Source organism: Mesorhizobium sp. M0833, from assembly GCF_040319905.1.
Lineage (GTDB): Bacteria > Pseudomonadota > Alphaproteobacteria > Rhizobiales > Rhizobiaceae > Mesorhizobium.
Map to the genome: position 1 here is coordinate 55,933 of NZ_JAMYOQ010000006.1, position 55,370 is coordinate 111,302.

At 62.2% G+C, this 55,370-nt stretch carries 53 protein-coding genes, 2 tRNA genes and 4 pseudogenes (2 of these 59 only partly in view); 36 read left to right on the top strand and 23 right to left on the bottom strand.

Annotation, left to right across the window (positions count from 1 at the left end):
* Positions 1–288: the 5' portion of a maleylacetoacetate isomerase gene (gene maiA / locus NKH98_RS09065; RefSeq protein WP_352897788.1), read on the bottom strand. It extends 363 nt beyond the left edge of the window; only the first 288 of its 651 coding nucleotides appear in the window; its start codon is at positions 286–288; its stop codon lies beyond the left edge, outside the window.
* A 3-nt stretch (positions 289–291) separates the two neighbouring features.
* The gene (locus tag NKH98_RS09070; protein ID WP_352897790.1) at positions 292–1,002 is read right to left on the bottom strand and encodes a fumarylacetoacetate hydrolase family protein; all 711 of its coding nucleotides are present in this window, start codon (positions 1,000–1,002) and stop codon (positions 292–294) included.
* 223 nt (positions 1,003–1,225) lie between these two features.
* On the opposite strand from NKH98_RS09070, the gene NKH98_RS09075 reads away from it, so the two are divergent.
* A complete protein-coding gene (locus NKH98_RS09075; protein WP_254818245.1) occupies positions 1,226–1,909 on the top strand; it encodes a response regulator in 684 nt (227 codons plus the stop codon).
* A 50-nt stretch (positions 1,910–1,959) separates the two neighbouring features.
* Here the strand turns inward: NKH98_RS09075 and NKH98_RS09080 are convergent, their stop codons facing one another.
* The 4 genes from NKH98_RS09080 to NKH98_RS09095 all read right to left on the bottom strand — a co-directional run bounded on the left by NKH98_RS09080 (position 1,960) and on the right by NKH98_RS09095 (position 6,425).
* On the bottom strand, positions 1,960–2,265 hold the full coding sequence (locus NKH98_RS09080) for a hypothetical protein (protein WP_352897793.1): 306 nt from the start codon (positions 2,263–2,265) through the stop codon (positions 1,960–1,962).
* A 1,075-nt stretch (positions 2,266–3,340) separates the two neighbouring features.
* The gene (locus NKH98_RS09085) at positions 3,341–3,787 is read right to left on the bottom strand and encodes a hypothetical protein (protein WP_352897795.1); all 447 of its coding nucleotides are present in this window, start codon (positions 3,785–3,787) and stop codon (positions 3,341–3,343) included.
* Between the two features lie 147 nt (positions 3,788–3,934).
* Positions 3,935–5,275: an ATP-binding response regulator gene (locus tag NKH98_RS09090; RefSeq protein WP_352897797.1), complete on the bottom strand. Its 1,341-nt coding sequence runs from the start codon at positions 5,273–5,275 to the stop codon at positions 3,935–3,937.
* 10 nt (positions 5,276–5,285) lie between these two features.
* Positions 5,286–6,425, bottom strand: coding sequence for an FIST N-terminal domain-containing protein (locus NKH98_RS09095; RefSeq protein ID WP_352897799.1), 1,140 nt, complete (start codon positions 6,423–6,425; stop codon positions 5,286–5,288).
* 312 nt (positions 6,426–6,737) lie between these two features.
* On the opposite strand from NKH98_RS09095, the gene NKH98_RS09100 reads away from it, so the two are divergent.
* Positions 6,738–7,760, top strand: a complete 1,023-nt coding sequence (locus NKH98_RS09100) for an acyltransferase family protein (RefSeq protein ID WP_352897801.1) — start codon at positions 6,738–6,740, stop codon at positions 7,758–7,760.
* Between the two features lie 20 nt (positions 7,761–7,780).
* On the opposite strand, the gene NKH98_RS09105 is transcribed toward NKH98_RS09100, so the two are convergent.
* Both NKH98_RS09105 and NKH98_RS09110 read right to left on the bottom strand, forming a co-directional pair.
* Positions 7,781–8,278, bottom strand: coding sequence for a GNAT family N-acetyltransferase (locus NKH98_RS09105; RefSeq protein ID WP_352897803.1), 498 nt, complete (start codon positions 8,276–8,278; stop codon positions 7,781–7,783).
* A 19-nt stretch (positions 8,279–8,297) separates the two neighbouring features.
* On the bottom strand, positions 8,298–9,062 hold the full coding sequence (locus NKH98_RS09110) for a copper homeostasis protein CutC (protein WP_352897805.1): 765 nt from the start codon (positions 9,060–9,062) through the stop codon (positions 8,298–8,300).
* A gap of 226 nt (positions 9,063–9,288) precedes the next feature.
* Between NKH98_RS09110 and NKH98_RS09115 the strand changes: the two genes are divergently transcribed.
* Positions 9,289–9,732 (top strand): SRPBCC family protein, encoded by a 444-nt coding sequence (locus tag NKH98_RS09115; RefSeq protein WP_352897807.1) that lies wholly within the window; start codon positions 9,289–9,291, stop codon positions 9,730–9,732.
* Between the two features lie 72 nt (positions 9,733–9,804).
* Positions 9,805–10,241 (top strand): annotated as a pseudogene (locus NKH98_RS09120) (carboxymuconolactone decarboxylase family protein).
* Here NKH98_RS09120 and NKH98_RS09125 read toward each other — a convergent pair.
* On the bottom strand, positions 10,223–11,125 hold the full coding sequence (locus NKH98_RS09125; RefSeq protein WP_352897809.1) for a LysR family transcriptional regulator: 903 nt from the start codon (positions 11,123–11,125) through the stop codon (positions 10,223–10,225). The pseudogene NKH98_RS09120 and the gene NKH98_RS09125 overlap by 19 nt on opposite strands.
* A gap of 128 nt (positions 11,126–11,253) precedes the next feature.
* Between NKH98_RS09125 and NKH98_RS09130 the strand changes: the two genes are divergently transcribed.
* The 3 genes from NKH98_RS09130 to NKH98_RS09140 are packed head-to-tail and all read left to right on the top strand — an operon-like array spanning position 11,254 to position 13,351.
* On the top strand, positions 11,254–11,757 hold the full coding sequence (locus NKH98_RS09130; protein WP_352897811.1) for a nuclear transport factor 2 family protein: 504 nt from the start codon (positions 11,254–11,256) through the stop codon (positions 11,755–11,757).
* 59 nt (positions 11,758–11,816) lie between these two features.
* Positions 11,817–12,800 carry an alpha/beta hydrolase gene (locus tag NKH98_RS09135; protein WP_352897813.1) on the top strand — a complete coding sequence of 328 codons (984 nt, stop codon included), beginning with the start codon at positions 11,817–11,819 and terminating at the stop codon, positions 12,798–12,800.
* Complete coding sequence (locus NKH98_RS09140) at positions 12,797–13,351, top strand: nuclear transport factor 2 family protein (RefSeq protein ID WP_352897815.1); 555 nt, start codon at positions 12,797–12,799, stop codon at positions 13,349–13,351. The genes NKH98_RS09135 and NKH98_RS09140 overlap by 4 nt, the downstream gene beginning before the upstream one ends.
* Positions 13,352–13,588: 237 nt before the next feature.
* On the opposite strand, the gene NKH98_RS09145 is transcribed toward NKH98_RS09140, so the two are convergent.
* Positions 13,589–14,287, bottom strand: a complete 699-nt coding sequence (locus NKH98_RS09145) for a type 1 glutamine amidotransferase domain-containing protein (protein WP_352897817.1) — start codon at positions 14,285–14,287, stop codon at positions 13,589–13,591.
* A gap of 168 nt (positions 14,288–14,455) precedes the next feature.
* Between NKH98_RS09145 and NKH98_RS09150 the strand changes: the two genes are divergently transcribed.
* The 3 genes from NKH98_RS09150 to NKH98_RS09160 all read left to right on the top strand — a co-directional run bounded on the left by NKH98_RS09150 (position 14,456) and on the right by NKH98_RS09160 (position 16,430).
* Positions 14,456–15,364, top strand: a complete 909-nt coding sequence (locus NKH98_RS09150; protein WP_352897819.1) for a LysR family transcriptional regulator — start codon at positions 14,456–14,458, stop codon at positions 15,362–15,364.
* Positions 15,365–15,502: 138 nt separating this feature from the next.
* On the top strand, positions 15,503–15,862 hold the full coding sequence (locus NKH98_RS09155) for a nuclear transport factor 2 family protein (protein ID WP_352897301.1): 360 nt from the start codon (positions 15,503–15,505) through the stop codon (positions 15,860–15,862).
* Between the two features lie 121 nt (positions 15,863–15,983).
* Complete coding sequence (locus tag NKH98_RS09160) at positions 15,984–16,430, top strand: nuclear transport factor 2 family protein (protein ID WP_352897822.1); 447 nt, start codon at positions 15,984–15,986, stop codon at positions 16,428–16,430.
* Between the two features lie 55 nt (positions 16,431–16,485).
* Here NKH98_RS09160 and NKH98_RS09165 read toward each other — a convergent pair whose 3' ends face one another.
* The 3 genes from NKH98_RS09165 to NKH98_RS09175 form a co-directional block, all read right to left on the bottom strand.
* Entirely contained in the window at positions 16,486–16,917 is a 432-nt protein-coding gene (locus NKH98_RS09165; protein ID WP_352897823.1) for a cupin domain-containing protein, read from the bottom strand.
* A gap of 70 nt (positions 16,918–16,987) precedes the next feature.
* The gene (locus NKH98_RS09170; RefSeq protein ID WP_352897825.1) at positions 16,988–17,134 is read right to left on the bottom strand and encodes a helix-turn-helix domain-containing protein; all 147 of its coding nucleotides are present in this window, start codon (positions 17,132–17,134) and stop codon (positions 16,988–16,990) included.
* Entirely contained in the window at positions 17,113–17,817 is a 705-nt protein-coding gene (locus tag NKH98_RS09175) for an AraC family ligand binding domain-containing protein (RefSeq protein ID WP_352897827.1), read from the bottom strand. The genes NKH98_RS09170 and NKH98_RS09175 overlap by 22 nt, the downstream gene beginning before the upstream one ends.
* Positions 17,818–17,906: 89 nt before the next feature.
* Here NKH98_RS09175 and NKH98_RS09180 point away from each other — a divergent pair, with 89 nt between their 5' ends.
* On the top strand, positions 17,907–19,106 hold the full coding sequence (locus tag NKH98_RS09180) for an amidohydrolase (RefSeq protein WP_352897829.1): 1,200 nt from the start codon (positions 17,907–17,909) through the stop codon (positions 19,104–19,106).
* Here NKH98_RS09180 and NKH98_RS09185 read toward each other — a convergent pair.
* The 4 genes from NKH98_RS09185 to NKH98_RS09200 all read right to left on the bottom strand — a co-directional run bounded on the left by NKH98_RS09185 (position 19,084) and on the right by NKH98_RS09200 (position 23,929).
* Entirely contained in the window at positions 19,084–21,306 is a 2,223-nt protein-coding gene (locus NKH98_RS09185) for a xanthine dehydrogenase family protein molybdopterin-binding subunit (protein WP_352897831.1), read from the bottom strand. The genes NKH98_RS09180 and NKH98_RS09185 overlap by 23 nt on opposite strands.
* Entirely contained in the window at positions 21,303–22,292 is a 990-nt protein-coding gene (locus NKH98_RS09190) for an FAD binding domain-containing protein (RefSeq protein WP_352646768.1), read from the bottom strand. The genes NKH98_RS09185 and NKH98_RS09190 overlap by 4 nt, the downstream gene beginning before the upstream one ends.
* Entirely contained in the window at positions 22,289–22,774 is a 486-nt protein-coding gene (locus NKH98_RS09195) for a (2Fe-2S)-binding protein (RefSeq protein WP_352897834.1), read from the bottom strand. Before NKH98_RS09195 ends, NKH98_RS09190 begins: the two co-directional genes overlap by 4 nt.
* A 267-nt stretch (positions 22,775–23,041) precedes the next feature.
* A complete protein-coding gene (locus NKH98_RS09200; protein WP_352646766.1) occupies positions 23,042–23,929 on the bottom strand; it encodes a LysR family transcriptional regulator in 888 nt (295 codons plus the stop codon).
* Between the two features lie 104 nt (positions 23,930–24,033).
* Between NKH98_RS09200 and NKH98_RS09205 the strand changes: the two genes are divergently transcribed.
* The 13 genes and pseudogenes from NKH98_RS09205 to NKH98_RS09265 all read left to right on the top strand — a co-directional run bounded on the left by NKH98_RS09205 (position 24,034) and on the right by NKH98_RS09265 (position 35,876).
* The gene (locus tag NKH98_RS09205) at positions 24,034–24,897 is read left to right on the top strand and encodes an SDR family oxidoreductase (RefSeq protein WP_352897836.1); all 864 of its coding nucleotides are present in this window, start codon (positions 24,034–24,036) and stop codon (positions 24,895–24,897) included.
* Positions 24,898–24,932: 35 nt separating this feature from the next.
* Positions 24,933–25,210, top strand: a pseudogene (locus NKH98_RS09210) (AtaL-like protein); the annotation flags it as partial.
* A 358-nt stretch (positions 25,211–25,568) separates the two neighbouring features.
* Complete coding sequence (locus NKH98_RS09215; RefSeq protein WP_352646762.1) at positions 25,569–26,018, top strand: hypothetical protein; 450 nt, start codon at positions 25,569–25,571, stop codon at positions 26,016–26,018.
* 884 nt (positions 26,019–26,902) lie between these two features.
* A pseudogene (locus tag NKH98_RS09220) lies at positions 26,903–27,225 on the top strand (zinc-binding dehydrogenase); the annotation flags it as partial.
* Between the two features lie 141 nt (positions 27,226–27,366).
* On the top strand, positions 27,367–28,641 hold the full coding sequence (locus NKH98_RS09225; protein ID WP_352897838.1) for an epoxide hydrolase family protein: 1,275 nt from the start codon (positions 27,367–27,369) through the stop codon (positions 28,639–28,641).
* A gap of 31 nt (positions 28,642–28,672) precedes the next feature.
* A complete protein-coding gene (locus NKH98_RS09230; RefSeq protein WP_352477705.1) occupies positions 28,673–29,089 on the top strand; it encodes an organic hydroperoxide resistance protein in 417 nt (138 codons plus the stop codon).
* 47 nt (positions 29,090–29,136) lie between these two features.
* Positions 29,137–30,168, top strand: a complete 1,032-nt coding sequence (locus tag NKH98_RS09235; RefSeq protein WP_352646756.1) for an alpha/beta fold hydrolase — start codon at positions 29,137–29,139, stop codon at positions 30,166–30,168.
* Between the two features lie 13 nt (positions 30,169–30,181).
* Positions 30,182–30,697, top strand: a complete 516-nt coding sequence (locus NKH98_RS09240) for a cytochrome P460 family protein (RefSeq protein WP_352897840.1) — start codon at positions 30,182–30,184, stop codon at positions 30,695–30,697.
* A gap of 53 nt (positions 30,698–30,750) precedes the next feature.
* On the top strand, positions 30,751–31,650 hold the full coding sequence (locus tag NKH98_RS09245) for an oxidoreductase (RefSeq protein ID WP_352897842.1): 900 nt from the start codon (positions 30,751–30,753) through the stop codon (positions 31,648–31,650).
* Positions 31,651–31,677: 27 nt separating this feature from the next.
* Positions 31,678–32,452, top strand: a pseudogene (locus NKH98_RS09250) (alpha/beta fold hydrolase).
* 410 nt (positions 32,453–32,862) lie between these two features.
* Positions 32,863–34,740, top strand: coding sequence for a PAS domain-containing sensor histidine kinase (locus NKH98_RS09255; protein WP_352897844.1), 1,878 nt, complete (start codon positions 32,863–32,865; stop codon positions 34,738–34,740).
* A 14-nt stretch (positions 34,741–34,754) separates the two neighbouring features.
* Positions 34,755–35,393: a response regulator transcription factor gene (locus NKH98_RS09260; RefSeq protein ID WP_352897846.1), complete on the top strand. Its 639-nt coding sequence runs from the start codon at positions 34,755–34,757 to the stop codon at positions 35,391–35,393.
* A 114-nt stretch (positions 35,394–35,507) separates the two neighbouring features.
* On the top strand, positions 35,508–35,876 hold the full coding sequence (locus NKH98_RS09265) for a response regulator transcription factor (RefSeq protein ID WP_254818283.1): 369 nt from the start codon (positions 35,508–35,510) through the stop codon (positions 35,874–35,876).
* A 474-nt stretch (positions 35,877–36,350) separates the two neighbouring features.
* On the opposite strand, the gene NKH98_RS09270 is transcribed toward NKH98_RS09265, so the two are convergent.
* Positions 36,351–36,425, bottom strand: a tRNA-Asn gene (locus NKH98_RS09270).
* 220 nt (positions 36,426–36,645) lie between these two features.
* Here NKH98_RS09270 and NKH98_RS09275 point away from each other — a divergent pair.
* Positions 36,646–36,906 (top strand): hypothetical protein, encoded by a 261-nt coding sequence (locus NKH98_RS09275; RefSeq protein ID WP_254818304.1) that lies wholly within the window; start codon positions 36,646–36,648, stop codon positions 36,904–36,906.
* Between the two features lie 55 nt (positions 36,907–36,961).
* Here NKH98_RS09275 and NKH98_RS09280 read toward each other — a convergent pair whose 3' ends face one another.
* On the bottom strand, positions 36,962–37,162 hold the full coding sequence (locus NKH98_RS09280) for a hypothetical protein (protein ID WP_352897848.1): 201 nt from the start codon (positions 37,160–37,162) through the stop codon (positions 36,962–36,964).
* Positions 37,163–37,378: 216 nt separating this feature from the next.
* Here NKH98_RS09280 and NKH98_RS09285 point away from each other — a divergent pair.
* From NKH98_RS09285 to NKH98_RS09320, 8 genes are all read left to right on the top strand, one after another.
* Positions 37,379–37,452: transfer RNA gene (locus tag NKH98_RS09285), tRNA-Cys, on the top strand.
* A gap of 89 nt (positions 37,453–37,541) precedes the next feature.
* A complete protein-coding gene (locus NKH98_RS09290) occupies positions 37,542–38,210 on the top strand; it encodes a protein-L-isoaspartate O-methyltransferase family protein (protein ID WP_352897849.1) in 669 nt (222 codons plus the stop codon).
* A gap of 186 nt (positions 38,211–38,396) precedes the next feature.
* Positions 38,397–39,806: a TolC family outer membrane protein gene (locus NKH98_RS09295; protein ID WP_502894220.1), complete on the top strand. Its 1,410-nt coding sequence runs from the start codon at positions 38,397–38,399 to the stop codon at positions 39,804–39,806.
* 199 nt (positions 39,807–40,005) lie between these two features.
* On the top strand, positions 40,006–40,893 hold the full coding sequence (locus tag NKH98_RS09300; protein WP_352897852.1) for a DUF2497 domain-containing protein: 888 nt from the start codon (positions 40,006–40,008) through the stop codon (positions 40,891–40,893).
* 388 nt (positions 40,894–41,281) lie between these two features.
* Positions 41,282–44,065, top strand: coding sequence for a valine--tRNA ligase (locus tag NKH98_RS09305; protein WP_352897854.1), 2,784 nt, complete (start codon positions 41,282–41,284; stop codon positions 44,063–44,065).
* Positions 44,066–44,446: 381 nt separating this feature from the next.
* On the top strand, positions 44,447–45,667 hold the full coding sequence (locus tag NKH98_RS09310; protein WP_352897856.1) for an OmpP1/FadL family transporter: 1,221 nt from the start codon (positions 44,447–44,449) through the stop codon (positions 45,665–45,667).
* 277 nt (positions 45,668–45,944) lie between these two features.
* Positions 45,945–47,669, top strand: a complete 1,725-nt coding sequence (ilvD, locus tag NKH98_RS09315) for a dihydroxy-acid dehydratase (protein ID WP_352897858.1) — start codon at positions 45,945–45,947, stop codon at positions 47,667–47,669.
* Positions 47,656–48,492, top strand: a complete 837-nt coding sequence (locus tag NKH98_RS09320) for a tetratricopeptide repeat protein (protein ID WP_023678939.1) — start codon at positions 47,656–47,658, stop codon at positions 48,490–48,492. Before ilvD ends, NKH98_RS09320 begins: the two co-directional genes overlap by 14 nt.
* Positions 48,493–48,516: 24 nt before the next feature.
* On the opposite strand, the gene NKH98_RS09325 is transcribed toward NKH98_RS09320, so the two are convergent.
* The 4 genes from NKH98_RS09325 to erpA form a co-directional block, all read right to left on the bottom strand.
* Entirely contained in the window at positions 48,517–48,834 is a 318-nt protein-coding gene (locus tag NKH98_RS09325; RefSeq protein WP_352897860.1) for a hypothetical protein, read from the bottom strand.
* Between the two features lie 77 nt (positions 48,835–48,911).
* Positions 48,912–49,706: an exodeoxyribonuclease III gene (xth, locus tag NKH98_RS09330; protein ID WP_352897862.1), complete on the bottom strand. Its 795-nt coding sequence runs from the start codon at positions 49,704–49,706 to the stop codon at positions 48,912–48,914.
* Between the two features lie 30 nt (positions 49,707–49,736).
* A complete protein-coding gene (locus tag NKH98_RS09335) occupies positions 49,737–50,126 on the bottom strand; it encodes a VOC family protein (RefSeq protein ID WP_352897864.1) in 390 nt (129 codons plus the stop codon).
* A 2-nt stretch (positions 50,127–50,128) separates the two neighbouring features.
* Positions 50,129–50,476 carry an iron-sulfur cluster insertion protein ErpA gene (gene erpA, locus NKH98_RS09340; RefSeq protein ID WP_254818314.1) on the bottom strand — a complete coding sequence of 116 codons (348 nt, stop codon included), beginning with the start codon at positions 50,474–50,476 and terminating at the stop codon, positions 50,129–50,131.
* Between the two features lie 73 nt (positions 50,477–50,549).
* Here erpA and NKH98_RS09345 point away from each other — a divergent pair, with 73 nt between their 5' ends.
* The 3 genes from NKH98_RS09345 to NKH98_RS09355 all read left to right on the top strand — a co-directional run.
* The gene (locus tag NKH98_RS09345) at positions 50,550–51,764 is read left to right on the top strand and encodes a deoxyguanosinetriphosphate triphosphohydrolase (protein WP_352897865.1); all 1,215 of its coding nucleotides are present in this window, start codon (positions 50,550–50,552) and stop codon (positions 51,762–51,764) included.
* Positions 51,765–51,825: 61 nt separating this feature from the next.
* The gene (gene argS / locus NKH98_RS09350) at positions 51,826–53,583 is read left to right on the top strand and encodes an arginine--tRNA ligase (protein ID WP_352897867.1); all 1,758 of its coding nucleotides are present in this window, start codon (positions 51,826–51,828) and stop codon (positions 53,581–53,583) included.
* Between the two features lie 103 nt (positions 53,584–53,686).
* Positions 53,687–55,370, top strand: the beginning of a protein-coding gene (locus tag NKH98_RS09355; RefSeq protein WP_352897869.1) for an SPOR domain-containing protein. The gene runs 2,006 nt beyond the window's last position; the window shows 1,684 of its 3,690 coding nt (coding positions 1–1,684); its start codon is at positions 53,687–53,689; its stop codon lies off the right edge, out of view.

Consider the following 55,370-nt stretch of genomic DNA (forward strand, 5'->3'; position numbering starts at 1 on the left):
GACACGGGCGCGGCCAGGCGCATCCTTGGGCAGCAGCGGTGGCTCAGGGGTGGTCTCGTCGAGATATTCGATAATCGCCAGCGATTGCGTCAGCAGCGTGCCATCGCCTAGGACCAGCGCCGGCACCAGCCCTTGCGGATTGACCGCGAGGTAGGCGGGCTCCCGATGTTCGCCATGGCGCAAATGATGCGGCACGTACTCGTAGGCCAAGCCCTTCATCTCCAGCGCGATCCGCACCCGGTAAGAGGTCGAGGAGCGGTAGTAGTTATGGAGGACGATGTCGCTCATGGATCATGGGCCCGGTTGGCCGATGGTCAGTTCGATTTTGCCGACGCCGTCAACGCCACCGGTGATCTTTTCGCCCGGCCTGACGGCGCCGACGCCGGCCGGCGTGCCGGTGAAGATCAGGTCGCCGGGCCGGAGTTCTACCGCCTCGCTGCAAATCGAGACGATGCCGGGAACCGGCCAGATCAGTTCGGCAAGGTCGCCGTCCTGCCTGATCTCGCCGTCGACCGCGAGCCAGATGCGGCCCTTGTCGGGATGACCGGATTGTTGCGCCGGGACCAGCGGGCCGCAGGGCGCTGAACGGTCGAAGGCTTTCGACCAGTCCCACGGTCGTGCCGCCTTTTTCGCCTCGTCCTGAAGGTCGCGGCGGGTCAGGTCGACGCCGACGCCGTAACCCCAGATATGGTCCAGCGCCCGCTGGCGCGGGATGCGAAAGCCGGCCTTGCCGATCGCGACGACCAGCTCGATTTCGTGGTGCAGGTTTCGGGTCAGCGGTGGGTAGGGGACCGTGGTGCCCGAACCGACTACCGCGTCGACCACTGCGTCGCCCGGTTTGGTGAAGAAGAAGGGCGGATCGCGCTCGTCATTGCCGAGCTCGCGGGCATGGGCGGCGTAGTTGCGGCCGACGCAGAAAATGCGGCGCACGGCAAAACGCTCCGGCGAGCCGGCCACGGCCACCGACGGGGTTGCGGGCAGGGGAAGGACGAAGCCGGTCATGCACTGTCTCTGTTCAGTGGATCTGTCGCCGGCACATTCGGCCGATTTGGGCAAACGGGCAAGGCATTGGATGGCGGAAGAGCAGGCCTGCCGCACGGTGCCGCGGAAATCGTCGGTCCATCCTGCTTTAGCCAGCCAAGATGGCAATGTACTATTTGGCAATAAGCTGGCCATGGTTGCCGGACTATTCTAGACCAGACCAGACCGAACCGAAGTGAAGCTAATGACCGCAGTCAACGATCGCGCCCGGTTCCTCATCATCGACGACCATCCGCTGTTTCGCGAGGCCCTGCACAGCGCAGTGCAGATGGCCTATCCGGAGGTCGACACGGTGGAAGCGCGCTCGATTGCCGAGGCGCTCGAGCTTCTGACGGATGCCAAGCCGTTCGACCTCGCATTGCTCGATCTCAGTATGCCCGACGTGCATGGCTTTGACGGGCTGCTGCAGCTCAGGACGCGTTATCCGCGCCTGCCGGTCGTCATCGTGTCCGGCTATGAGGAGCCGAAGATCATTTCCGAGGCGCTGTCCTACGGCGCGGCCGGCTTCATCCCGAAATCGGCACGCAAGAGCGATCTTGCCGCGGCCATCCGCTCGGTGATGGAAGGTGCGATCTATGTTCCCCAGACCTATGAGGGCCGGCCGCCCGACGCCGACAGCACCGACCGCGCCGAGATGGTACAGCGCCTGGCCACGCTGACGCCGCAGCAGCTCAAGGTGCTGCAGATGCTGCGCCAGGGCCTGCTCAACAAACAGATCGCCTACGAGCTGCAGGTCGGCGAGACCACGGTCAAGGCGCATGTCTCGGAAATCCTGCGCAAGCTCAACGTCTACAGCCGCACCCAGGCGGTGATCGAGGTCTCGAAGCTGGACAATGCCGAGCTGTTTCGCGATCCGGCAGGGTTTTGATCGCACGGTCGTCTGCGAATAAAGACGGACTCTTCACGCCTTCTGTTGTTCTAAATTTTCATCAAAAAAACTGAACCAAGATAGAATATTCCATCTTTGTTATATAAATGAATACTTCCTCCATCGTGCAGGCGAAGACCGCTGTCAAACGTTTTATCGTAGTTGAATCCGACAGAGTTAATCACCAGATATTCTGCAACGTTACTCATTTGTAATAGTGTTTTGGAAATTCTTTCGCTATCAAGCTTTGGAATCCTGACCTCTCCCTTGCTCGTTTTCCAAGGATATAAGCCGTAGTACCGAACAGTTTTCAATTCGTTTGTTTCGTCTAGTCCGACCTCGAGGTCTCGAAGCACATTATATTCTCCCCTTTCTCCCAAAAAGGGTCGGGACCAAGCGCCCGATTGATCGCTTCCGGCACTGACGTTTCATCAAGTTGGTACACAGCCTCTCCTCGAAGAATGCGCCAAAAGGGAGATGTATGGTGTCTAACCGTGTTTTTATTGCTGTTGGTCATTGTTTGTTCGGCACCCCTTCATTGCCCCTTGTTCCCAGGCAGCGTCGTTCTTGGTCTTGCCCGCGACGGCTTCAATGTCTGCAATCCAAATCCGGTGACAGCGCACCATGTTTCTTGCGTCGCCTGCCTTATTTTTCGTGGGTTCACGGCTTTGTCGATTTGCAGCGCAACCCGGTCAGCTGCGTTACTTAGTGCGGCAGACCGGGAACGATAGGGCGGGCGAGGCGAGCCATGCAGTCGATCTACGGACAACTACGGCCAGGCGAACAGTAGAAAAGTGCACTGTTGCCGTAATTGCATCTATTAGATCCGAACTTTCATTCCTGGCGTCATTGCTTGTTCCAAATTCTCCAGCTTGTCGCTTCAAGGAACACGATTGACGTATTTCCTTACGAGGTGGCGCGTCTTCTGGTTGGCCGATCGGGACGATGACAGTGATGACAAATACGGCTGTAATTATTGTCGATCCTCGCTCGAGAGTGACGGCAGCCAACCAGAGCCTTCTGAGCATTGATTTCGGACGTCGACAAAAACGCCGCCGCCACAATTTTCCAAAGAGGAAACTGCTGGCCGCTGCCTCCAATTAGCGATCGAGCGATGATATTGGACGCTCGCTCAAACGGTTCGTCTAAGAGGATGAAAAAGCGGAAAAAATCTCTCACCTCGCTGAGAGGGTAGGAGCCCTTGCTCGTCTCCAAGAGCCACCGACCATGATCGTATCGCAACTGGAATTCTTGCACTGCCTACAAACCCTCAAAGTGAACCAGGACCAATATGCGAAAATCCAATAACGAGCGTTCGTCGTGTCCATTGTATACATGGAACACCTGATCCCTTGCGCAAAGCTAACCCCTCTGAGACGTCAAACCAGCACATGCGCTAGCACGCCGCGCAGTCGCGCCGGCTTCAGCGGCTCATGTCGCAGAAAACCGCAGCCCCGTCATTCCATGAGACTCATACATGTACTTGAATTTATCAGAAACAATTATATGGAATCTCGTCCCGAAGTTGTCATTCAGGCGAAAAATATCAAACTCGGTCGAGAAACCATCAACGAGCCTTAGCTGATCAATGCGGTACATGTCTCCGTCTTCAAATGTTTCGAAAATAGACTCGGAAAAGTCGAACCCTTTTATCTCCTCCATGGGTACATATATTTTCAAGTCGCCCCTATCCGTCTTGGCCGTATGAAAGAGGTGCTTGCTTCTCGAAACAATCGGACCAAACGCCTCGAATATCTCGCGCTTTGCAAACAAGACGCCTGGATGAGAGCTCGGTACGAAATCCGAGATATGCAGCGGCCGCTCGTCATCAAAGCGAAAAAGCAACTTACTTTTGTCGACAGGCCCAGCCTCCTCCATCTCGAGGAAAGCCTGGGATCCATTTGTATTTCCGTCGTCGACGAGAATACAGTAATCTCGGGCGTTTTCTTCTATTCTCCAATACATCCTTGGCCTTTTCAAAATTTGGTTCTGCCTGATGCAGTTCGCCCATGCCCTCAGATGGGATCAAGCCAGCAGATGCGCCAGCAGCGCCCGTAACTGCGCTGGCTTCAGCGGCTTGCGCATCAGCTCGATGCCAGCGGCGCGGGCGGCGTTGGCGACGATCTCCGAACCGTCGGCGGTGACGATCAGCGCCGGCACGGCGCGGCCGAGATAATCACGGACCTCGGCGATTGTGGTGGTGCCGAGGTCGCCGCCATCGAGATGCTGGTCGGCTATGACAATGTCTGGCAACCAGTCGGTATCGCCAAGCATGTCGAGCGCGTCACCGGTCGAGGTGGCGGGGCGCACCAGGCATTGCCAGCGCTCGAGCAGGGAGGTCATCGCCTGCAGCACCTCGATGTCGTTCTCGACCAGCAGCACCCTTGTGCCGAACAGACCGTAGCCGCGCGGCCGCTCCATGTCGACGGTGCCGGCGATTGGATCGGCCGTGTCGCCGATCCCGATCGGAACGTCGATATGGAAAATCGTGCCATGTCCGACCTTCGACGAAAACGTGACGGGATGGCCGAGTGCCGCGGCGATGCGGCGCACGATGGCCAGCCCCAACCCCAGCCCGCCGGCGGCAAGCCCGGCATCCGTCGGGATCACGCCCCGATGGAATTCCTCGAACACAGCCTCGCGCTGGTCGTCGGGGATGCCGCAGCCGGTATCGGCGACGTCGATGCGGATCGTGTCGCCGCGATGCCTGGTGCCGACCAACACGCCGCCCGAGCGGGTATAGCGCAGTGCATTGGACAGGATGTTCTGCAGGATGCGGCGCAGCAAGGTTCGGTCCGAACGAACGAGCGCATCGACCGGCCGGAACTTCAGCGTCAGCCCCTTCATCTCCGCGACCGGCTGAAAATCCGAGCGCAGAGACGAAAACAGCGTCTCCAGGCTGACATCGGTGATGTCGGGCTGCACGACGCCGGCATCGAGCTTGGAAATGTCGAGCAAGGTGCGGAGCAGGTCCTCCATCGTCTCCAGCGATCGCTCGACCTGGCGGACCAGGTTTCTGCCTTCCTCGCTGGTCTGTACTTCGGCAAGTGCCGAGACCGACAGATGCGCGGCGTTCAGCGGCTGCAGCACGTCATGGCTGGCGGCCGCAAGGAACCTGGTCTTGGACAGGTTCGCCAGCTCGGCGTTTTCCTTGGCTGCATTCAAGTCGATGTTCGACTGCTCCAGCCGGCGCAAGGTCGAATGCAGCTCTTCGGTGCGGCTGCGCACCCGGCTCTCGAGCGAAATGGCGGTCTGGAACAGCGAAAAAGCATTGCCTTGCTGGTCCATGGAGCGCTCGACGCGGCTGATCAGCGCGGCGTTGATCTTCTTCAGCCTTTCCAGGTCGTCGATGTTCCTGAGCGGCATGCCGGATTTCCTACTCCGCCGCTTCGGCCGCATTGCGTTCACCGAAGGCGATGCCGGTGAAGGTCTGGTTCAGATGCATCGAACGGTACTGTTCGCCATAGGTGCCGAAGCCGAGGACGTTGTTGACCTTGTAGAGTTCCGAAATCTCGCGATAGACCTGCCGATTGCGCGCGTCGAGCCGGCGCAGCACGCAGTCGAAACCGAGGATCAGGTCGATGCCGCCAAGCCTTTCACTGACGTCGCTGAGAGCGGCGCGGGTCGCCTCGACCATGTCCTTAGGCTGGGCGACGGCAAGCACGACACCATCGTCGATGGCGCAGAAGAACGACAGCGAGCCGTCCGCGTGCATCTTCTGGATTGAACGGCAGTAAAATTCGCCGCCGACTTTCACCACCACCGGGTGCGAGGCAAAACTCAGTGGCGTCAGCATCTGCGCGACGACGCCGACCGAGGCGGCATATTCCTCGGCGGCAATGGTGGCGTTGAATTCGCGCACGATGCGGTGGTCGGGATCGGATGCCGTCACCACCAGCTTCTCGTCGGTGGGAACGAAATTGTCGGTCTTGAACACGTGGAAAGGAATTTCCGTGGTGATCAGCACGATGATGGCGCTGTCGGAGGTCACTTTGCCGTTCGAGATCAGCCGCGTTGTCTCGAATTTCAAGTCATCGCCAGCCGACCCGCCGATCAATGGAATATCGTCGAGCCCCCAATGGATGGCGGAGGTCACCGCTTCTTCGGCATAAGACAGGCCGTCGATCAAGCAGAGCGCGAAAGTGGTGTCGGCTCGCTCGTGCCCGAGGCGCTCGCGTAACGAACGCCTCAGCGCCTCGACTTCGCCGGTAATCCCGTCCATGCCCGATGAGGACAGATTTTCGACCATGGTGCTGGCTGCCGAAAACGATGCGGAGGGAAGCAGCATAGCCAGGATCTGGCCTTCCTCCAGCCCCTTGGGCGTTATCTCACCGGCCGTCGAGCAGCCGGCATAGTGGAGCGCCGGCGCGTGGGTCTTCAGCGCTTCCGACAGGGCGACGGCCTCTATGAGGCTCTGCGAGAAAAACAGGAGGGCGAACCCGGCGTCAATGCCCGCTGCTTCCGCTGCCACCGCCCGGGCGAACGCATCCGCGTCGGATTCGTCGGTCGTGAGCACCGAAAGGCCGCATGCATAGCGCGTCCGTGACTTGGCCAGCGGCTTCCTCCTCCATTTCCTCCGACGCTTTTTTTGTGCGCGTCTGGCGCGCCGGCGTCGAGGTCATTGTTGTCTTGAAGCGGCGCTTTGGCAATGAGCCAACATGATGGATTTGAAGTTTCTACCGTTTGACGGCGTCAGCGCAGCCGCTCACGGACGGAAGCTGTGCGTCCCGTCGGGCGTGTCGTTATCTCGCACTTGCACAAAGTTGTAGTGCACTGCAATATGGCTGGGAATGCGGCCTTGAGCCCGCCTTTCGCAGAGGGGACCGGCATGACGGACATCTCCGCGACGCGTCTTGTCGTGGCCAGGCCTGTCGCCGACACATCGTCAAGGGCGAGGCTTGCCTATCTTGACGGCTGGCGCGGCCTGTCGATCGCGCTGGTGCTGATCGGCCATTTCTTCCCCGTTCCCGGCATCAATCTCGGCGTCCTGGGCGTCGAATTCTTCTTCGTGCTCAGCGGCCGGCTGATGGCCGAGATCCTGTTCGTCGAATACTATCCGCTGAAGAAATTCTTCAAGCGCCGGTTCTCTCGCATCTATCCGGCACTGCTGGTTTTCGTCGTCGTCGCGATGATCGCCTTGTCCGGCACGTTCATCGCCTTCAAGTGGAAGGCGGCGCTGACGGCGCTGACGTTCACCTACAATTACGCCGGAGTTCTCGTTACCCGCGCCGGCTCGCTCGACCATATCTGGTCGCTCTGCGTCGAAGAGCATACGTATATCATTCTGGCTCTGATCAGCGTCGTCGTCCCGGGACGGTCCCGCGTCATCATGCTGCTCGGCGCATTGTCGCTGCTGGCCATGGCGAACGGCGCCATCTCCTACTGGGTGCTCGCAATAGGCTACGAGGGCACCTATTGGCGCACCGACGTGCACATCGCCTCGATCCTGCTGTCGGCGGTGTTATGCCTGCTCAAGGCCGACGACAGGCTGCCGGCGCTGCTCAAGGGGCCGCACGTTGCCCTGGCGGCCACAGTCGTGGCTGTGCTCCTTTTCATGGCTGCCGTGCCAACCCCCATTCACTATCTGGTCGCGGTGCCGCTGCTGGCGCTCGCCGTCAATTTGCTCGACTTCAGCAGCCGCTACCTGACCAGGTTTCTGTCGTCCCTGCCAATGACGATGCTGGGGCTGTGGTCGTATTCGCTCTATCTGTGGCAGCAGCCCTTTTATCAATTCGTCGACATAAAAGGCAGTTCGCCGTGGTTGATGCTTGCGGCGGCGTTCGCTTGCGCGCTGTGCAGCTACTACATCATCGAAAAGCCGGCCCGCTCCTGGCTGAACCGCAATTGGTAGGGCGAGCGGCGCCCGCCGTTTTAGCCGGCGATCCGCTTTGCATAATACCGCACGGCTTTCCTGCCACCGTGGATTACCGCGTCGCCCACTTCCGCAAAGCCGAGTGCGGCATGGAAGGCGTCCGAAGCCGGATTGGGCGGCTCGGCATTGACTTCGCAGGTGACGATCGCCTGGCTGGCGCGTGACGCCTGCTCGAACAGATCCTCATACAGCCGGCGGGCATGGCCGCGCCCGCGCGCTGCGGCGGCGACCACGACGCGATCGACATAGACGAACCGCGGGTAACGATCGCGAAACCACAGGAAGTTCGGGCTATCGTAGCTGGCGTCCTGGTCGAAGGTCATGATGAAGGCTTCGAGCGAACCGATACGGCGCGCGTAAAACGCTTCGCCGAGCAGGAAGGAAAGGCGCTCGGGTTCGAGCCACGACAATTCGGCGGCGTGCTCGTTGTTGAGCGCGAGGACCGCCGGCTCATCACGCGGCGAAACCCGCTCGATCGGCAAACGCGTTTCGATCATGTTTTTTCTGTCTCCGGGATCATGTCCGGACGGCGGCGATGGTCGCCGCCGCCATCGCCTTGTAGGTCACGGTGGTGCGGTATTCGCGGTCGAGATCGGTGCCGCCCATGCCGACCGTTGGGTTGCGGTAACGCATGGCACTCGGCACGTCCTTGAGCGCGGCGAAATGCATTTCGCTCAACCCGGTTTTCCTCCGCACCTTGCCGATGTTCTCTGGGTCAAGCCCGCCGCAGCCGAGGATGATGATGCGGTCGCCGGCCTGCCTGACAAGATCGGCGAGCAGGTCAGCGCCCTCGAGCGCCGTGTCGCGCTGGCCGCTGGTCAGCACGCGGCCGACCTTGCAGCGGATCAGTGTCTCCAGCGCCTCTGTCGGGTCGCGCGTCATGTCGAAGGCGCGGTGGCAGGTGACGTTCAAGCTTCCCGCCGCCTTCACCAGTTGGCTCATGCGCTGCTCATCGATCGTTCCGTCGGCATTAAGGCAGCCGATAACGACACCGGCGACGCCGGTGTCGGCAAGGGCGCCGACATCGGCGAGCATCGAACGATACTCGGCTTCGCTATAGAGAAAATCGCCGCCGCGCGGCCGCACGATGACGTGGAACGGGATCGTCGCCAGCTCGAGCGCCGTGCGCACCGTGCCGAAGCTCGGTGTGATGCCGCCTTCGATCAGGCTGGCACAGAGCTCGACACGGTCGGCGCCGGCGGCTTGCGCGGCCAGCAGCCCGTCTATGCCTTCGACGCAGATCTCGATCAGCGGCAGGCGAGGGCGTTCGGTCTCGATCATAGGCGATCCGTCGATGATTTCAGCTGCCCAGCGGTAGCATCGGGCATGGTGCGATGAAAGCCGGAAGTGTTGGCTCAATGTGCTCGCGATCGCGCCTGCCATTCCGCCGCTTGACACATTCATAACTTCAGGGTTATACGTAAACGATAGCTGGTGGGTTATTGGTTCTCGTGGAGAGCGCGTTGGTGAACAGACCAGCCAAACCGCAAACAACGGGTCCGAAGTTATGACTGGAGCAACTACAGTCGAAACCAAATCCATTGTCGTCGAGCGTCTCATACCGCACGCGGCTGAAAAGATATGGCGCGCACTGACCGTGCCGCATCTGGTTGCCGAATGGCTGATGAAGAACGACTTTGCGCCTGTGCAAGGCCATCGCTTCACCTTTCGCGCGACGCCGGTACCGGGCTGGTCGGGCGTGACGAACTGCGAGGTGCTGAAGATCGAGCCGCCGCGCCTACTCGCCTACAGCTGGGGCGACGGCACTGAATCCGACAGCGGTCTGAAGACCGTCGTGACATGGTCGTTGACGCCCGAAGGTACGGCGACCCGGGTGCGCATGGAGCATTCCGGGTTCCGGGCCGAGGACGAGCGCGGGTACATCGGAATGGGAAGCGGCTGGCCGCGCATTCTCGAGCGGCTTGAGCAGGTGACTGCCTCGCAAAACTGAAGATCCCTGCGCTCGCCGCAACGCGGCGGCCGGCGAACTGACAGAGCCAAGGATGTCGAGACCCCGGATGTGATGCTCATTCCCCGGGCCCTGCAGGCGCTGTTCGCGCTGGACAAGTCGACGGAAACGGCCGATCTGTCCTATGTGACGCGCAAGCTCGTCCATTTGCGCGCCAGCCAGATCAACGGATGCAGCGTTTGTATCGATATGCATGCGCGCGAATTGAAGAAGGCCGGTGAAAAGGACGAGCGCGTCTTCACCGTGTCCGCCTGGCGGGAAACACCTTACTTCACGGACGCCGAGCGCGCCGCGCTGGCGCTGACCGAGGCGGCAACCCGGTTGGCTGACCGGCCGGATCCGGTGCCGAAAAGGCCCTTGCCGCCCTGGTCATCCAGATTGCCCTGATCAACGCATTCAACCGGCTCAACGCAACTAACAGGCAGATGTCGGCGCCTGGGGCTGAACGGAGCCGGGTTCTCGAAAGGTCACATCAGATACGCAGCTTGTGAGCGTTCGCGCGCACGAAGTCGATGAAGGCCCGCAGCTTCGGCGGTACGAGGCGGCGGCTGGGATAATAGAGGTGGAGCGGCTCGTAAGCGGAACAGAAAGGCTCCAGCACCTTGACCAGCGCGCCTGAGGCAAGAAGCGGCGCGGCGAGGCCCTCGACCGCGAAGGCGAGGCCAAGCCCCTGCTCGGCGGCGGTAATGCACAGCGGAAGCGTGTTCACGACCAGACATGCGTCCGGCGTGAATGCGACTTCGCGTCCCTCCACGATGAACTCCCAGGGCGAAATCGCGCGGGTGAGGGCGAATGCGATGCAGCGATGGGCGGCGAGGTCGGCCGGCCGCTTCGGCGTACCATTGCGCGCCAGATAGTCCGGGCTGCCCACCACGACCATCTGCAAGGGCCCGCCCAGACGCGCGCCGATCATGTCTTTGTCGAGAAGCTCGCCGATGCGCAGACCGGCGTCGAAGCCCTCGGCGGCGATGTCTACGAAGCTGTCGTCGAAAATCAGACTAAGCCGCACTTCGGGACAAGCATCCATGAACGGCCGCATCAGTGGCTCGATCAGCAGCGGGGCGGCGATCCAGGGCAGGCTGAGGCGCAGCGTGCCGGCGGGACGGTCGCGAGCTTCGCGCAGTGCCGCACCAGCCGCCCGGATATCTTCGGCTGCCGGGCGCACGTGGTCGAGGTATTGAGCGCCAGCTTCGGTCAAGCCAACGCTGCGAGTCGTCCGATTGAGCAGCCGCACCCCCAGACGCTCCTCGAGCCCCTTGACCGCCTCGCTCAACGAGGCCGGAGCGACGCCGAGCTCGGCGGCGGCGCGGGTGAAGCTTTTGGCCTCCGCAACTTTTACGAAAGCGACGATGCCGCTGAACTGGTCGAGGCGCATTGTAAGGATTTTCCAAATAGCCCTGTCGAATTCTACTGGTTTTTCCGGTGAACAAAAGGCGTCATGTTGAGTCCGACGAACGGGCCTCGGTGTTGGGAACGGCTCGAACAGGGAAGGAAACAGGACCGATGACCAGGCTTGCTTCGCTCGCCGCCGCCGCTCTTCTGGCGGTGTCTGCCGCCCCGGCGAATGGCGGCCCGCTGGAAGACAGCAACATCCAACTCGTCAAGGACTACTACGCCGCTTATGCGACCGGGAATCCCGAGGCCGTCCGGCCCTTCCTCGCACCCGACATCGTGTGGCGCATTCCCGGCCATCATCCGCTTGCCGGCGACAAGCGCGGGCCGGACGAGGTGGTCGCCTTCTTCCGCGGCCTGGCCGACGGCAAATTCAAGGCCGAGCCGATTTTCTTCCAGGCGCAAGGCGACCTTGTCGTCGATGTCCATCGCGGCTGGTCGAATGTCGGCTCGGGTCCCGAGATCGACCAGCTCTACGCCCTGATGTTCCGCATCAAGGACGGCAAGATCACCGAGGCACAGAATTTTTTGACCGACATGTACCAGTCGGACGCCTTCTACTGGGCGCATTACCCGCTGAAGCCACTGCCCGGCCGACTGGCTGGCGAGCGCTGAGACGGCGGTCTTTTTCGCAACGCGCCGCGGTTCTCACTCCAAGCCAAAGGAGACTTGGAATGCTTAAAACCCTGACACTTGCTGCAGCAACCGCCGTGACGCTCGCCGCCTCCAATGCCGCCGCCGCACCGCGCGTCGAGCACGTCACATTCTCCTCGCACGGTGAGCAGCTCGTCGGCGAACTCTATCTGCCCGATGATCTCGACGCGGCGAGACCTCGGCCCGCGCTGGTCGTGACTGGCGCCTGGATGACGGTGAAGGAACAGATGCCGACCCGCTACGCCCGCGAGATGGCGGATCGCGGGTTCGTCGCCCTGACCTTCGATTTTCGCGGTTGGGGCGAAAGCGGCGGCATACGCCGCCAGTACGAGGATCCTAAGGCCAAGATCGCCGACATCGAAGCCGCGGTCGCCTATCTCGCGAGCCGGCCCGAAGCCGATCAGGACCGCATCGGCGGCCTCGGCATTTGCGCCAGCTCCGGCTACATGGTCACTGCCGCCGCCGAAGATACCGCGATCAAGTCGGTCGCTCTCGTCGCGCCCTGGTTGCAGGATGCCGAAGTGGTCGAGCAGACCTATGGCGGCAAGGAAGGCGTCGCCAGGCTTGAGGCCGCGAGCGATGCGGCAGAGGCCGCGTATCGCCGCACCGGCAGACAGGCGTTCCTGCCGGCCGCCAGCCTGAGCGACGATCGCGCGATCATGTTCAAGGTGCCTTATTACACCGAACCCGATCGCGGCATGATCCCGGCCTGGCGTAACGATGCCGATCCGGCCTTCTGGCGCGGCTGGCTGAGGTTCGACGCCATCCAGGCTGCCCCGCGCCTGCACCAGCCCTTTCTGATGGTGCACAGCGAGGCGGCAGCCATTCCGCAGGGTGCGCACAAGTTTTATGCGCGGCTGACCAGTTCCAGGCAGGAGCTGTGGCTCGACAACGTCACCCAGTTCGATTTCTACGATCGTGCCGCGCCGGTGAAGGCGGCGAGCGATGCCGCCGCCGCGCACTTCCGCGCGACACTGGGCAGTGCGGGGGAGGCGGGACAATGAGCGTCGTCACCCGCCGACATGTCCTGGCCGCGACGGTTTCCGCCGCGATGATTTCCGCCGTCTCGGCGTCCGTTTCGAGCGCCTCGGGAGCTGCGCTGATGGTTGAAGACAGGATGGCCATCGCCGAGGCAGTGGCGGGGATCGGGCTGTATGCCGACCTGCGTGATTGGAACCGGGTCAAATCCTATTTCGCGGCCCGCGTCACGACCGACTACACCAGCCTGTTCGGCGGCGGGGTCGCGACCAGCAGCCGCGACGCGCTGATCGCCCAGTGGCAAGGACTGCTGCCAGGCTTCGACGCCACCCAGCACCTCATCACCAACATCATTGTCGAAGGCGCGGGCAATGATGCCATGGCACGCAGCCATGTCCGCGCAGCCCACTGGATCGACGGGCGGTTCTGGACGGTCGGGGGCAGCTATCTCCACCGGCTGGTGCGGGCGCCGGAAGGTTGGCGCGTCAAGGCAATCTCCATCCGCCGTTTGTACGAAGAGGGGGATCGCGCCGTGCTGGCCGCCGCTGCCGACCGGGTAAAGGCGGAGGCCAAATGAGTGTTCGGGTTTACGCATGCCCAGCCACGCGGCGAGGTTGCTCGGAGCATCGGCAACGTGAATATTGATCGAAGATGTCGGGGCAGGCTTGGCGCATGCGGCATTAGTGGCGCCGCCGTGGACACGAGACATGACCCTTTCACTGCAAGACGTTTCGGATCGGCTTGAGACTGTAGCGGGTTCTGAAGTTGATCCGCCGACGCGAGCCGTCGGCAGATCACGGTTGTTCCAGACCGCTCAGGCGGTCTTGCTCTTCCTCTGGCTCAAAGCGCCTAGCAGCGCCTCAGCTGCCTCGCTCGATGATGCTGGGTTCTGACCCGTGATAAGCTGGCCATCGACGACTGTGTGGACGCCCCAGTCCTTGACCTTGGAGAAAACCGCGCCGAGGCTGATCAGCTCGTCCTCGACCAAGAACGGCACGACATTCGTGAGACCTACGGTCTCCTCCTCGCTATTGGTGAAGCCGGTGACGTAGCGTCCCTGCACAAACGGCGTGCCGTCGGGACTGGTCACGCGATGCAGAACGCCCGGTGCGTGGCAAACGAGGGCGATCGGCTTGCCGGCCGCGATGAAGGATCCGATCAGCTTGATCGAATTCGGATCTTCGGCCAAATCCCACAGCGGGCCGTGGCCGCCGGGGTAGAAGACCGTGTCGAAGTCCTTCTGGTCGACACTGTCCAGGCGCACGGTTTCTGCGAGCTGCGCCTTGGCAACCTCGTCAGCACTGAAGCGCCGTGTAAGGTCGGTCTGGAACATAGGCTCGTCGCTTTTCGGATCGAGAGGCGGCTGGCCGCCCTTCGGCGAGGCGAGGGTGATCTCGGCGCCGGCGTCCTTGAAGACGTAGTAGGGGGCTGCCAGTTCCTCGAGCCAGAAGCCGGTCTTCTTGCCGGTGTTACCGAGAGTGTCGTGGGAGGTGAGTACCATCAGGACTTTCATTGTCGGATCCTTTTCTCAGGTGATGCCGCGCCAATGAGGCGTCGTAGTTGGTTGATTTGGAGCTCGATCGGCCGCGTCGGCTTGTCGATGCACGGATAATGGCACCTGCCCATGTATTTTAGAAATTTATTTCATTTATTTTATATATTCATGTCAGATTATATCTCGATGAGATACGATCTGAACCTGCTCCCGGTTTTCCTCGCCCTGATGGAAGAGCGGAGCGTGACACGGGCAGCAGCGCGACTGGGCCTCACCCAGCCGGCGCTGTCCAATTCGTTGAACCGCCTGCGCGACACCCTCCGGGATCCGCTATTCATCCGGGAAAGGTATGGCATTAAGCCGACGCAATTGGCTGAGGAGATCGCTCCGACGATCGATGCAGCGCTGGCGCAACTGGACGATCTCATTTTGAACCAGCAGGAATTTCAGCCAGCAAAGGCCGAACGGCTGTTCACGCTTGCCCCCAACAGTTACGTGGAGCTTGTGTTGATGCCGGCCCTCGTCGCGAGGACGCGTGAGCTGGCGCCTGGTATCAAGCTCCGCATGACAGCATTTGGCAACGATCTCGCCGAGACCGGCGTCATTTCCGGTACCACGGCCCTGGTGATTGGCCGGATCGTCGATCCGCCGGGCAATCTTGTCGTCCAGCATCTTATGGACGATGGGCTCGCCTGCGCGGTGCGCAAGGATCATCCCGACGTTCGAGACCATATTTCCCGAGAACAGTATGAAAGGCTCAAGCACGTGAACGTGCTCCCGCCGGGCCGGCTGCGGGCGGGCCTCTTCCAGGCATTGGAGCAACAAAACCTCAAGCGAGAGATTGCCCTTTCTGTCACGCACTTCCTGGCCGTGCCAGAGATGCTTGCCGTCACGGATTACTGCGCAACGCTGCCGAGACTGATCTGCCGCAGCCTTGAGAGGGATCCGCGCCTGAAGATACTACCGCCGCCCGTCGACCTCGGCACTTTTCCAGTGCAGATGGCTTGGCACATTCGCTACCGCCACGACCCAGCCCACAGGTGGTTGCGTTCGATGATCGGCGAATTGGCAAAAGAAATGGCGTCGGAGACCTAAGACGGCTTTCTTGTATCCGCGTTGATGTCCGCAGAGGCCAAACCGGGCCATTCATCGTGCCGTATGCCGAGCACCAGATCCGGACTTGCCCGAGCTATCATCAAGCGGCAGCTAGGGTCGCACCATGCCGCCAACTAAGTGCTGTCCGTCACGATCGACTATACCAGCCTCTTCGGCGGCGAAGCCGCGACCAGCGGCCGCGACGCGCTGATCGCCCAGTGGCAAGGGCTGCTGCCGGGCTTCGACGCCACCCAGCACCTCATCACCAACATCATTGTCGAAGGCGCAGGCAATGACGCGGTTGCACGCAGCCATGTCCGCGCAGCCCACTGGATCGACGGGCGGTTCTGGACGGTCGGTGGCAGCTATCTCCACCGGCTGGTGCGGACGCCGGAAGGCTGGCGCGTCAAGGCAATCTCCATCCGCCGCTTGTACGAAGAGGGGGATCGCGCCGTTCTGGCCGCTGCGGCCGACCGGGTAAAAGCGGAGGCCAAATGAGTGTTCGGGTTTGCGCATGCCCAGTCGCGCGGCGAGGTTGCTCGGAGCATCGGCAACGTGAATATTGATCGAAATGTCGGGGCAGGCTTGGCGCATGCGGCATTAGTGCCGCCAACCGGACATGACCCTTTCATTGCAAGAGGTTTCGGATGGGCTCGAGATCGAACAGCTGCTTGTTCGCTATTGCTACGCTGTGGACGATCGCGACTGGGACGCCTATCGCAAAATATTCACACTCGATGCCGTGCTTGACGACACTGTAACAGGTGGAATCAGGAGCGGTGTGGATGAGCATGTCGCTTACATGAAAGGCGCCCTTTCGAAGATATTGATCTCGCAGCACGCCATTTCGACAATCCTTCTGGATCTCCGAGGGGATGAGGCCAGCGCGCGCGTGCATTGTTCATGCCCGATGGTGGTCGACCTCGGCGAAGGCAAAAGGCAGGTCTTCTTCCAAGGGCTCTGGTATCGCGACCGCGTCGTACGCACGTCCGAGGGCTGGCGCATAAGTGAACTTGTCGAGGAAGGCTATTGGAATCACAATTTGCCGGAGGGGTTCGCGTTCTGACGTCGGTTACGCGCTGTGCTGGATCCGCCCCGGACGCCATTTTCAGACGTGGCAGCTACTGGCGCAACACGGTGTTCTTGGTGCCTTCTTCGACCTGGTCGATGACCAGCAGCTTGACCGGATCGGCGCCGACATTGGTCGCCTGATGCCATTGCCCGATCATCTCGATGATGAAATCACCTGTTTGATAGGTGTTGCTCTTGCCGGTCTCGACGTTGGTGACCTGAAGCGTGCCAGCCTCGACATAGGCATAGCGCGGAAACGAATGCTTGTGGACCGGCAAGGTCGCGCCCGGCGCGATCTGATAGGCCGAGACCAGGACCTGGACGTTCTTCTGGGGCAGCGTGATCGGCTGGCCGGACGCGGTCTCGGTGCGAGAGGCAAGCGGGGTCACGACAACCGGCGTCCCGCTGGCATCCAGCGCCTGGGCGCTGTTTGCAAACAGTGCAGCCGTGAGCAGCAGCGTCGGTGCCAAGATTTCTCGCATGATTCCCCCCGAACTGCGTCAGCATTGCGCAGCAAGCTTTGAGGCGCAAGCTTGTCTGTTCAGGAGCGCCTTATCCCGCTCTTCTGAACATGCCCGGCGTCATACCATGCATGGCCCGGAATGTACGGGAAAAATGGCTCTGGTCGGCGAAACCCGCCGTAATAGCGGCGTCGGCGAGGCCAAATCCCTGTTCGATCAGCGCGCTCGCCCGGCGCAATCGCCGGTCGCGGATATAGCCGCCGGCGTCAGGCCAATTGCCTTGTTGAAATCGCGGATGACCTGGAACCGGGTCACGCCAGCCGCGCCGGCAAGCCGCTTGAGGTCGAGCTGCGAGCCAAGCTCGCTTTCGACAAGATCGCGGTAGAGCGAAAATCTTCGCTGCGATCCGGAGCTTTCGATCTCTTCGGCCTGTCCGCTCGAGTCGCCATGCCGAACGATCAGTTGTCTAAGCGCCACGAGCAGGGACGTCTCGGCCGTCATTGTGTCCGGGGATGTCGAGCCGTGGTGCGCTGCGGTCAATGCTGCGGCGAGACTGCTGTCTTCGATCGTCGCGCGCGAAAACACCGGAGCGCCGTCGCGGCCGAGTTCGCGGGTAAGCGCGGTCATCATCGGCACCGAAGGATAAAATGTCCGGTAGGCCCAGCCTTCATCCGTCCCGCGTTCGCCGTCATGCCACTCTTCAGGATTGACGACGGCAATGGCGCCCGCCGGAGCGAGAACGCGTTGACGGCCGATGCGAATGCGCTCGCAGCCGGCGGTGATCAGGGCGATCACATAGGTCGGGTGCGTGTGCAGGTCGTAGCGGTGCTGGGTGAAGCGCGCCTCGAACAGGCCCAGGTCGGGGAAGCACGGATGGCGCCAGTATTTCCCGGTCTCTGCGGCTTCGTTTGTCTTTGCCATGGTCAATCCGGTTCAAGACGCTTTTCGTCGGGCTTTCTATGGCTGGCAGGATCAAACCGCGCCGCCTTGCCGGCGTGAAAGGAGGCATCATGCTGCATAATGACCCCATAGCCGCGCTGACACCAGAGGTCATAGGCTGGCGGCACCATATCCATGCCAATCCGGAGCTCGGATTTAATGAATACGAAACGGCGCGTTTCGTTGCAGAGAAGCTGCGCTCCTTCGGCGTCGACGAGGTGCATGAAGGGATCGGCGGCACCGGCGTCGTCGGTGTCCTGCGCAGCGGTGGCGGCGCACGCGCCATCGGCCTTCGCGCCGAGCTCGACGCGCTTCCGGTGCTGGAGAAAACCGGCTTGGCCTATGCCTCCAGGAAAGAAGGAGTAATGCACGCCTGCGGCCATGACGGCCACACCGCCATGCTGCTCGGCGCCGCCAAACTGCTCAGTCAATCGCGCACCTTCGACGGCACCGTCACTTTCATCTTTCAGCCGGCCGAGGAAAACGAGGGCGGGAGCATGCGCATGATCGAGGACGGCTTGTTCAAGCGCTTTCCGGTCGAGGCGGTCTATGCGGTCCACAACTGGCCGGGCGTCCGGCTGGGAACGATCGCCGCCCGCGCTGGTGCGCAAATGGCGGCCGTGGATAATTTCGAACTGATCTTCGAGGGTCTTGGCGCTCATGCCGCGATGCCGCAGCTCGGCGACGACCCGATCCTGGCCGCCGGCGCCTTTGTGCAAGCCGTCCAGCGCATCGTCAGCCGCTCGGTCGACCCGCAAAGCGCGCTTGTCGTCAGCCTCACGCAGATCCATGGCGGCAATGTCGGCAACATCGTGCCGGGCAAGGTCTGGCTGCAAGGCACCTGCCGCTTCTTCGAGCCCGAACTTTCCGATCACTGCGAGAGGCTGATCGGCGAGATCGCACAAGGCATTGCCGCCGCGCATTCGCTCAACGCCAGGCTCGACTACAGGAAGGGCTACCCGCCGCTGATCAACACGCCGGACGCGACGACCCGCGCCGTCGAGGCGGCGGCATCCGTCGTCGGCCGGGAGAATGTCCTGACCGAGTTCAGCCCCAGTCTCGGCTGCGAGGATTTCGCTTTCATGATCCGCGACGCCGGCGGCTGCTATGCGTGGATCGGTGCCGGCGAGGTCGGCCCGGGGGAAGGCCTGCACGGCGACCGCTACGTTTTCAACGACGAGATCGTGCCGACGGTGATGCGCTATTACGTCAACCTCGTCGAGCAGACGCTTCCGCGGGCCGGTCCTTCTACAGCAGTTTTTCCGGCGTGATCGGCAACTCCCGGATCCGCTTGCCTGTGGCGTCGAAGACGGCATTGGCCACCGCAGCGGCAACGCCTGTGGCGCCGAGCTCGCCGATGCCCTTGCCGCCGATCGGGCTGGCATGCTGGTCCACCTCGTCGACGAAGTGGATTATGATGTCGCCGGGAATGTCGGCATTGACCGGAATGGCGACCCCGGAAAGGTTCTTCGACAGGAACCGCCCAAGCACTGGTTCGTGCCGGCTCTGCTCCATCGCCGCCATGCCCCAGCCCCAGATGATGCCGCCCGTCATCTGGCTGCGTGCGGTGCGGGGATTGACGATGCGGCCGGCGCTGTAGCTGCCGACGGCGCGACGAAGCCTGAGCAGGCCGAGCCCAGGATCGACGCCGACCTCCATGAAAATCGCGCCGAAAGTGCGCATGGCGAGGCCTTTGCCATGCTGCGCCGGATCGAACGAGCCGGAGCCGATGATCTCGCCGATGTCGGTATGGCTCATAACGTCGGCGATCGTCTGACCGCCGGCAGCGCCTTTGCGCCGAATCTTGCCGTCCTGCATCTCCACCTCGTCCGGCAGCAGATTGGCAAGACGGGCAAGCTGCGAACGCGCATCTTCGGCGGCGGCAAGCACCGCCGCGCCCACCCCCATGGTCGATGACGAGCCATAGGTCGGTCCCGCCTCCGGCAGCTCTGTATCGCCCATTTCCAACTCGATCTTCGCCATCGGCAGGCCCAGCACGTCGGCCGCGATCTGCGGAAAGATGGTGAGTGTTCCGGTCCCTATGTCCTGGGTGCCGGTGCGGATGAGCACTCTGCCGTCCCTGTGCAGCCTGACCTCGGCTGCAGGCGTCGGGTGGCGGAAACAGCCCATGCTGCAGGTTGCCATGCCGTAGCCGATCAGCCAATCGCCATCGCGTTGCGGCTTGCGCGGGCGCTCGCGCCAGCCGAACAGCCGGGCGCCTTCCTCATAAGCCTCGCGCAGCTTCTTCGATGACCAGGGCTGGCCGGTGGCCGGATCCGTGTCCGCATGGTTGATCAGACGCAGGTCGAGCGGATCGATGCCGAGGCGGTGTGCGAGCTCGTCCATCGCGCTTTCGAGGGCCCAGGTGCCGGGACCCTCGACCGGCGCGCGCAGCGCCGTCGGCATGGCGACGTTCGCGCGCTCGACGCGCTGGCTGAGACGCATGGCCGGCGTGGCGTAGAGACCCTTCGAGGCTTCGGTGGCGAACTCGACGAAATCGTCGCTCACGGTGGTCAGGTTGACCACGTCCTGTTGCACGGCGGTCAGCTTGCCCGACCTGTCCGCAGCCAGCACGATCTTCTGTGCCATGCGCGGCTGGTAGCCGAGGCAGGAATAGGCATTGGCGCGGCTGAGCGCCAGCCTGACCGGGCGCTGCATGATGCGCGCCGCGGCGGCGGCCAGCACCTGATGCGGCCAGATCCAACCCTTGCCGCCGAAGCCGCCGCCGGTATGGCGGGAAATCACGCGGACCTTTCCGGCGGGGACATTCAAACGGGCGGCAAGCACCTGGCGGACACCATAGACGTGCTGCGTGGCGTCGTGCAGCGTCAGCTCTCCGTCGTTCCACTCAGCGAGCGTCGCCGAGGGCTCCATGGCGTTGTGGTGGCGCGACGGCTGCAGGTAGACGGCTTCGACCATGGCGGCTGCGTCGCTAAGCCCGCGGTCAACGTCGCCCTTGGTAAATGTCGGCTCCAGGAACAGGAAGCCGCTCTCCCTCGGCACGACCGCAGCCTTGTCGATGGCGGTCCACTCCGGCGGTGCCGGCAATTCCGGCTCGGCGAACTCGAAGCGCAATGCGACGTGGCGGGCACCGGCCTCCGCCGCCTCCAGCGTCTCGCCCAGCACAATGGCAAGCGGCTGACCCTCGTGACGTATCTCGTCGCCCTGCATGGGCATGAAGCTCTGCGCTGCCGGTGGGCCTTCGGCCTGCTGCATCTGCGTATCGGGCTCGGCCCTCGGCGATGCGAACCGACCGAATTTTGGCATGTCCTCATGCGTGAGCACACGCACGACGCCCTTCTCGGCGAGCGCGTCGTCGACCATGATCGACGTCACGCGGCCGGCCGGAACGGGCGCGGTCACGAGTACCGCATAGAGCAGGTCGGGGGCGAAATAGTCGGCCGCATAGCGGGCGCGGCCGGTGACCTTGACGCCGCCGTCAGGGCGGGCAACAGGCTGGCTGATCATCATGACGACATCCTCGCTGCTCTTTCGATCGCCCGCAAAGCGGCGGTCTTGGCCAGTTCGATCTTGTAGGCGTTCTGCGACAAGGGACGCGCTTGGGCGAAGGATTGCTCGATAGCGGTGCTCAAAGCCTCGCGATCGCCGATTTCGGCACCGGCGAGCTGCTCCTCGGCGGTGCTCAGCCGCCACGGTCGCAGCGCCACGGACCCCAGCGCCAGGGCCGCCCGACGGATGGTTTGGCCGTCCATCTCCAGCACAGCGGCGGCAGAGACGATGGCGTATTCGTAGGATTCGCGCTCGCGCACCTTGAGGTAGGCCGATCGCGGCGCCGGCGCCGGCAGCTCGATTGCCGTGATCAGTTCGCCTTGCTGCAACACATTGTCTGCCTCGGGGCGCGTGTCGGGAAGCAGGTGGAATTCCGCTGCCGGAATGCGCCGGCCGCCGCTGCGGTGCGCGGTGACGATGACCGCATCAAGTGCTGCCAGCGCCACGGCCGGGTCGGATGGCTGGGTGGCGACGCAATGCTCGGTCCAGCCGAATATCGCGTGATTGTCGTTGATGCCATGCAATGCCGAGCAGCCGGAGCCGAGCTGACGCTTGTTGCATGGCAACTGCTCTTCGGCACGGAAATAGGCACAGCGCGTCTTCTGCAGAAGATTGCCGCCTATCGTTGCCAGGTTTCTCAGCTGCGGCGATGCGGCGTTGAGGATCGCCTGGCTCAACACCGGATAGTTGCGCACGACCAACGCATGCAGCGCGACATCGTTGAGATGCATCAGCGCGCCGATCGTCAAGCCGCCGCCGGGCAGTGGTTCGACCTGATCCAGCCCGTCGAGGCGGGAGATGTCGATGATCCGGGTCGGCTCGGCAATGCCAAGGCGCAGCCAGTTGAGCAATTCGGTGCCGCCGGCGAGAAAGGCGCTGTCCGGCGCGGCACCGGCTGCGATCGTGTCGCCCAGGCTGTCGGCGCGTGCATAGACGAATGGGGTCATTGGCTCGCCCTCCCGGCCGCTGCGCGCACCGCCTCGACGATTTGCGGATAGGCCGAGCAGCGGCACAGATTCCCGCTCATCCATTCGCGGATCTCGGCATCGGAGCCGGTATGTCCCTCCTCGATCAGCGCCGCCGCCGACATCACCTGGCCGGGCGTGCAGAATCCGCACTGAAAACCATCATGATCGATGAACGCCTGCTGCACGGGACGAAGCGCATCGCCGTCTGCCAGCCCTTCGATCGTGGTAACCTCGCGTCCCTCGCAGGACACGGCAAGTATCATGCAGGCATTCACACGCCGCCCGTCGAGATGCACGGTGCAGGCGCCGCACTCGCCGAAATTGCATCCCTTTTTCGTTCCGGTCAGATGAAGCCGCTCGCGCAGCAGGTCGAGCAGCGTGACGCGGGGATCGAGATCGGAAAGGCTGTGATCCTCTCCGTTTACCCGCAACCTCAATAGGTGCCGATCGTGGAAGTTCATGTGGGGTACCTCGAAGCACATGCCGTACTCGCCGCAAGGACTTGTCCAGCAAGCAGCCACCCACCTGTCGAGGCGAAATAGGGCGGTCGATTCCGGGGAAAAGGCGCTGCCGGTCAGGCAAGGCTAAAAAACGCGCATCCGAGATTTGCGGCGGAAAGGCCCTGAATGCCGCCCCAAAAAGTGCACTGTCACCGTAATTCGGGTGTGAAGTAACGCTGAAAGATTTATGGAGTAACGCATCAGTTTGGTTAGCCAGTTTCCTGGGAGTCATTTGCCGATATAGGCGGCCAGCTCGTCAGGTGTCCCCATGGGAAAGGCGCGTTTCAGATGGTCGAGGAATGCGGAGACGCGCGCGCTCAGCAGCCGCCGAGAGGGATAGAGTGTCCACAGGGCGATGTCGGGTCCCTCGACATCCCCCCAAAGTACCAGCGTTCCGTCCGCCAGATCATGGCTCACTAGCGACACTGGAAGGCGTCCCGCGCCGACGCCCGCTCGCACTGCATCCCGGACCATGATGAGCGACGACAACGCAAGGACGGGCTCGATCGCGATTGTTAACCGGCCAGTGGGCGTCTTCACCTCCCAAGCCCCGCGATCTGTCGAACGCATGACGGCCGGGGTCGCCAGGCCTTCGGCCGGCAGGGCGAGGTCAGGACTTGCCACCACCACCAGCCGATCACGCAGAAAGGCTCGCCCAACGAGGCTCTCATCCGGATCCGGATTGACCCGGATCACCAGGTCAAATCCCTCTTCGATCATGTCGACGACGCGGTCTTCGGTCGTGACCTCGAGCCTGACCTCCGGGTATTTCAGGGCGAAGCCGGCGGCGATCTTCCCCATCGCGGTCTGTGCGAACAGCAATGGGGCGCTGATCCGCAACCGGCCGCGCGGCCTTTCGCCGCCTGAGGCGATCGCCGCCGTCGTCTCTTCGAGCTCGGAAAGCAACCGGCCCGCGCGCTCGAAAAGCGCGCGTCCTTCTTCCGTCAGCTTTAACGCGCGCGCGCCACGCTCAAACAGCCGTAGATCCAGACTCGCCTCCAGTTCCGCCACGCGTCGGGACAAGGTGGCCTTCGGGCGCCCGGCAGCGCGGGCGGCCTTACCGAAGCCCCCGTGGCGGGCGACCAGATTGAAATCAGCAAGGGCAAGTAGATCCATGTGTTCCACCTGTGGGACGGCGTGTTCGGATATAATGCCTACCGACACAAATGTGGATCACTAATTTTCTGGGACGCCATCCGGCTCAACTCAGGAGTAATCCCATGACCATTCTCGTTACCGGCGCGACCGGCAATGTCGGCCGCAACGTAGTCGAACAGCTCGTGAAGCGTGGCGCCGATGTGCGCGCTTTGGTTCGCGATCCCTCGAAGGCCAATTTCCCCACTGGCGTAGATGTCGTGCAGGGCGACCTGCTCGATGTCGATTCCCTGCGCAAGGCGTTCTCCGGCGTCTCCACCCTTTTCCTGCTGAACGCGGTGGTGGCCGACGAATACACCCAGGCGCTGGTAGCGCTGGCCGTTGCCCGTGAGGCCGGCATCGAGCGGATCGTCTATCTGTCGGTGATCCACAGCGACATCTACGTCAATGTGCCGCATTTCGCGGGTAAGTTCGGCGTCGAGCGGATGATCGAACAGATGGAGCTCAACGCCACCATCCTGCGGCCCGCCTACTTCATGGACCACGACATCACGATCAAGGACGTGGTGATCGGCTACGGCATCTATCCGATGCCGATCGGAGCCAAGGGCATCGCCATGATCGACGCGCGGGACCTGGGCGAGATCGCCGCGATCGAACTCCTCCGCCGTGAGCAGGCCGCCGCGCCGCTCCCGCTCAATCGCATCAACCTGGTCGGCCCCGACACGCTGACTGGCACGGACGTCGCAGCGATCTGGACGGACGTCCTCGGTCGACATATCGCGTATCCCGGCGACGACACCGCCGGCTTCGAGCAGAACCTGCGGCAGTTCATGCCGAGCTGGATGGCGCTCGACATGCGCCTGATGGCCGAGCGCTTCCTCACGGACGGCATGGTCCCCGATGCCGGCGATGTCGATCGGCTGACCGCGCTGCTGGGCCGACCGTTGCGCTCCTATCGCGACTATGCGGCCGCAATTGCCGGCTGAGCCCCATCACCGACGTTCTGTCCAGGAGACATATCATGATTTACTCGACCGCTACCGTTCCGGTGAATCCCCGAGGCGAGACCAAGCTGACCCGTGCGCAGATATGGCAGGGCCTGGAACTCAAGGCGCGCGACGCCCGCCTGTTCCTGCCCGCAGGCCTCTGCACCCGTTGCGACGTCGTGGAGGAGAGCGCGACCCGCTTCGTGAGCGAAGCTATGATCGCCGGTACTGATCTGCGCGAGATCGTGACGCTTGAGCAGGAAGCAAGGTCACCTTTTTCCAGGCGACCGGTCCGCGCGAAGGCGCGGAAATCGCCTTCATAGCTAGTGGTCGGGTCATTCACATCAGAAAGTTGCGCCGACGGCAATTGTAACCAGCTTGAGCGAGCTGCTTCATAAGCACGGACGAAACGCAAAGCCAGTCCGTCAAAACGCGGGTGTAGATGACGTGCTGCTTCACGGCTTTGTCCAGTTCAAGCGTTGTGCCTGACAAGGTGGTGGCCGAAGCATTGTCTAACGTCAACGTTCGTTGCGCCTGACCAAACGCTGAATAGCGGCGAACCCAAAGGCTCCCCAACGCAACGTACCCCGACTGTGCGCGTTCTAGTGAAATGGGAGGGCGCCATAGCCGATCTGACGGGGGTGGTCTGATGACAAATCGGAGCAACAGGGATGGCAAAGTTTAAAGAAGCTCTTGAGCGCGGGAAGAAAGCTCGCCGTCAGCAGGAGGAGCCCGTCGGCGGCGCGGAGATGGGGAAGCGAGATGCCCCCATGGCGGACTTCGGCGAGCAAGCAAAGGCTTGGCTAAACGACGTCGTGATTGCATCGCTGGAGGCGGCCAAGGCTGACGTGGCAGGCGAGGTGGCTATCGACATAGACACCGCGCCACGCCGGCAGGTCAAAGCTTTAACCCCGTCGATTCGTTTCCAGATCTACAGGAAGCGAGAATTGGAGAAGACGCCTAGAAGAACCTTTACGGTCAACGTTAAGGTGAGCGGGGCGGTGTCCGTATCTTCGCCGGGGATGGTGACCAAAGATGTGGGAAACATAGGGGATAGGTCCGACCTACGGGTCCGCACCTTAATAGCCGAACTGATCGAGGACGCTGCCAAGGGTACATAGCAAGGCTATGCCCATGGGCCATGTGGAAACCGAAGGGGTACGGGGGGTCTTCGCGCGAGCCAGTTATCCAATCCCCCGCTCAGAAATTTCCACCAAACATTCCCGACCCCGCCTTCACACGAAATCGTATGTTGATTTTTTCCCAAGTAGGATCATCAATGATCGCTTGGGTTCTAGCCTTGAGGGGGCGCCCAGGATGGGCGATCGATCGAACTCTCCACCCGCCGCAGCTGCCACGAAGGACCTTGTGCAGAAAGTGATCCTGCAAGCCTCTCGCGGTGAAATCATATCGGTAAAGGGGACCATCGCAAAGATTCGCCGAGACGTTCCGCATCTGCTGGTTACTGACGACGAACTGGTCATAGTCAGTGCGGCCCCGGCCTTTGGAATGGCAGTCGCTTTCGACCTTCACGAATAGCCTCGCTTGGGGCGTGTTGGCGTTCATGTTAAACCTATCGCCACGACGAAACCCACGACAAGCGAAATGGCCAGGGCGACAAATACGGAGCCGGGAGGAAGAGGGTCCGGATACCATGTCGCGCATCGAATCCGAATAGAACAGGCCGCGCCACCTGACCTTCCTCATTGAAGCCTTTGAAATCGGCTTGCCCTGACGTGTCGAAGATCACGTTGACCAGATCGGGCAGCTTAGCCCGCGCCATGGCGCCGACCAAGTATGCAGGTGTGTAAAATAGAGGAATTCAGATAAAATCATGAGTCTATCCCGAGGGTATGCGAACCCAATGGGGTGCGACGCGCTCGCATGGCTGATGACACGGGGCAGGGACAGCTGCAGCTCATTCGAGGAAGAACTGCGCGCGGTTGCTGGCCAGTGCCGTCCGAAAGCCGTCGAGACCTCCATGGGTGTTCCCTCGGGGTTGTCGTCGGGTCCTAAGACATTCCAGAGATCGCTCGACGCGCTCCGCCATTCTGGGACCTTTGCTGGTACGGGCCCGTGCTCGGCGGTCCCGGACCGTTCGACATCATGCAATTACCGAAAAGCATCAAGATCGGTTATGCGGTCTGTTCCGACCACATCCACACGCCTGAACTGCTGCGATCGCATTCGGCGCAGCTTTTCGACTGGATCATGGAGGGCAGGCTCAGGGTCCGGATCGGTGGCGAATACGGAATGGCGGACGCAGCAACAGCCCATGCCGACATGGAAAGCCGCGGGACGACGGGCAAGCTGCTGCTGGTCCCATGACATGCGATTGGCCGATCGAGGCTGGATGGCGACGCTCTGCGACCCGCAAGTGCTAGCGATCCATATCTATGTATAGCAGCCACTCGGTCCAGTCGCCTCTACCTTAAGGCAAGAAGACTTCCTGTCCCGAGAGAATGATCGATGTCCACGATGTCGCCTACCCTTACAAGACGCCACTTGCTCGCCATCTCTGCGGCTGCCGGCGCCGTTGGCCTGTTGCCGTCAAGCACGGCCGCTGCGGCTGAAAGCACAGCTATAAGACCCTTCCGCGTCGACATTCAGGAAGCAGCCATCGCTGATCTTCGTCAGCGCCTGGCGGCGACGCGTTGGCCGGACAAAGAGACCGTCACAGCTCAGTCGCAGGGCGTCCAGCTTGAACGGCTTCGCGACCTTATCGAATACTGGACAACCGACTACGACTGGCGAACGATCGAGACTCACCTCAACCGGCTGCCGATGTTCGTCACCGAGATCGACGGGCTCGACATCCAGTTCATCCATATTCGTTCGCCACATGCCGACGCCTTGCCGATGATCATGACGCATGGCTGGCCCGGCTCAATTCTGGAGTTTCTCAAGGTTGTGGGGCCGCTCACAGATCCGACAGCCTTCGGCGGCGATGCTGAGGACGCCTTTCACCTCGTCGTGCCCTCGATCCCCGGCTTCGGCTTCTCCGCAAAGCCGACCAAGACGGGGTGGGGTTCCGATCGCATCGGCAGAGCATGGGCGCTTCTGATGCAGCGGCTGGGCTATGATCGCTATGTCTCGCAGGGCGGCGATTGCGGCTCGGTGATATCGCATCGAATGGCGTTGCAGAACGTGCCGGGGCTTATCGGCATTCACGTCAATATGCCGGGCACGGTTCCAAGCGAGATCGCGGCTATTCTGGCGGCCGGCGGGCCAGCGCCGAAAGACCTTCCCGATGATGAAAGGAAGGCGTTCGACGCGCTCAACAAATTTTACAGGGACAGTTCCGGCTATGCGGCGATGATGGTCACACGGCCCCAGACCATTGGCTATTCGCTGGTCGATTCACCACTTGGGCTTGCCGCGTGGATCTACGAAAAGTTTGCTCAGTGGACCTACAGCGACGGACAGCCGGAGCGTGTGCTGACAAGGGACGAGATGCTCGACGACATCTCGCTCTATTGGTTGACCGCAACGGGTGCATCGGCCGCGCGGATATACTGGGAAGACCATTCGAACAACTTCAACGCGGTCGACATTCAGGCGCTTCCGGTCGCTGTGACGGTGTTCCCGGGTGAAATCTATTGTGCGCCGCGCGGCTGGGCTGAGCGCTGCTACCACAACCTCATCTACTTCAACGAGGCGGCGAACGGCGGCCACTTCGCCGCTTGGGAACAGCCGGAAATCTTCACACGCGAAATACGAGCGGCCTTCAGATCGCTGCGTTGATTGAATGGTTCTCATGGAAGGGATTCAAACGATGATCACACAACCGAAGCGGCTCTACACCGGCCGGGTCCATACCACCGGTGGCCGCGGTGGCTTCTCGCGCAGCTCCGACGGCAGGCTTGATGTCAGGCTTTCCACGCCTGGCGGCCCCGGTGAAGGCACCAATCCGGAGCAGCTCTTCGCGGCTGGCTGGTCGGCCTGCTTTGAAGGCGCCATGGCGATCGCCGCGCGCAAGATGCAAGTAGTTTTGCCCGCCGAAACCGCGATCGACGCGGAGGTCGACCTGAACTCCGGCGACGACGGCTTCTTCCTCAGCGCGCGCCTCGATGTGAGCCTTCCCGGCCTGAATCCTGACGTAGCGCGGGCGATTGTCGATGCCGCGCATCGGACTTGTCCCTATTCGAAAGCTACGCGCGGTAACATCAAAGTGGCCATCACTCTGGCCTAACGCGCACCGCCGCCAATCCCTTCATCCCGACTCGACTGGAGCCACCAATGCAGACCGGAACCAACCCTGAATTTATCGACCTCGATCGCCGTCGCCTCCTGGCGGTCGGAGCCGCAGCCGTGGCCATGGCGCAGCTGGTGGCGGTGCGACCGGCAATGTCGCAAGCTACATCGCCAAAGGCCGCGTTCGCCGCCCTGAAGCAGGTCGATGCCGGCCTGCTCTCTGTCGGCTATGCGGAACAAGGTCCTGCGGACGGCCCCGCCGTCATTCTGCTGCACGGCTGGCCCTACGACATCCATAGCTATGTCGACGTAGCATCTCTTCTTGCCGGCGCTGGCTACCGTGTCCTCGTCCCGCATCTTCGCGGATACGGGACGACCCGCTTCCGTTCGGACGCTACTTTTCGCAACGGGCAGCAAGCCGCGCTCGGCGTCGATCTCGTCGACTTCATGGACGCGCTCGGTATCGAGAAGGCGATCCTGGGCGGCTATGATTGGGGAGCGCGCACCGCAAATGTGGTTGCGGCTCTGTGGCCGCAGCGTTGCAAGGCGATGGTTTCGGTCAGCGGCTATCTGATCGGCAGCCAGGCGGCCAACAAGGCGCCGCTTCCGCCGCAGGCCGAGTTGCAATGGTGGTACCAGTTCTACTTCGCCACGGATCGGGGCCGCGCGGGCTATGCGAAGAACACTGACGATTTCGCCAAGCTGATCTGGCGACTCGCGTCGCCGCACTGGAACTTCGATGACGCGACCTTCGCCAGGAGCGCCGCGGCCTTTCGCAATCCCGATCACGTCGACATCGTCATCCACAATTACCGCTGGCGGCTCGGCCTTGCCGACGGCGAACGTCGTTATGACGAGATGGAGGAAAAGCTCGCCAAGGCGCCCGTGATCGGCGTTCCAACCATCACGATGGAAGGTGACGCCAACGGCGCGCCGCATCCCGATCCGGCCAACTATGCCGGCAAGTTCTCGGGCAAGTACGAGCATCGGCTTGTGTCGGGCGGCATTGGCCACGACCTGCCGCAGGAAGCGCCGGAGGCGTTCGCCAAGGCCATCGTCGACGTAGACGGCTTCTGAGGGGAGAAGCGTGATGAAACGATATCTGGCCATTGCAGCCGTCGCAGCCTTGTCCGCGGCACTTGCGATCACATGCGTGGCGATTGACAGGGCCGGCGCCCAAGAGCCTTTGCAGGCATCCCCGATCTACGGGGTGACAATTCCGGATGGATACCGAAAATGGGAGCTGGTCGCGCCCGCGCTGGAAGGCGACCCGCTGAACGAACTCCGTGCGGTCGTCGGAAACGCGGTCGCACTGGACGCCTACAGGAAAGGCACGCTGCCGTTCCCCGATGGCAGCGTTCTCGTGAAGCTGGCCTGGAAGCGAATCCAGTCGGCGGAGTTCGAATCGGCATCCGTGCCGGGAGCGCCAACGACCGTGCAGGTGATGGTCAAGGATGCGAAGAAATACGCGGCGAGTGGCGGCTGGGGTTTCGGCCGTTTCATTGATGGCAAGCCGGTCGACCTAGCGCAGCACGAGACATGTTTCGCCTGCCACGAGGCCCGCGTCCAAAACCACGACTACGTCTTCACGCGCTACGCACCATAGCCACGCGCGTTTGGTGCAGAGCGCTTGGCGGCGAAAATGGAAAGGGACAACAAATGACGCAGAGATGGCTTATCACTGGGACTTCGAGAGGAACGGGCCGCGCGCTTGCCCAAGCAGTCCTCGAGGCCGGGCATAAGGTTATCGCAACGGCCCGCAATCCCGAACAGATATCCGACCTGGGCGCACGCTTCGGTGAATCGGTCAGGACCTTCCCCTTGGATGTAACTGATCCGAACGCCGCCGAGGCTGCGGTGAGGCTTGCCGTCGACACGTTCGGAGGGCTCGACGTGCTGGTCAACAACGCCGGGTATGGAAACGTCAATTCGGTAGAGGACACTGCACTGGAGGATTTTCGGAGGCAGATCGAGACAAACCTGTTCGGCACCATCATCGTGACCAAGGCCGCTATCCCCATCATGCGCGAGCAGCGCAGCGGGCACATCATCCAGTTTTCGTCCGTGGGAGGGCGTATCGGGGCTCCTGGACGCGCACCTTATTCGTCGGCGAAGTGGGCCATAGAGGGGTTCTCGGAATGCCTCGCCCGCGAAATGGGACTTGTCGGGGTGAAAGTCACCGTGATCGAGCCCGGCGGCATGCGAACCGATTTCTCCGGTGTATCGACCACCCTCAAGGAGGGCCGCCCCGAATATGATCGAGTGGTGGGCGAGACGGCCCCCATGCAGCGCAATTATGACGGTCGGCAACCGGGCGACCCGGCTCGCGTGGCCCAGGCCATCCTGAAGATAGCGGCAATGGATGATCCGCCATTCCGACTGCCAGTGGGAAGCGATGCCCTGAAGATTCTCGTGCAGGCGGATCTCAGAAGGCTGGAAGAGCTGGAACGGTGGCGGGAACTAAGCCAGTCGACCGACTTCCCTCGCGACGAAACGGACGACCGGTCGGGCTCTCGGCCTGCGTCGCCGCCTTTCCTCGCTCTGAACTCCGCTGTCTAATTATCTCCAACACGAAAGGACCACACAATGAAAACCTTACTGGCAGGGTTGGCCATCATTGCCGCCACTTTGGGCAGCGCACAGGCGCAATCCGGAAAGCCGACTGTCGTTCTGGTGCATGGCGCGTTTGCGGATGCGTCGAGTTGGAACGGCGTTGTCGCTATCCTCGAGAAGGACGGCTACTCCGTCGTGGCCGCGGCCAACCCCTTGCGTGGCGTCAAGAAAGACGGCGGCTATATAGCCTCTCTTGCCTCCAGCATCGAGGCTCCTGTCGTACTCGTCGGCCATTCGTATGGGGGTTCAGTGATCAGCGAAGCCGCCGCGGGCCAGGCGAATGTGAAGGCGCTGGTCTACGTCGCTGCCTTCGCACCGGAGGTCGGCGAAACGGCCGTGGAGCTTTCCGGCAAGTTTCCCGGCAGTTCGCTTGGCCCGACGCTCGCCAAGCCAGTCGCATTGTCCGAAGGCGGCTCGGATCTGTACATCCAGCAGGACAAGTTTCACGACCAGTTTGCAGCCGACGTCCCGGTCGGCGAAGCGAAGCTGATGGCGGCAACGCAACGCCCGATCACCGAAGCCGCTCTCAACGAACGCCAGGCCAATGCAGCCTGGAAAGCCATACCCAGCTGGTTCATCTACGGCGATGCCGACAAGAACATTCCGCCACGGGTCTCCGAGTTCATGGCTGAACGGGCTCATGCGCGCAAAACCGTCTCCGTCAAGGGCGCGTCCCATGTCGTGATGGTGTCGCACCCTGCCTGTGGCGGAGTTGATCGAGCAAGCCGCAGGCGAGACAGCGCCGTGAAGCCGAGCTTCATGAGGCCGATCACCGGAAGCGGGTAGCGTCGCCGTCGGGTGGGGCGGCCAGACGGCCGATCGACTGGCTGGGTCTCGGTCTGACAATCGTGCGTCAGGCCGCCGACCTGCTCCCCCCATCCGATCTGTGGCCAGTCGGTCGAGAACGATGGCTCGGTCTTTTGGGTTGAATTGCCATTCTACCTGCCCGAAAATGGGCTGTCAGAAGGCGGTGATATGACCTGGAGGGATTTCGAGGAATGCGGCCCCTTTGCGATAAGACCTTCCAGCCGGCCGAGCCGGTGAACGCCCGTGGCCGGATGGTCGGCTGTTTTGCTCATCTGCAGTACGCCGGGCCATCTCGGCGCTCGGCTCCCCAGGTTTGCCAAGCGACTTCGGTTCACTAAACCGAGACATAGCATGAGCAACAGCGTCTACCGCTTGGCGGCAGTCCTCCTTGCGCTTGGCATCTTCCTGTTCGACGTGCTGTCGCCGCTCGAGGGAGCGATCGCGGTACTCTACGTGCTCGTCGTACTCATTGCGGCCCGCACCTCGCGGCGAGCGGACGTATTGGTCGCCGCTGCTGGCGCCATCGTACTGACGGTGCTGGCCTATGTCATTTCCCACGGCATGGAGAGCTTCGGATCTCCCGCCTTACGCGCGGCCGTAAGCCTTGCGGCCATCGCCATCGCCACCGCGCTGGCGCTCCAGAGTCAGGCCGCCACGGAAACCCTGGCTGCGCAGGCTCGCTTGCTGAACCTCTCGCACGACATGATCTTCGTTCGCGACATCCGCGGTGTCATCACCTTTTGGAACGACGCTGCCGCGGAGGTCTATGGCTGGACCGCAGCCGAGGCGATCGGTCGGGTGGCGGACGAACTGCTCGGTACGAAATACCCTGCCGACCGGGCGGTGGTTGAAGCTGCATTGCTCAAAAGCGGGCGGTGGGAGGGGATCTTGGAGCATCAGACGCGAACCGGTGCGCGGCTCGTGCTGGACAGCCGCTGGGCGATACAGCGGGACCGCCACGGAAACGGCGTTGGCGTCCTGGAAACGCACACCGACATAACGGAGCGCCAGACAGCTCATGCAGCACTGGTCAGGAGTGAGCGGCGCTACAGGCGCATGTTCGATACAAGCCGGATCGGCGTCATCGAAGAAGACTGGAGCGCAGTCCAAGCCGAGCTTGCCAACGTAGCGGAGGAAGGGACCTCGATTGCCGACCATCTCGCCGCCAACCCGGACTTCTACACGCGCGCCAGACGACTCATCAGAATCGTGGACGTCAATGCAGCGCTCCTGTCCATGCTTTCAGTGGATGATCGCACGCAGTTCCTGAACACGCTGGACGATGTCCTGGGTGCGGCCGATACGACTTTCCCGGGCGCGCTCGTTGCGTTTGCGCGCGGTGACGCCTTCTATGAGGGGGAGACGGAGATGGTCTCGAGCGACGGGAAGGCCGTCCCTGTGCTGTTCACCATCACCTTTCCCTCTTCACCTGACGACAGCGACAAGGCTCTGGTATACGTAGTGGACATCACGGACCGTAAGCGCGCCCAGGACGCTATCCAGCAGGCACAGGCCGAACTCGCCCACGCCGCGCGCGTCGCCACACTCGGTGAGCTGACCGCGTCGATTGCGCACGAGGTCAGCCAGCCGCTCATGGCGGTGGTGACGAACGGCGAGGCAGGGATGCGCTGGCTCCGCCGCGATCCGCCCGAGCTCAACGAGGTGGAGTTCGCGCTCGGGCGCGCTGTCGCCGAGGGGCGAAGGGCAAGCGACATCGTGAAGCGCATCAGGGCTTTCCTGAAGAAGGCGCCGTCACATCGAGACGAACTGGCCTTGTCCGCATTGGTGGAAGACGCCGTGGCGCTCGTCCAGCGTGAGATTGCGAAGGCCAACATACAGCTCAAGATCGACCTGCAACCTCACCTTCCCAACATACGCGGTGACCGCGTTCAGCTGCAGCAAGTCCTGGTCAACCTCATGATCAATGCGGCGCACGCCATGGCCGGGCAGGACGGCGCGCGCATGCAGTTCATAACCGCCGCCAAAACCGAGGTGGACGACATCGAGATCATCATGCAGGACACCGGGCCGGGAATACCGAATGAGCATCTTCAGCGATTGTTCGAACCGTTTTTCACGACCAAGCAGGACGGCATGGGAATGGGCCTTGCCATATGCAAGACAACGATTGAGGCGCATGGCGGGCGAATGACAGTTGAGAGCCTGCCGCGGCAGGGCGCGACGTTCCGCGTGACCCTACCCTCCGTCGATGCAAGCGCGACCGCATGAACAGGGCTACTTCCATGAAAGTTGCTTCGTCTCCGACAGAGCCATCTCCCTTTGTTGTCGTCGTCGATGACGACCCGGGCGTGCGCGACGCACTCGACAGCCTGTTCCGTTCGGTCGGGATGTCGACCTACTTGTTCGGCAGTCCGGCCGAGATGATTCAAGCCAGCCTTCCCCAGTCGCCGGGCTGCATCATCCTCGATGTCCGTCTGCCGGGCGTCAGCGGCCTGGACTTCCAGTCGCAGATGACGAAACAGGGAATCGAACTGCCGGTGGTCTTCATGACCGGTCACGGCGATATTCCGATGACGGTCCGAGCCATGAAAGCCGGCGCCGTCGATTTCCTCTCAAAGCCGTTTCGCGACCAGGACATGCTGGACGCGGTAACAAGCGCGATCGAGCGGGATCGGGTCAGGAGGGTCGAGCGCACGGAGAGCGATCGCCTGCGAGCGGAATATGAAACGTTGACGCCGCGCGAGCGCGAGGTAATGGGTCATGTCGTCGCCGGCCTGATGAACAAGCAGGTGGCGGGCGTGATCGGGCTTTCGGAAATCACGGTGAAGATCCATCGCGGCAATGTCATGCGCAAGATGGGCGTCCGCACGCTCGCGGACCTTGTTCGCAAGGCAGAGGCGCTGGGTATTTCAGGTCGCTGACCGGCGTGGTGCAAACCTCCGTATGATTTCCTTTCGGGCCAATGTGCCTCATGGATGACGGGTGGCTCTGTGGAGATGACCTGCTGCAATCGAGCGGCATGAACGCCTTTGATTATGCTCAAGATTCCCAAGATTGCGATCGTCGATGACGATGACGGAGTGCGAAGCTCGCTCGCCAGCCTGCTCAGATCTCTCGGCTATGAAGTGTGTGGCTATGCGTCGGCGCTCGAATTTCTTGACGATAAAATTGCCGACGATCCTGGCTGCATGATCACTGACATCCAGATGCCCGGAATGTCGGGCGACGAACTTCAGGCGGAGCTGATAGCAAGAGGCCGGATTTTTCCGATGATCTTCATGACGGCTTTCCCAAACGAGGCGACGCGAAACAAGGTGATGGCTGCAGGCGCCCGTGCGTTTCTGGAGAAACCAGTTGAAGCTGATGCGATTACAAGCTGCCTGGAACTACTTCCTCGAGACTAGCCAACTTCTGGCGCGCGGTTCGGGAAGTAGCACACAAAGGAGTTGCAAGTACCCCAACAATACGAGTTCAAACTCAAACGCACTCGCGCGCCCCCGGCGTCTGCTTTTAGGAACGGAGAATAGATACCCGAAAGTCCGATATTAGGCGCGAAGCAGTCGTCCAGCGACAGCCTGACAGTGGTCGCTTGGTCAATTCTTCCGGTTCTTGAGCTGGACGGTTTCGTCAGCCGAATCTATGTAACGGCTTGTTTCGGCGCAATCGCGCCGGGTGCAAGTCTTTTCACAATGTCGCCGCCGAATCTAGGATGAGGGCCTTGCAAGCCTAGGCGAGGGTAGGGCGCTACGCTAGCTTACCGCTGACTTCGATCGGCCTCTCCGCTGTTTGCCGCCATTGTAGCACACTGGAGCGGATCGTAGCGCAGGGAAAAATCGCACGCTGGCGCGCAATATCGCGCCATAGCGCAGAAGAGGCGGTGGCTCCCCGGGCCGGATTCGAACCAGCGACCAACCGGTTAACAGCCGGTTGCTCTACCACTGAGCTACCGGGGAACAGAGGCTCTTGCGTGAGTGGGGCAGCCTATAGCAAACCCGTTTCGGCTTTGCAAAGAAGCATTTCGCATTTTTTCGACGCTTTTTGGCGCGAGGCTTCCTGGCAGTGGCCGGCAAGCGCCCTCATATGAGCTGTCTCTCGCCTGTCACGGAACGGAAAAGGCCGTTGCGGCTTTCTCCGGGTGATGGTGCTACTGAAGCAAACGGATCGATATTTCACATGACGGCAATGAGCGACGACCAGCCACCGGCCCGGAAAATCTCGGTCTTCGGCCGCCAGTTCACCATGCCGCGCTCGCGCGGCCTCCGGATTGCGATCGGCGTCGTGCTGATCATCGGCGGCATTCTCGGCTTCCTGCCGATCCTGGGTTTCTGGATGGTGCCGATCGGATTACTGGTGCTCTCCTACGAATTCGCGTTGGTGCGCCGACACCGGCGCCGCTTCGTCGTCTGGTGGGAGCGACGCCGCCGGCCGGATTGAGGTTGCCCTGCTGACAGGCGGGAAACAGGGCAATTGTTTGAGAGCGGCGTGGTCATCACCGAGGCTGGTCGAAACAGCTTTCCAGGCGTTCGCAGAGCTCGTTGAGAACGGCGGTAGCCGATGCCAGCCGCGCCAGGTCGCGCGGCGGCAGGCTGTTTGCGCCTTCTATGCTGAGGCGATCGATGGCATAGCGCACAAGCTCTGCAGACTGCGACAATCCGCGCGGTGTGCCGTCTTTCGTAGCTGCTCGACCCATGGCGGAACTCTCCTTTCTGCCCAACGTGGCCGCCGGTTTCGGGTTCCTGTCGCCGAGGATCATCCTTAACGATAAGCTAATATTTTATTGCTAGCATGGCATTGCATTGATAAGCAGTGCCTCGATGTCGGAAGAACCGTTGGGAATGCATGGTGGCCGCTTGACGGCATTTTCGCCGCAACCTATTGGAGCCGGGTGGAACGCCGGGAGCAATGAGGCCTCGTGGCGGAGTGGTTACGCAGAGGACTGCAAATCCTTGCACCCCGGTTCGATTCCGGGCGAGGCCTCCAATGCCCGAGCTCCCGCGCGTCAGCGCCAGGGGGCTTCAGTTCCGGTCGAAACAGCCGCGGCCTTTGCGCGGCAAGCGGATGGTTGGAACATGAGCGCTGATTTTGCCGAACGCCGGGTGAAGATGGTCGACGGCCAGATCCGCACCACCGACGTGACCAGCGCACCGCTGCTCGAGGCTATGCTTGTCGTGCCGCGCGAGGCCTTTGTTGCCCCCGGCCAGCGTGACCTTGCCTATATCGACGAGGACATCCGCATCGCCGATACGGCCGATGGTCCGCGCTATCTGATGGAACCATCGCCATTGGCCAAGCTGATGCAGCTGGCCGATATCGGCCCAAGCGATTCGGCACTCGATGTCGGCTGCGGCACCGGCTATGCGGCGGCGATCCTGTCGCGGCTGGCAAGGTCCGTGGTCGCGCTGGAAAGTAATCCGGCGCTGGCCGAGACCGCCACTTCGACGCTTGCGGCGCTGGGTTGCGGCAATGTCACCGTGGTCCAGGGACCGCTGCCGCAAGGCCATGCCGCCAATGGGCCTTACGACGTCATCCTGATCGGTGGCAGCGTCGGCGAGGTGCCGGCGGCGCTGTTCGACCAGCTTGCCGAAGGCGGCCGACTCGTCGCCGTGGAAGGGCAGGGCAATTCGGGCGTAGCCCGGCTTTTTTTTAAGACTGGGGGGGTTGTAACGGGAAGACGCGCATTTAATGCGGCAATTAAGCCACTACCAGGATTCGAACGCATTCCCGCCTTCGAATTCTGAGTGATTTTGCCTTGCAGCGAAGGCGTTGTCATGATCGCTTGCGTTTGAACAATCGTTGCTGATCTGCATAACCGGGCGTTTCTGGGGGCTTTCAGCGGGGGAACGATAAAAAACGCGGCGCCGGCTGATCAGAAGGAGAAGCCAGCGTGGCGCAGTTCCCGTGCAAAACGAATGAGGGAATATAACGTGCCGTCTGTACGCAAGTTACTTTTTACCGCCGTCCTCGTTTCGGCGACCGCGCTGTCTCCACTGGCCGCCTCGGCCGAAACTATTCTCGGGGCCCTTTCAAAGGCCTATCAGAACAATTCCTCGCTTAATTCTTCACGCGCCGGCGTTCGCGTCACCGACGAGGGCGTTGCCATCGCCAAGTCCGGCTGGCGCCCCACCATCACCGGTTCCGGAAGTATTGATTATTCCAGCAGCCATCTCAATGCGCGCGGCAATGCCCCCGGGTTGAACCGTAGCATCAGCCTGACGACGGGCAATTTTGGCGTTGAGATTGACCAGACGCTGTTCGACGGTTTTCAGACCAGGAACAATGTGGCGGCCGCCGAAGCGCGGGTCCGCGCTTCGTTCGAAAGCCTGCGCAACGCCGAAGAAAACACTCTTTTCAACGCGGCAAGTGCCTATATGGACGTTATCCGCGACCGCCAGGTCGCCGTGCTGACCGAACAGAATCTGCAATTCCTGACCGAACAGGCGCGTGCGGCGCGGTCGCGCTTCGAGGTCGGCGAAGGTACGCGCACCGACGTCGCGCAAGCCGACGCCCAGCGTGCCTCCGCGGTGGCGCAGTTGAGCGCCGCCCGCGCGACGGCGCTGGCAAGTGCCGCGACCTATCGCCAGATCGTCGGCGACGAGCCGGGCAGGCTCAGGCCGGCCGCGCCGGTGTCGAAACTGTTGCCGTCGAGCCTCGATGCGGCGATCGCGATCGCGTCGGCCGAGCATCCGGCCATTCTCGCCACCGCGCATCTGGTCGACGCGGCGGCGTTTTCGGTGAAGTCGGCGGAAGGCGCGCTGCTGCCGCAGCTCTCGGCGTCGGCGGGTGTTTCGAGCGCCTATCGCCACACGCAACCCCCCGACTTCGGCGCGGGTCAAGACGGGACGACCACTTCGGCCAGCATCGGCGCGACACTGACCGTGCCGATCTATTCCGGCGGCCGCACTTCGGCACTGGTTCGCCAATCAAAGGAATCACTTAGCCAGGCCCGTATCGAGGTCGATGTCAGCCGCGACACAGTGCGCCAGGCTGTGACCTCCGCATGGTCGCAATACACCGCCGCGCAGCAAAGCGTCACGGCCAATCGGCAGGTGGTCGCAGCCGCACAGCTTGCCCTGAACGGCGTCATCGAGGAGCGCAATGTCGGCCAGCGCACCACGCTCGACGTGCTCAACGCGCAGGCGACGCTCATCACCGCCAAGATCAATCTTGTCAGCGCCGAACGCGACGTTGTGGTGGCGAGCTATGCCATCCTCTCGGCGGTTGGCCATTTGTCGGCAGACCGGCTTGCGCTTAACGTGACGAAGTACAGGCCGGAAGAGCATTACAACGCCGTCAAGGACAAGTGGATCGGCCTGCGCACGCCGGACGGCCGCTGATCGCCAGGCCGTGTCTTCAGCCCGCGCTCGAACGACGCGCGGGCTTCAACTCCCGACCCTAATCTGTTGAAATCCGAGATGTCGCCAGATTGGGGATTCTCGCAAGGCGTTCCGTCGGTTACGCTGTTGCCATGATTCGAATCCGGCGTTTGCCGGACAGGAAATCTGAGAACGAGTCACAAGGGCGGCGGATGTGACGATGGCGACGGCGAGCAGCGTACAGCGCGAACCTTCCATGGAAGAGATACTGGCTTCCATCAGAAGGATCATCGAGGACAGCGATACCGGCCGCAAGCAGCCGGGCGAAGCGGACGAGCTGCGCCAGGATCTGCAACCGGCACCCGGAGCCGGACGCACAGCAGAGGCGGATGCGTTCCGCTCCGAACTGCGCGGCGGACTGGAGATCGCCAAGCCGGCCACGCGGGCCGAGGTGCAGCCAACGGCCGGACCGGTTATTGAGCGCCTGGAAACGCCGCTGCGCCCCGGCCCGGTAAAAGCACCGGTGACGCTGGCTGAGGTGAACGCCGCTCCCGCACCGGCCGCAAAGCCGGATTGGCCTGCGATGGCCAAGGCTGCCGAGACGACCGACACCATCATTGCCGATTGGCGGCGCGAGATCGCTGCGGTCGGCGACGCGATGGCCAAGCCGGAGCGCGCCGAGCGACCCAGGCCGGACGCCGAGCCGAAAGCCGAGGTTTTCGGGAACGAGGCGACTGCTGGACCTGCGCCGGAGCCTTCGGAAATTGGGCCGGAGCTTTCGGAAAGCGGCCCGGATTCTTCGGAACTCGGCCCGGAATCTTCGAAAATCGGCCCGGAATCTTCGAAAGTCGGATTGGCGCGTCCGGCGGCCAGCGAGCCGCCGCCCGCACGTCCGGCGATCCTTTCGGAGCATACGGGCCGGCAGGTTGCCGCCGCCTTCGGCGAGCTTTCCGACGCGTTTGCCAGCCGCAGCAAGAAGACCTTCGACGAGATGGCCGAGGAGATGCTGCGGCCCATGCTGCAGGACTGGCTGGACAACAACCTGCCGACGCTGGTCGAGCGGCTGGTGCGCGAGGAAATCGAGCGCGTCGCGCGCGGCGCACAATAGCAGTTCGGAGGAAACGCCGCCGATAGGCGGCTCGACCGGCGAATTGTCGAAGTCGGCGCCGCCTCTCATCCGCCTGCCGCACCTTCTCCCGCATAGTGAGAGGGAGAAGGAGCTGACCGCAACCGCGGCGCCTTTTCCGCAACGTTCGTGATTGGCGAAAGCTTCGGTACAGGCGTCTTTCGCCCGTCACCATACGGGGAGAAATGCCCGGCAAGGCAATGAGGGGCGGCGTAAACCTGAAGCGATTGCCTTGCAACATTCAGTTGCGCGAGTTGCACCGAACCATCCCGGCGCTATCTATTGGCCATGCCGCCCTTGCGGTTGACTTGGCAACAACCTTCCGATTTACACCGGACCACAAATTCCGGACAGCGCGGACCGTTCTCCCATGCTCGAAAAGACCTACGACGCCAAAGCCGTCGAGCCGAAGATTGCCAGGATCTGGGAAGAGGCCGACGCGTTTCGGGCCGGCGCCGGGGCCGAGGAGGGGGCTGAAGCCTTCACCATCGTCATCCCGCCGCCGAACGTCACCGGCTCGCTGCATATGGGCCACGCGCTCAACAACACGCTGCAGGACATTCTGGTGCGCTTCGAACGCATGCGCGGCAAGAACGTGCTGTGGCAGCCGGGGATGGATCATGCCGGCATCGCCACGCAGATGGTGGTCGAGCGCCAGCTGATGGAAAAGCAGATCCACCGCCGCGACCTGACGCGCGATGAGTTCATCGACAAGGTGTGGGAGTGGAAGGCCGAGTCCGGAGGCGCCATCCTCAACCAGTTGAAGCGGCTCGGGGCCTCGGCCGACTGGAGCCGGGAGCGCTTCACCATGGACGAGGGCCTGTCGAAGGCCGTGCTCGAAGTGTTCGTGACGCTCTACAAGGAAGGGCTGATCTACAAGGACAAGCGCCTTGTGAACTGGGACCCGAAGCTGTTGACCGCCATCTCGGATCTCGAGGTCGAGCAGCAGGAAGTCAACGGCAACCTCTGGCACTTCCGCTATCCGGTTGAAGGCATGACCTTCGATCCGGAAAATCCGAAGACCTTCATCACCGTTGCGACGACCCGGCCGGAGACGATGCTGGGCGATACGGCTGTCGCAGTCCACCCCGACGACGAGCGTTTCCGGCATCTTGTCGGCAAGAAACTCATCCTGCCGATCGTCGGCCGCAGGATCCCGGTGGTCGCGGACGAGTATTCCGATCCCGAAAAAGGCAGCGGTGCGGTCAAGATCACGCCGGCGCATGACTTCAACGATTTCGAGGTCGGCAAGCGCCACCGGCTGCCGGCGGTCAACGTCCTCACCGTCAATGCGGCGGTGAGCCTCAAGGACAATGAGGACTTTCTCGCCGGACTGGAAGTGACGCCGGAGCACCAGGCCGTATGGGACAGCCTCGACGGCCTGGACCGTTTCGACGCGCGCAAGAAGATCGTCGAGTTGATGGAGGCGGGCGGCTTTCTCGAGAAGGTCGAGCCGCATCGCCACACGGTGCCGCACGGCGACCGCGGCGGCGTGCCGATCGAGCCGTTTCTGACCGACCAATGGTATGTCAATGCGGCGGAACTGGCCAAGCCGGCGATCGCCTCGGTGCGCGAGAGCCGTACCAATTTCGTGCCCAAAAACTGGGAAAAGACCTATTTCGACTGGATGGAGAACATCCAGCCCTGGTGCATTTCGCGCCAGCTCTGGTGGGGCCACCAGATCCCTGCCTGGTATGGGCCGGACGGGCATGTCTTTGTCGAAAAGACCGAGGAAGAAGCCCTCGGTGCCGCCGTCGAATATTATCTGGCGCTGGAAGGGCCGTGGAAGGCCTGGGTCGAGGACAAGCTCGAGAATTTCCAGCCTGGCGAGATCCTGACCCGCGACGAGGACGTGCTCGATACATGGTTCTCGTCGGCGCTGTGGCCGTTCTCGACGCTTGGCTGGCCAGACCAGACGCCGGAGCTGAAGACTTATTACCCGACCGACGTGCTGGTGACCGGTTTCGACATCATCTTCTTCTGGGTCGCCCGCATGATGATGATGGGCCTGCATTTCATGGATCAGGAGCCGTTTCATACCGTCTATGTCCATGCGTTGGTTCGCGACAAGAACGGGCAGAAGATGTCGAAGTCGAAAGGCAACGTCATCGATCCGCTCGAGCTCATCGACGAATACGGCGCCGATGCGCTGCGCTTCACCTTGACGGTGATGGCAGCGCAAGGGCGCGACGTTAAGCTCGATCCGGCCCGCATTGCAGGTTATCGCAATTTCGGCACCAAGCTGTGGAACGCGACGCGCTTCGCCGAGATGAACGAAGTGGCGCGCGACGACGATTTCTGGCTGCAGGACGCCAAGCTGGCGGTCAACCGCTGGATCCTGACGGAGCTGACGCGAGCCGCGCGGGACATAACCGACGGCATCACCTCATACCGCTTCAACGATGCGGCGGGTGCCGCCTACCGGTTCGTCTGGAACCAGTTCTGCGACTGGTACCTGGAACTGCTGAAGCCGGTGTTCATGGGCACCGACGAGACCGCCAAGGCCGAGAGCAGGGCATGCGTCGCTTTCGTGCTGGACGAGATCTATAAGCTGCTGCATCCGATGATGCCGTTCATGACCGAGGAACTGTGGGCCGAAACCGCCGGCGAGGGCAGGCAACGGCCATCGCTGCTTTGTCATGCGGCATGGCCGTCACCCGACTTCGAGGACGAGGCGGCCGCCGCCGACATCAACTGGCTGGTCGATCTCGTCTCCGGCATCCGCTCGGTGCGTTCGGAGATGAACGTGCCGCCGGCGGCTATCGCACCGCTCGTGGTGATCGGCGCCAACGAAACGACGCGCGAAAGGCTCGAGCGTCAGGGCTCGGCCATCAAGCGTCTGGCGCGGGTCGGCGACATCTCGCTCGCGGAGGCGCCACCCAGGGGATCCGCTCAGATCGTCGTCAACGAGGCGACCATCTGCCTGCCGCTCGGCAGCCTGATCGACCTTGCCGCCGAGGCAGCGCGCCTGCACAAGGAGCTTGCCAAGGTGACCGAGGAAATAGCGCGGCTCTACAAGAAGCTGTCCAACGAGAAATTCGTCGCCAACGCGCCGGAAGAGGTAGTGGAGGCCGAGCGTGAAAAACTCGCCGAATATCGCGAGGCGCAAGAGAAGCTTTCGGTCGCATTGGCGCGGGTGCGCGATGCGGGCTGATCAAACAAACTGGGCCGGCTGGCCGCAATAGATTCGCCGGTCACGAATCTGCTTTCCAACTAGGCCGCCTGCCACGAAAACAGGCATTCCGCAGCGTAAATCTTGAGGCAAACTGAGTGTTTTTGCCCCATTGTTGCCATAATGTAACAATGGCCGGGCGGGCAGGCAAAATTCCCTGTTCCCTGGTGATTTAGGCGGTTTTCCCGAGTTTTCTCGTCGATTTGTATTGAGGCGGCCATTTTCCCGCCTCGGTAAGAAGGCCGACACCTTGTCGGAAATGCGTTCCGCCAAGGTATACATGTACGCACGGCGAATTCGTTGTTGCGCCGTTAACCTGAATTGGTTCTAGCTTGATGCAAGGACATTTTGGGGAGGAGATTCATGTGTTGTTCGCGTCTGAACGTGCTGCTGGGCGCGGGGGCTTTTTCGCTGGCTTTTGCCGGGACGGTGCAAGCCGGGGGCTTTGATCGGGGCGGCGTCAACATCGACCAGCTGTTCGACGCGGCGCCATATTCGTTCGATGCGGGCGTCACCTATGTTTCGCCACAGCGCAAGCTGAAGAACGTGCAGCGCCTGGATGGCTCGGGATTGTCGACGTCGGCGGTGGATGTTGGTGGCGACTATGCGGTGCCGCATGTCGGCATCAAGGCCAACATCTTTGAGCCCGTAGACTGTCTTGCCACCTATACGAGACCGTATGGTGCGGACGCAAATTTCGGCATGAACAACGCCTATTCGCCGACAGCGGTCAAATACGCCGTCGACACAGACGATTTCGGTCTCACCTGCTCCTATAAGGTGAACGTCGGCAAGGGCGCCATACGATTCATCGGCGGTGTCTCCTACCAGCAGGTAGACGCGTTTCTTTCCCGTCAGACACTGCTCGCCTTCGGCAATACCGGCCTCGGCATCTTCAAACTATCCGACGAGGCATGGGGTTGGCGTGCGGGCGCAGCCTATGAGATCCCCGAGATCGCTCTGCGCGCCAGCCTGATGTACTCTTCGAGCTACAAATATGACGGGCTGTCGGGAACCGTCGACACGACCGGCTTCAGGGGCGCCTTTCCAGCGGATCTGATTCCCGGCTCTACCGGCGTGTACCCAGTCTCGGCGTCGGCTGAGATACCTCAAGCTCTGGAATTCAAGCTGCAGAGCGGCATAGCTCCTGGCTGGCTGGCCTTTGGTTCCGTCCGCTGGCAGGAGTGGAGCAAGCTTGGCGTCATTGCCATCAATGGCGTGCGCAGTCCGGTGACCGGTGCTCCCTCGCCCGTTTCATTCGATCTGCTTTATCGCGACGGCTGGACGGTCACCGGCGGTATCGGTCACAAGTTCACCGATCAATTGTCGGGCGTGGTTTCGCTGACCTGGGATCGCGGCACCTCGACGACCTCCGGCTATCAGTCGGATACCTGGGCCGTGGCCAGCGGCGTCTCCTATTCGCCGAACGACCAGATCGAGGTCAGGCTCGGCGGCTCGATTGGTGTGCTGACGAGCGGGTCATCGACTTTCAGCGGTGTCGGCGACGAGGCAAATGCCGTCACCTACACTTACGACAACGACCTGCTTCTCGCCGGTTCGGCTTCCGTCAAGATCAAGTTCTAACCACGGATTTTTAAACGACAAAACGGCCGGGCACTGCCCGGTCGGTTCGTTCGGCGCTCGTCCGGCATTCGGCGGCGCAACAATTGCCCCCAAAGATGTTCGCTCCTGTAATTGTGACGTTTTGGCAACAGTTTCTGAACAACCCTCGCGCCACCCGGCCGCCCGGGAACATTGCCCATTTCCCGCCATAAACGCGGCGCACCTCGAATTTGTCTCGGGACACGCGCCAAAAGGCTAGGCGAAGAGGCAGGCCGCACCGCCCGCGGCAAGGACGAGTATGGACACCAGAGCGATCTCCAAGGCCAAGCTGCCGAGCCGCCACGTGACCGTTGGTCCCGAGCGGGCGCCGCATCGCTCCTACCTCTATGCTATGGGGCTGTCGGCGGCCGAGATCGCGCAGCCGCTGGTCGGTGTCGCCAGCTGCTGGAACGAAGCCGCGCCCTGCAACATCTCGCTGATGCGCCAGGCGCAAGTGGTCAAGAAGGGCGTGGCGGCGGCCAACGGCACGCCACGCGAATTCTGCACCATCACCGTCACCGACGGCATCGCCATGGGTCATCAGGGCATGAAGTCGTCGCTGGTGTCACGCGAGGTCATTGCCGACTCGGTCGAGCTCACCATGCGCGGCCATTGCTACGATGCGCTGGTCGGATTGGCCGGTTGCGACAAGTCGCTGCCCGGCATGATGATGGCCATGGTGCGCCTCAACGTACCGTCGATCTTCATCTATGGCGGCTCGATACTGCCCGGCAGCTACCGTGGCCGGCAGATCACCGTGCAGGACGTGTTCGAGGCGGTGGGCCAGCACTCGGTCGGCACCATCGGCGACGCCGAGCTGCTCGAGATCGAGCAAGCCGCCTGTCCGTCGGCCGGCTCCTGCGGCGCCCAGTTCACCGCCAACACCATGGCCACCGTCGCTGAGGCGATCGGCCTGGCGCTGCCCTATTCCTGCGGCGCGCCTGCACCCTACGAGATGCGTGACCGTTTCAATTTCGCTTCCGGCGAAAAGATCATGGAGCTGATCGCAAGGAACATCCGCCCGCGCGACATCGTTACCATAGAAGCGTTGGAGAATGCCGCGACCGTGGTCTCGGCCACCGGCGGCTCGACCAACGCGGCGCTGCATCTGCCGGCGATCGCGCACGAGGCCGGGATAAAGTTCGATCTTTTCGACGTGGCCAGGATATTTGAGAAGACACCCTACATCGCCGACCTCAAGCCGGGCGGCAAGTACGTCGCCAAGGACATGTTCGAGGCCGGCGGCATTCCGCTCTTGATGAAGACGCTGCTCGACCATGGCTACCTTCATGGCGATTGCCTGACGGTGACTGGCCGCACTTTGGCCGAAAATATGGAACATGTTTCCTGGAATGACAGCCAGGATGTGGTCCGTCCCGCCAACAGGCCGATTACCCAGACCGGCGGGGTCGTGGGCTTGAAGGGTAACCTTGCCCCCGAAGGCGCGATCGTGAAGGTCGCCGGCATGACGGAGCTGAAATTCTCGGGTCCGGCGCGCTGCTTCGATTCGGAAGAGGAATGTTTCGAAGCGGTTACGCATCGCAACTATAGGGAAGGCGAGGTTCTCGTCATCCGCTACGAGGGTCCGCGCGGCGGCCCGGGCATGCGCGAAATGCTGTCGACGACGGCGGCTCTCTACGGCCAGGGCATGGGCGGCAAGGTGGCGCTCATCACCGACGGGCGTTTTTCGGGCGCAACGCGCGGTTTCTGCATCGGCCATGTCGGGCCGGAAGCGGCAGTGGGCGGCCCGATCGGGCTGCTTAGGGATGGCGACTTGATCTCGATCGATGCGGTGAACGGCACGATCGAGGTTGCATTGTCCAAAGCCGAACTGGCGTCGAGGGCAAAGGCATGGAAGGCGCGCACCACGGACTATCAGTCGGGCGCGATCTGGAAATACGCACAGACGGTCGGATCTGCCCGCGACGGCGCGGTCACCCATCCCGGCGGTGCCAAAGAAACACACTGCTATGCGGACATCTGAGTTGTTGAGGTCGTCTGTTCTTTCGGCACTGGTTGCGCTCGCCACGTTTGGCGCGACCTTGGGCGCCGTCGGCCAGGCCATGGCCTTCGACGACAAGGTGTTCGACGACAAGACCGGCGTGAAGCCGCAGTCGAGCCCGTGGGCGGTGTTCCAGTTCGGCTTTTCCGCCTACAAGAACGGCCATAAGGAGCAGGCCGCGGAAGCCTATAAATATGCCGCCGAGAACGGCCAGATCGGCGCCACCTGGAAGCTTGCGCGCATGTATGCCGAAGGCGATGGCGTGGCGCGAGACGACTACGCGGCGTTCAAGTTCTTCTCAGAGATCGTCGACCAGGATGTCGAGCCCGGTTCGCCCGAGGAAAGCTATGTTTCGGACGCACTGGTGGCGCTTGGCGACTATCTGAGGAAGGGTATTCCCGGCAGCCCCGTCGAGGAGAACGAGGTTGCGGCCCAGGAATATTACATGCGTGCCGCCGCCAACTACCGCAATCCGAACGCCCAGTTCGAGATGGGCCAGATGTTCCTCAAGGGTGAGGGCGGCGTCAAGGCCAGCGTCAAGCAGGCCGGACGCTGGTTCCAGCTGGCGGCCGAAAAGGGCCATGCGGGCGCGCAGGCGACGCTCGGCAACCTGCTCTTCCAAAGCGGCAAGATAGTGCGGGGGCTGGCGATGATGACCGCGGCGCTCGAACGAGCCTCACCTGCCGACCAGCCATGGATCCGCGGCATGCAGGAAGAAGCGTTTGCCGCCGCCGGCGAAGCCGACCGCCGCACCGCGATCTCGCTGGCCGACGACATCCTCACCAAGGGTGGCGGCGACCAGTAGGCCGGCAGAAATTCCGTTTTGAGATCAATTCTCGTTCGGTTCTGCCGGCATGCCGCTGGGCGCCGGCGTTGAGATCGGCGTGCCTTGCAAATGCGGGGCCGGCGTGTTCTCCGGGCAGCCATCCCGCTGCTTTGTCCAGGACGTGTTGTTGAGCACCATCTCGCAACGGGCGAGGTAGCTTTGGCCGGCAGGCGTCAGGCAGGCGACCCGGCCGATCTGGAATGATTTGCCGTTGGCAAGGCACTCTGCATCGGCAAAAGCCGGCGTCGCCACCGCCATCGCAAGCGCGCAGCCAATCGGGCAGAGTGCAAATCGAGTAGTCATGGGAACCCCAGCCACCATGATGATTTCCCATCAAGCGCGCGATTTGTGGCGATAAGAGGTCAACTTATCAATGTGCCGCCGGACAGCAGGTCCGGTCAGGCTGGCCGCAGCGCCAGATCGATCGCCACCGGCACGTGGTCGGAGGGTTTTTCCCAGGCGCGCACCTGCTTCTCGATCGAGGCCGAGGAAAACCAGTTGGCGGCTTCGGGCGACAGAAGCAAATGGTCGATGCGGATGCCGTTGTTCTTCTGCCAGGCGCCGGCCTGATAGTCCCAGAACGTAAAGACGTCCGCGGAGTCGGTGACGGCACGCACGGCTTCGGTGAAGCCAAGATTCTTCAGCCGCCGGAACGCCTGCCGCGTCGCGGGCTGGAACAGTGCATCGCTTAGCCAGTTTTCCGGATATTTCGCGTCGATTGGCTCGGGAATGACATTGTAGTCGCCGGCCAGGACCAGCGGCTCTTCCAGAGCAAGCCGCCCCTCGGCCCAGCGCTCAAGTCGCGCCATCCAGGAAAGCTTGTAGGAGAACTTCTTCTCGTCGTCGATCGGGTTGCCGTTCGGCAGGTAGATCGAGGCAACGCGCAAGGCGCCCTTGTCGGTCGAGAACACGCCCTCGATGAAACGCGCCTGTTCGTCGGCATCGTCGCCCGGCAAGCCGCGATTGACCTCATCGAAACGCAGCTTCGACAGGATGGCGACGCCGTTGAAGCCTTTTTGGCCGTAAGTCTCGACATTGTAGCCGAGCGCCTCGATCTCGGCGCGAGGAAACTGCTCGTCGACCGTCTTGATCTCCTGCAGGCAGGCGATGTCGGGCGCGCTTTCCGTCAGCCAATGGGTCAAATTGCCGATGCGGGCGCGAACGCCGTTGATGTTCCAGGTGACGATTTTCATGGCGGCCTCGATAGGCTGGTGGTCCGGAGACTAGCGATCCGGTGGATGACGTTCGACGAGGCCGATCGTATTGCCTGCCGGGTCCTTTAGGAAGGCCATCCATTCGCTTTCCCCGGCTTGGCCGAACAGGCCTTCGGTGTCGCGATGAACGAGCGCCGGCGGCGCGGTGAAGGGGATGCCGGCGGCCTTTGCCGAAGCGTGGAATTCTTCGAGGCCCGATATATCGAGATAGACGGTGCCGGCCGGCAGGCCGTCGGTGAAAAGCAGGCGCACGTCACCGGCCAGGATGAAGGCGATGCCCGGCGGGTCGAAACGCGCGTGCAGGCTCATGCCGAGCACTTCGCGCCAGAACGCCAGCGTCGCATCGAGGTCGCGCCCGGCGGAAAGCGCGACCTGACGGACCGCGCCGATGTGAGGCATTTCTAGATCGAGAAGCTGGTGCCGCAGCCGCAGGAGGCGACCGCATTCGGGTTTCTGATCTGGAACGACTGGCCCATCAGATCGTCGACGAAATCGATTACCGAGCCGCCCATGTAGACCAGCGACAGGTCGTCGATAAGTACGGTGGCGCCGTCCTTTTCGATGGCGACGTCGTCGTCATTGCGCCTGTCGACCAGATCGAACTTGTAGGAAAAGCCGGAACAGCCGCCGCCCTCGACCGAAACGCGCAGCGCCGTCTTACCGGCTTCGCTCGCCACAATCTTGGCGATCCGCCTGGCGGCGGCGTCGGTCATCTCGACTTTCATGGCAGTCTTGGCATCAGCGCCCATGGGCGTCACCTTGCATTCGGTTTCGTATGATAGGTATGAAGCGCGACGGGGCAAGTCAACTGCGGCATACGCTATGACCAACGAGTTGGGCGACATCGGATTCGGCTATCGGCCGCGCGCGGCCTATGCCAGCGACCCGGCAAAGTCGCGCGGGCGGTTGTTCGACGAGGTGGAAAGCCCGACGCGCACGCCGTTCCAGCGCGACCGCGACCGCATCATCCATTCGACGGCGTTCCGCCGGCTGAAGCACAAGACGCAAGTGTTCGTCGCGCACGAAGGCGACCATTACCGCACGAGGCTGACGCATTCGATCGAGGTCGCGCAAATCGCACGCGCTCTGGCGCGGGCGCTGCGCGGCGACGAGGATCTGGCCGAGGCGGTGGCCCTGGTGCACGACTTCGGCCACACGCCCTTCGGCCATACCGGCGAGGACGCGCTGAATGAGAAGATGGCCGCCTGGGGCGGATTCGACCACAATGCGCAGTCGCTGCGTGTGGTGACGCGGCTGGAGCGGCGCTATGCCGAGTTCGATGGGCTGAACCTCACCTGGGAAACGCTGGAGGGGCTGGTCAAGCACAATGGCCCACTGACCGATGCCAAGGGCAAAGGGCTGAAGGGGCGGGTGCCGCAGGCAATCCGCGACTATTTCGAACTGCACGACCTCGAGCTCGACCGCTTCGCCGGTATCGAGGCGCAGTGCGCGGCGATTGCCGACGACATCGCCTACAACACCCACGACATCGATGACGGGCTGAGGGCAGGGCTGTTGACGCTCGATATGTTGGAGGGGGTTTCGCTGCCGGGGTCGATCCTCAAGGGCGTGCGTCAGCGCTATCCGGCGCTCGATGACGTACGCACCGGCCACGAGCTGATGCGCCGGCAGATCACCATCATGGTCGAGGACGTGATCGTCTCGACGACGGCCAATCTGGCGCGCATCAAGCCTGACAGCGCCGAAGCGGTAAGGGCGGCCGGCGAGACGATGGTGAGCTTCTCCGCCGAGACGGCCGTATGGGAAAAGGAGCTGAAGGCCTTTCTTTACAAGCATCTCTACCGGCACGCGGACGTCATGCGGGTGCGCGCCGAGGCCGACCAGATCGTCCGAGACCTGTTCGACGTCTATTTCGCCGATCCGCGCGCCATGCCGGATGGCTGGCGCGAAGGGCTCGACCGGGCAGAGGACCGCGTCAAGGCGCGCAGTGTTGCCGATTTCCTGGCCGGCATGACGGACACTTATGCGCTCAAGGAACACAGGCGTTTGTTTGACCATACGCCGGATTTGAGCTAGGGCGGGCTCGATTTTGCCGGCCAGCGAGCCGGATCCCTGCAAAACCGTCAGAGCCACAGCAATGAACATCTTCGCCGATTTCAACGCGCGAATCATAAAGGCCGTCGAAGCGCTTGATTTGAAAGACAAGGATGGCGTGTCGCCCGACCTGTCGCGCATCGCTGTCGAGCCGCCGCGTGATGCCAGCCATGGCGACCTCGCGACCAACGCTGCCATGGTGTTGGCCAAGCCGACCGGCCAGAATCCGCGTGCGCTGGCCGAAAGGCTGGCCGAGGCGCTGCGCGCCGACGAGGATATCGCGGCCGCCGAGATCGCCGGTCCGGGCTTCGTCAATCTCAGGCTCAAGGACGGCTTCTGGCAGGCGCATCTGACGGCGCTGCTCGGCGAAGGCCGCAATTACGGCCGCTCGACGGTCGGCGGCGGCAAGAAAACCAATGTCGAATATGTCTCGGCCAACCCGACCGGGCCGATGCATGTCGGCCATTGCCGGGGTGCCGTGGTCGGCGACGCGCTCGCCAATCTGATGGCCTTCGCCGGTTACGACGTGACCAAGGAATATGTCATCAACGATGCCGGTTCGCAGATCGACGTGCTCGGACGCTCGGTCATGCTGCGCTACCGCGAGGCGCTTGGCGATGAGATCGGCGACATTCCGGCCGGGCTTTATCCAGGCGACTATCTGATCCCCGTTGGTCAAGCGCTGGCCAGCGAATTCGGCCGCTCCCTGCTGCAGATGCCGGACGAGGAGGCGCTTGCCATCGTCAAGGACAGGACGATTGATGCGATGATGACGATGATCCGCGAGGATCTGGCGCTGCTCAACGTGCATCACGACGTCTTCTTCTCCGAGCGGACGCTGCATGCCAACAATGCGAAGAAGATCCGCTCGGCGATCAACGACCTGACGCTGAAGGGGCACATCTACAAGGGCAAGCTGCCGCCGCCCAAAGGCGAGAAGCCGGACGACTGGGAGGACCGCGAGCAGACGCTGTTCCGCTCGACCGCAGTCGGAGACGACATGGATCGGGCGCTGGTCAAGTCGGACGGCACCTTCACCTATTTCGCCGCCGATGTCGCTTACCTCAAGGACAAGGTCGATCGCGGTTTCGTCGATCTGATTTATGTGCTTGGCGCCGATCATGGCGGCTATGTGAAACGGCTGGAAGCGCTTGCCCGGGCGATTGCCGGCGACGAGGTCAAGCTTACCGTGCTGCTTTGCCAGCTGGTGAGGCTGTTTCGCGCCGGCGAGCCGGTGCGCATGTCGAAGCGGTCGGGCGAGTTCGTGACCTTGCGCGAAGTGGTCGAGGAGGTCGGCCGCGACCCGATCCGCTTCATGATGCTCTATCGCAAGAACGACGCGCCGCTCGACTTCGACTTCGCCAAGGTGACCGAGCAGTCGAAGGATAATCCGGTATTCTACGTGCAGTATGCCTCGGCGCGCTGCCATTCGGTGTTCCGGCAGGCGAGCGAGCAATTGGGCGAGGCCATGTTCGACCGCAACCAGCTGGCCGCCGAAGTGGCTTTGCTGACCGACGAGGGTGAGATCGGCCTGATCAGGAAGCTCGCCGAATACCCTCGGCTGATCGAAGCCGCGGCCCTCGCGCTCGAGCCCCATCGGCTGGCATTTTACCTCTACGAACTCGCTTCCAGCTTCCACGGACACTGGAACCGGGGCACCGACAATCCCGACTTACGTTTTGTTAAGGTTAACGACCGACAATTGACGTATGCCAGACTAGGGCTGGTGCAGGCTGTTTCGGACGTTTTGACGTCCGGCCTGACGCTGATCGGAGCCAATGCGCCCACCGAAATGCGTTAGGTTTGAGTAAAAAACCTGTCACCTTTTGCCCACATTGCGCTGGTAAGGGCCAACCCTACGCGACGTCCATGGCGTCCGAATGAGTGCGAGTTCGGGAACAATAATGGCAGACAGAACCCAGCTGAGAGCAGCCGACCACAACGACATCGCCAACGATGATCCGTTCGCGGAACTGACCAGGATCATGGGGTTCGACCCGCGCCAGCCGGTCAAACCGCAAACGCCGGCCCAGCCGAAAACCGCTGCCGCCGAACCGTCGGTGGACGAGGGCGATTTCGAGATCGATCTCGAGAAGGAGTTGATGGGCGAATTCGGCGCCGACGCCAATGATAATGCTTCCCCTGCCAAGCTTCGCGAGCCGACACCCGAACCGACCGCCGCCGACGAAATGGAGGACGCGCTTGCTGCCTCATTCGAACAGGATTTCGCGTTCGACGACAGTGCGGTGGATGATGTTGCTCCTGTTGCGGCCGCTCCTGTTGCCGCCGACGAAATTGCCTCCGGCCCCGAAAGGGCGTTCGCTCCCGCTGTCGAGCCGGAGTTCGATGAAGAGTTCGATAACGCCGTCGCCGGCTCGCTCGAAGACGTGTCGCCGTTCGAGGACGACCTTTCGAGTGACAACGAACTTGCCGCCTCGCTCGACCAGGATTTTCGGCTCGACGACGATGTGACCGGCGAGGACGAACCCAGGGCCGCGGCCGAGGCGATCGAGCCGGTCGACGAGCCCGCCTTGGACCATGAGTTCGACGACGCCGTGGCAAGCTCGCTCGAAGACGAGCTGATGCTCGAAGAGCATGAGCCGATGGAGCAGGCGGTCGCCGTTGAAACGGCGGCGCAAGCGGCCGCGCCTGCGTTCGATGACGCGTTCGACGACGCGGTTGCAAGCTCGCTCGAAGACGAGCCGATGTTCGACGAGCAGGAGCCGGCTGATAACGCCGCCCCGGCATCGCCGGTTGAGGCGGCCGATGAGAATTTTGCCGGCCATGCCGATGATGCCATGGCCGATGTCGACATGGACTTCGACCTTCGCGCGAACGAGCCTGCCGAAATCGAAGAACCAGAGTTTATCGAAGAGCTGTCGATCGAAGAGCCAGAGGCCGCCCGGCTTTCCGGCACGGCCGCTGAAGCGGCGCTCGACGACGATTTCGATCTGAGCTTCGACGATGCGCCTGCCGAGCACCCCGAACAGCCCGTAGCGCAGGTCGTTGCAGCCGAACCCGCGGCCCAGGCCGCCGCTGTCGTCCCAACGGCCCCAGTGGCCGAGGAACGCAGCCTGGAGGACGAACTGAACGCGCTGTTGGGTGCGATGAGCACACGGCCGGCACAAGCGGTCAACGAACCTCAGACAAGCCAGCAGGAACGTCAGACAAGCCAGCAGCCTGCCCAGAAGCCCGTGATGGCTGTTCAGCAGCCCATCGCGCCGGTAATTCAGAAGCCAGCAGTGGCTGCTGAACAGCCAATGGCGGCGGTCAAAGACGTCGCCAACGACCCGGTGCATGCTGTCGACGAGCTGGATTGGGAACTCGACGAGCACGAGCCCGCTGAGCCGCCGCAGTCCAGTGCCGCCGATGACGCCGATCTTGGCAGTGTCCTCCTCGATGAGCTTGAAGGCGAGGATTTCGGTGTTGAAGCCGCTGCCGGACCTGCGGGTGATTTAGACAACAATGCGCTCGACGCCGACTTCGCCAGGAACATCGGCCTGGATCATGACTCGGCCGACAAGAGTGCGGCAGCTGCTGCCGAAGAAGACCCGCTCGATGCGCTGAACTGGCTGACGACACGCGCCA

What these genes read in the sequence shown, in the direction of transcription:
- NKH98_RS09070 (WP_352897790.1), bottom strand. Translation starts at nt 1,002, where the DNA reads ATGACCGGCTTCGTCCTTCCCCTGCCCGCAACCCCGTCGGTGGCCGTG.
- NKH98_RS09075 (WP_254818245.1), top strand. Translation starts at nt 1,226, where the DNA reads ATGACCGCAGTCAACGATCGCGCCCGGTTCCTCATCATCGACGACCAT.
- NKH98_RS09085 (WP_352897795.1), bottom strand. Translation starts at nt 3,787, where the DNA reads ATGGAGGAGGCTGGGCCTGTCGACAAAAGTAAGTTGCTTTTTCGCTTT.
- NKH98_RS09090 (WP_352897797.1), bottom strand. Translation starts at nt 5,275, where the DNA reads ATGCCGCTCAGGAACATCGACGACCTGGAAAGGCTGAAGAAGATCAAC.
- NKH98_RS09100 (WP_352897801.1), top strand. Translation starts at nt 6,738, where the DNA reads ATGACGGACATCTCCGCGACGCGTCTTGTCGTGGCCAGGCCTGTCGCC.
- NKH98_RS09105 (WP_352897803.1), bottom strand. Translation starts at nt 8,278, where the DNA reads ATGATCGAAACGCGTTTGCCGATCGAGCGGGTTTCGCCGCGTGATGAG.
- NKH98_RS09110 (WP_352897805.1), bottom strand. Translation starts at nt 9,062, where the DNA reads ATGATCGAGACCGAACGCCCTCGCCTGCCGCTGATCGAGATCTGCGTC.
- NKH98_RS09115 (WP_352897807.1), top strand. Translation starts at nt 9,289, where the DNA reads ATGACTGGAGCAACTACAGTCGAAACCAAATCCATTGTCGTCGAGCGT.
- NKH98_RS09125 (WP_352897809.1), bottom strand. Translation starts at nt 11,125, where the DNA reads ATGCGCCTCGACCAGTTCAGCGGCATCGTCGCTTTCGTAAAAGTTGCG.
- NKH98_RS09130 (WP_352897811.1), top strand. Translation starts at nt 11,254, where the DNA reads ATGACCAGGCTTGCTTCGCTCGCCGCCGCCGCTCTTCTGGCGGTGTCT.
- NKH98_RS09135 (WP_352897813.1), top strand. Translation starts at nt 11,817, where the DNA reads ATGCTTAAAACCCTGACACTTGCTGCAGCAACCGCCGTGACGCTCGCC.
- NKH98_RS09140 (WP_352897815.1), top strand. Translation starts at nt 12,797, where the DNA reads ATGAGCGTCGTCACCCGCCGACATGTCCTGGCCGCGACGGTTTCCGCC.
- NKH98_RS09145 (WP_352897817.1), bottom strand. Translation starts at nt 14,287, where the DNA reads ATGAAAGTCCTGATGGTACTCACCTCCCACGACACTCTCGGTAACACC.
- NKH98_RS09150 (WP_352897819.1), top strand. Translation starts at nt 14,456, where the DNA reads ATGAGATACGATCTGAACCTGCTCCCGGTTTTCCTCGCCCTGATGGAA.
- NKH98_RS09160 (WP_352897822.1), top strand. Translation starts at nt 15,984, where the DNA reads ATGACCCTTTCATTGCAAGAGGTTTCGGATGGGCTCGAGATCGAACAG.
- NKH98_RS09165 (WP_352897823.1), bottom strand. Translation starts at nt 16,917, where the DNA reads ATGCGAGAAATCTTGGCACCGACGCTGCTGCTCACGGCTGCACTGTTT.
- NKH98_RS09175 (WP_352897827.1), bottom strand. Translation starts at nt 17,817, where the DNA reads ATGGCAAAGACAAACGAAGCCGCAGAGACCGGGAAATACTGGCGCCAT.
- NKH98_RS09180 (WP_352897829.1), top strand. Translation starts at nt 17,907, where the DNA reads ATGCTGCATAATGACCCCATAGCCGCGCTGACACCAGAGGTCATAGGC.
- NKH98_RS09185 (WP_352897831.1), bottom strand. Translation starts at nt 21,306, where the DNA reads ATGATGATCAGCCAGCCTGTTGCCCGCCCTGACGGCGGCGTCAAGGTC.
- NKH98_RS09190 (WP_352646768.1), bottom strand. Translation starts at nt 22,292, where the DNA reads ATGACCCCATTCGTCTATGCACGCGCCGACAGCCTGGGCGACACGATC.
- NKH98_RS09195 (WP_352897834.1), bottom strand. Translation starts at nt 22,774, where the DNA reads ATGAACTTCCACGATCGGCACCTATTGAGGTTGCGGGTAAACGGAGAG.
- NKH98_RS09200 (WP_352646766.1), bottom strand. Translation starts at nt 23,929, where the DNA reads ATGGATCTACTTGCCCTTGCTGATTTCAATCTGGTCGCCCGCCACGGG.
- NKH98_RS09205 (WP_352897836.1), top strand. Translation starts at nt 24,034, where the DNA reads ATGACCATTCTCGTTACCGGCGCGACCGGCAATGTCGGCCGCAACGTA.
- NKH98_RS09215 (WP_352646762.1), top strand. Translation starts at nt 25,569, where the DNA reads ATGGCAAAGTTTAAAGAAGCTCTTGAGCGCGGGAAGAAAGCTCGCCGT.
- NKH98_RS09225 (WP_352897838.1), top strand. Translation starts at nt 27,367, where the DNA reads ATGTCCACGATGTCGCCTACCCTTACAAGACGCCACTTGCTCGCCATC.
- NKH98_RS09230 (WP_352477705.1), top strand. Translation starts at nt 28,673, where the DNA reads ATGATCACACAACCGAAGCGGCTCTACACCGGCCGGGTCCATACCACC.
- NKH98_RS09235 (WP_352646756.1), top strand. Translation starts at nt 29,137, where the DNA reads ATGCAGACCGGAACCAACCCTGAATTTATCGACCTCGATCGCCGTCGC.
- NKH98_RS09240 (WP_352897840.1), top strand. Translation starts at nt 30,182, where the DNA reads ATGAAACGATATCTGGCCATTGCAGCCGTCGCAGCCTTGTCCGCGGCA.
- NKH98_RS09245 (WP_352897842.1), top strand. Translation starts at nt 30,751, where the DNA reads ATGACGCAGAGATGGCTTATCACTGGGACTTCGAGAGGAACGGGCCGC.
- NKH98_RS09255 (WP_352897844.1), top strand. Translation starts at nt 32,863, where the DNA reads ATGAGCAACAGCGTCTACCGCTTGGCGGCAGTCCTCCTTGCGCTTGGC.
- NKH98_RS09260 (WP_352897846.1), top strand. Translation starts at nt 34,755, where the DNA reads ATGAAAGTTGCTTCGTCTCCGACAGAGCCATCTCCCTTTGTTGTCGTC.
- NKH98_RS09265 (WP_254818283.1), top strand. Translation starts at nt 35,508, where the DNA reads ATGCTCAAGATTCCCAAGATTGCGATCGTCGATGACGATGACGGAGTG.
- NKH98_RS09275 (WP_254818304.1), top strand. Translation starts at nt 36,646, where the DNA reads ATGACGGCAATGAGCGACGACCAGCCACCGGCCCGGAAAATCTCGGTC.
- NKH98_RS09280 (WP_352897848.1), bottom strand. Translation starts at nt 37,162, where the DNA reads ATGGGTCGAGCAGCTACGAAAGACGGCACACCGCGCGGATTGTCGCAG.
- NKH98_RS09290 (WP_352897849.1), top strand. Translation starts at nt 37,542, where the DNA reads ATGAGCGCTGATTTTGCCGAACGCCGGGTGAAGATGGTCGACGGCCAG.
- NKH98_RS09300 (WP_352897852.1), top strand. Translation starts at nt 40,006, where the DNA reads ATGGCGACGGCGAGCAGCGTACAGCGCGAACCTTCCATGGAAGAGATA.
- NKH98_RS09305 (WP_352897854.1), top strand. Translation starts at nt 41,282, where the DNA reads ATGCTCGAAAAGACCTACGACGCCAAAGCCGTCGAGCCGAAGATTGCC.
- NKH98_RS09310 (WP_352897856.1), top strand. Translation starts at nt 44,447, where the DNA reads ATGTGTTGTTCGCGTCTGAACGTGCTGCTGGGCGCGGGGGCTTTTTCG.
- ilvD (WP_352897858.1), top strand. Translation starts at nt 45,945, where the DNA reads ATGGACACCAGAGCGATCTCCAAGGCCAAGCTGCCGAGCCGCCACGTG.
- NKH98_RS09320 (WP_023678939.1), top strand. Translation starts at nt 47,656, where the DNA reads ATGCGGACATCTGAGTTGTTGAGGTCGTCTGTTCTTTCGGCACTGGTT.
- NKH98_RS09325 (WP_352897860.1), bottom strand. Translation starts at nt 48,834, where the DNA reads ATGGTGGCTGGGGTTCCCATGACTACTCGATTTGCACTCTGCCCGATT.
- xth (WP_352897862.1), bottom strand. Translation starts at nt 49,706, where the DNA reads ATGAAAATCGTCACCTGGAACATCAACGGCGTTCGCGCCCGCATCGGC.
- NKH98_RS09335 (WP_352897864.1), bottom strand. Translation starts at nt 50,126, where the DNA reads ATGCCTCACATCGGCGCGGTCCGTCAGGTCGCGCTTTCCGCCGGGCGC.
- erpA (WP_254818314.1), bottom strand. Translation starts at nt 50,476, where the DNA reads ATGGGCGCTGATGCCAAGACTGCCATGAAAGTCGAGATGACCGACGCC.
- NKH98_RS09345 (WP_352897865.1), top strand. Translation starts at nt 50,550, where the DNA reads ATGACCAACGAGTTGGGCGACATCGGATTCGGCTATCGGCCGCGCGCG.
- argS (WP_352897867.1), top strand. Translation starts at nt 51,826, where the DNA reads ATGAACATCTTCGCCGATTTCAACGCGCGAATCATAAAGGCCGTCGAA.